The 57,671-nt window shown below is 58.8% G+C and carries 49 protein-coding genes and 1 tRNA gene (1 of these 50 running past the window's edge); 17 read left to right on the top strand and 33 right to left on the bottom strand.

The genetic code is table 11. The features are described from left to right. On the top strand, positions 1-201 hold the 3' portion of the coding sequence (locus QSK43_RS13580) for an MFS transporter (protein WP_332303856.1). The gene continues 1,329 nt to the left of window position 1, outside the view; 201 of the gene's 1,530 nt are visible here — the last part of the coding sequence; its start codon lies off the left edge, out of view; the stop codon is at positions 199-201. Between the two features lie 591 nt (positions 202-792). Here the strand turns inward: QSK43_RS13580 and QSK43_RS13575 are convergent. Both QSK43_RS13575 and cpdR read right to left on the bottom strand, forming a co-directional pair. After that, positions 793-867: transfer RNA gene (locus QSK43_RS13575), tRNA-Val, on the bottom strand. Positions 868-948: 81 nt separating this feature from the next. Further along, on the bottom strand, positions 949-1,311 hold the full coding sequence (gene cpdR / locus QSK43_RS13570) for a cell cycle two-component system response regulator CpdR (RefSeq protein ID WP_003497910.1): 363 nt from the start codon (positions 1,309-1,311) through the stop codon (positions 949-951). A gap of 181 nt (positions 1,312-1,492) precedes the next feature. Here cpdR and QSK43_RS13565 point away from each other — a divergent pair, with 181 nt between their 5' ends. Then, the gene (locus QSK43_RS13565) at positions 1,493-2,377 is read left to right on the top strand and encodes an N-formylglutamate amidohydrolase (protein ID WP_045016226.1); all 885 of its coding nucleotides are present in this window, start codon (positions 1,493-1,495) and stop codon (positions 2,375-2,377) included. A 319-nt stretch (positions 2,378-2,696) separates the two neighbouring features. After that, positions 2,697-3,473, top strand: coding sequence for a histidinol-phosphatase (hisN, locus tag QSK43_RS13560; protein ID WP_332303855.1), 777 nt, complete (start codon positions 2,697-2,699; stop codon positions 3,471-3,473). Between the two features lie 43 nt (positions 3,474-3,516). On the opposite strand, the gene QSK43_RS13555 is transcribed toward hisN, so the two are convergent. Continuing rightward, positions 3,517-4,458, bottom strand: coding sequence for an alpha/beta fold hydrolase (locus tag QSK43_RS13555; RefSeq protein WP_045016222.1), 942 nt, complete (start codon positions 4,456-4,458; stop codon positions 3,517-3,519). Between the two features lie 386 nt (positions 4,459-4,844). On the opposite strand from QSK43_RS13555, the gene hspL reads away from it, so the two are divergent. Next, complete coding sequence (gene hspL / locus QSK43_RS13550; protein WP_045016220.1) at positions 4,845-5,327, top strand: heat shock protein HspL; 483 nt, start codon at positions 4,845-4,847, stop codon at positions 5,325-5,327. A 67-nt stretch (positions 5,328-5,394) separates the two neighbouring features. Here hspL and QSK43_RS13545 read toward each other — a convergent pair whose 3' ends face one another. Beyond that, entirely contained in the window at positions 5,395-6,414 is a 1,020-nt protein-coding gene (locus QSK43_RS13545) for a bile acid:sodium symporter family protein (RefSeq protein WP_332303854.1), read from the bottom strand. 99 nt (positions 6,415-6,513) lie between these two features. Between QSK43_RS13545 and QSK43_RS13540 the strand changes: the two genes are divergently transcribed. Next, positions 6,514-7,374, top strand: coding sequence for a LysR family transcriptional regulator (locus tag QSK43_RS13540; protein ID WP_332303853.1), 861 nt, complete (start codon positions 6,514-6,516; stop codon positions 7,372-7,374). A gap of 6 nt (positions 7,375-7,380) precedes the next feature. Here the strand turns inward: QSK43_RS13540 and glpK are convergent, their stop codons facing one another. The 19 genes from glpK to QSK43_RS13445 all read right to left on the bottom strand — a co-directional run bounded on the left by glpK (position 7,381) and on the right by QSK43_RS13445 (position 30,842). Next, positions 7,381-8,880 carry a glycerol kinase GlpK gene (gene glpK, locus QSK43_RS13535; RefSeq protein ID WP_332303852.1) on the bottom strand — a complete coding sequence of 500 codons (1,500 nt, stop codon included), beginning with the start codon at positions 8,878-8,880 and terminating at the stop codon, positions 7,381-7,383. A gap of 69 nt (positions 8,881-8,949) precedes the next feature. After that, positions 8,950-10,671: an ABC transporter substrate-binding protein gene (locus QSK43_RS13530; RefSeq protein ID WP_045016212.1), complete on the bottom strand. Its 1,722-nt coding sequence runs from the start codon at positions 10,669-10,671 to the stop codon at positions 8,950-8,952. A gap of 77 nt (positions 10,672-10,748) precedes the next feature. Further along, complete coding sequence (locus QSK43_RS13525; protein ID WP_045016210.1) at positions 10,749-11,042, bottom strand: DUF2160 domain-containing protein; 294 nt, start codon at positions 11,040-11,042, stop codon at positions 10,749-10,751. Between the two features lie 2 nt (positions 11,043-11,044). Continuing rightward, positions 11,045-11,890 carry a carbohydrate ABC transporter permease gene (locus QSK43_RS13520; RefSeq protein WP_407691484.1) on the bottom strand — a complete coding sequence of 282 codons (846 nt, stop codon included), beginning with the start codon at positions 11,888-11,890 and terminating at the stop codon, positions 11,045-11,047. 81 nt (positions 11,891-11,971) lie between these two features. Further along, positions 11,972-12,838: a carbohydrate ABC transporter permease gene (locus QSK43_RS13515; protein ID WP_045016205.1), complete on the bottom strand. Its 867-nt coding sequence runs from the start codon at positions 12,836-12,838 to the stop codon at positions 11,972-11,974. 2 nt (positions 12,839-12,840) lie between these two features. Continuing rightward, complete coding sequence (locus QSK43_RS13510) at positions 12,841-13,911, bottom strand: ABC transporter ATP-binding protein (protein ID WP_332303851.1); 1,071 nt, start codon at positions 13,909-13,911, stop codon at positions 12,841-12,843. A 13-nt stretch (positions 13,912-13,924) separates the two neighbouring features. Beyond that, a complete protein-coding gene (locus QSK43_RS13505; protein WP_332303850.1) occupies positions 13,925-14,992 on the bottom strand; it encodes an ABC transporter ATP-binding protein in 1,068 nt (355 codons plus the stop codon). A 37-nt stretch (positions 14,993-15,029) separates the two neighbouring features. After that, positions 15,030-16,553: a glycerol-3-phosphate dehydrogenase gene (locus QSK43_RS13500; RefSeq protein WP_332303849.1), complete on the bottom strand. Its 1,524-nt coding sequence runs from the start codon at positions 16,551-16,553 to the stop codon at positions 15,030-15,032. Between the two features lie 108 nt (positions 16,554-16,661). Beyond that, a complete protein-coding gene (locus tag QSK43_RS13495; protein WP_332303848.1) occupies positions 16,662-17,435 on the bottom strand; it encodes a DeoR/GlpR family DNA-binding transcription regulator in 774 nt (257 codons plus the stop codon). Between the two features lie 135 nt (positions 17,436-17,570). Next, positions 17,571-19,049 (bottom strand): siroheme synthase CysG, encoded by a 1,479-nt coding sequence (gene cysG / locus QSK43_RS13490; RefSeq protein ID WP_332303847.1) that lies wholly within the window; start codon positions 19,047-19,049, stop codon positions 17,571-17,573. Continuing rightward, entirely contained in the window at positions 19,021-21,669 is a 2,649-nt protein-coding gene (locus tag QSK43_RS13485; RefSeq protein WP_332303846.1) for a nitrate reductase, read from the bottom strand. Before QSK43_RS13485 ends, cysG begins: the two co-directional genes overlap by 29 nt. Before the next feature lie 214 nt (positions 21,670-21,883). Continuing rightward, positions 21,884-22,219 carry a nitrite reductase small subunit NirD gene (gene nirD, locus QSK43_RS13480; protein WP_332303845.1) on the bottom strand — a complete coding sequence of 112 codons (336 nt, stop codon included), beginning with the start codon at positions 22,217-22,219 and terminating at the stop codon, positions 21,884-21,886. Positions 22,220-22,224: 5 nt separating this feature from the next. Continuing rightward, the gene (gene nirB, locus QSK43_RS13475; protein WP_332303844.1) at positions 22,225-24,672 is read right to left on the bottom strand and encodes a nitrite reductase large subunit NirB; all 2,448 of its coding nucleotides are present in this window, start codon (positions 24,670-24,672) and stop codon (positions 22,225-22,227) included. A 5-nt stretch (positions 24,673-24,677) separates the two neighbouring features. After that, positions 24,678-25,475 (bottom strand): ABC transporter ATP-binding protein, encoded by a 798-nt coding sequence (locus QSK43_RS13470; RefSeq protein ID WP_332303843.1) that lies wholly within the window; start codon positions 25,473-25,475, stop codon positions 24,678-24,680. A gap of 12 nt (positions 25,476-25,487) precedes the next feature. Continuing rightward, a complete protein-coding gene (ntrB, locus tag QSK43_RS13465) occupies positions 25,488-26,381 on the bottom strand; it encodes a nitrate ABC transporter permease (RefSeq protein WP_332303842.1) in 894 nt (297 codons plus the stop codon). Positions 26,382-26,496: 115 nt separating this feature from the next. Beyond that, positions 26,497-27,789, bottom strand: coding sequence for a CmpA/NrtA family ABC transporter substrate-binding protein (locus QSK43_RS13460; RefSeq protein WP_332303841.1), 1,293 nt, complete (start codon positions 27,787-27,789; stop codon positions 26,497-26,499). A 377-nt stretch (positions 27,790-28,166) separates the two neighbouring features. Continuing rightward, positions 28,167-29,462: a CmpA/NrtA family ABC transporter substrate-binding protein gene (locus tag QSK43_RS13455; protein WP_332303840.1), complete on the bottom strand. Its 1,296-nt coding sequence runs from the start codon at positions 29,460-29,462 to the stop codon at positions 28,167-28,169. Positions 29,463-29,498: 36 nt separating this feature from the next. After that, positions 29,499-30,086: an ANTAR domain-containing response regulator gene (locus QSK43_RS13450; RefSeq protein WP_045016659.1), complete on the bottom strand. Its 588-nt coding sequence runs from the start codon at positions 30,084-30,086 to the stop codon at positions 29,499-29,501. 102 nt (positions 30,087-30,188) lie between these two features. Further along, entirely contained in the window at positions 30,189-30,842 is a 654-nt protein-coding gene (locus QSK43_RS13445) for a GntR family transcriptional regulator (RefSeq protein ID WP_332303839.1), read from the bottom strand. Positions 30,843-31,104: 262 nt separating this feature from the next. On the opposite strand from QSK43_RS13445, the gene QSK43_RS13440 reads away from it, so the two are divergent. The 6 genes from QSK43_RS13440 to amyA all read left to right on the top strand — a co-directional run bounded on the left by QSK43_RS13440 (position 31,105) and on the right by amyA (position 38,927). Beyond that, on the top strand, positions 31,105-32,346 hold the full coding sequence (locus QSK43_RS13440) for an NRAMP family divalent metal transporter (protein WP_045016170.1): 1,242 nt from the start codon (positions 31,105-31,107) through the stop codon (positions 32,344-32,346). A gap of 19 nt (positions 32,347-32,365) precedes the next feature. Then, positions 32,366-33,133 (top strand): LamB/YcsF family protein, encoded by a 768-nt coding sequence (locus QSK43_RS13435; RefSeq protein WP_332303838.1) that lies wholly within the window; start codon positions 32,366-32,368, stop codon positions 33,131-33,133. Positions 33,134-33,145: 12 nt separating this feature from the next. Beyond that, a complete protein-coding gene (locus QSK43_RS13430; protein WP_332303837.1) occupies positions 33,146-33,955 on the top strand; it encodes a putative hydro-lyase in 810 nt (269 codons plus the stop codon). A 7-nt stretch (positions 33,956-33,962) separates the two neighbouring features. Continuing rightward, the gene (locus tag QSK43_RS13425) at positions 33,963-35,558 is read left to right on the top strand and encodes a 5-oxoprolinase/urea amidolyase family protein (RefSeq protein ID WP_332304085.1); all 1,596 of its coding nucleotides are present in this window, start codon (positions 33,963-33,965) and stop codon (positions 35,556-35,558) included. 17 nt (positions 35,559-35,575) lie between these two features. Next, a complete protein-coding gene (locus tag QSK43_RS13420; RefSeq protein WP_332303836.1) occupies positions 35,576-37,306 on the top strand; it encodes an acetyl/propionyl/methylcrotonyl-CoA carboxylase subunit alpha in 1,731 nt (576 codons plus the stop codon). A gap of 133 nt (positions 37,307-37,439) precedes the next feature. Next, positions 37,440-38,927, top strand: coding sequence for an alpha-amylase (gene amyA, locus QSK43_RS13415; protein ID WP_332303835.1), 1,488 nt, complete (start codon positions 37,440-37,442; stop codon positions 38,925-38,927). A 38-nt stretch (positions 38,928-38,965) separates the two neighbouring features. On the opposite strand, the gene soxR is transcribed toward amyA, so the two are convergent. The 5 genes from soxR to repA all read right to left on the bottom strand — a co-directional run bounded on the left by soxR (position 38,966) and on the right by repA (position 44,085). After that, the gene (soxR, locus tag QSK43_RS13410; RefSeq protein WP_045016158.1) at positions 38,966-39,421 is read right to left on the bottom strand and encodes a redox-sensitive transcriptional activator SoxR; all 456 of its coding nucleotides are present in this window, start codon (positions 39,419-39,421) and stop codon (positions 38,966-38,968) included. A gap of 288 nt (positions 39,422-39,709) precedes the next feature. Continuing rightward, on the bottom strand, positions 39,710-39,922 hold the full coding sequence (locus QSK43_RS13405; RefSeq protein WP_332304084.1) for a hypothetical protein: 213 nt from the start codon (positions 39,920-39,922) through the stop codon (positions 39,710-39,712). 478 nt (positions 39,923-40,400) lie between these two features. Then, positions 40,401-41,678 carry a plasmid replication protein RepC gene (repC, locus tag QSK43_RS13400; protein WP_332303834.1) on the bottom strand — a complete coding sequence of 426 codons (1,278 nt, stop codon included), beginning with the start codon at positions 41,676-41,678 and terminating at the stop codon, positions 40,401-40,403. Positions 41,679-41,863: 185 nt separating this feature from the next. After that, positions 41,864-42,874, bottom strand: a complete 1,011-nt coding sequence (gene repB / locus QSK43_RS13395) for a plasmid partitioning protein RepB (protein WP_045016155.1) — start codon at positions 42,872-42,874, stop codon at positions 41,864-41,866. Continuing rightward, complete coding sequence (gene repA / locus QSK43_RS13390) at positions 42,871-44,085, bottom strand: plasmid partitioning protein RepA (protein ID WP_084686307.1); 1,215 nt, start codon at positions 44,083-44,085, stop codon at positions 42,871-42,873. Before repA ends, repB begins: the two co-directional genes overlap by 4 nt. Positions 44,086-44,516: 431 nt before the next feature. Here repA and QSK43_RS13385 point away from each other — a divergent pair, with 431 nt between their 5' ends. The 4 genes from QSK43_RS13385 (at position 44,517) to QSK43_RS13370 (ending at position 49,304) form a co-directional block, all read left to right on the top strand. Continuing rightward, entirely contained in the window at positions 44,517-45,902 is a 1,386-nt protein-coding gene (locus QSK43_RS13385) for an FAD/NAD(P)-binding protein (protein WP_045016151.1), read from the top strand. Positions 45,903-46,237: 335 nt separating this feature from the next. Next, positions 46,238-46,633, top strand: coding sequence for a RidA family protein (locus QSK43_RS13380; protein ID WP_332303833.1), 396 nt, complete (start codon positions 46,238-46,240; stop codon positions 46,631-46,633). 32 nt (positions 46,634-46,665) lie between these two features. Beyond that, entirely contained in the window at positions 46,666-47,754 is a 1,089-nt protein-coding gene (locus QSK43_RS13375) for a D-TA family PLP-dependent enzyme (protein ID WP_332303832.1), read from the top strand. A gap of 71 nt (positions 47,755-47,825) precedes the next feature. Beyond that, positions 47,826-49,304: a M81 family metallopeptidase gene (locus QSK43_RS13370; protein ID WP_332303831.1), complete on the top strand. Its 1,479-nt coding sequence runs from the start codon at positions 47,826-47,828 to the stop codon at positions 49,302-49,304. A gap of 13 nt (positions 49,305-49,317) precedes the next feature. Here QSK43_RS13370 and QSK43_RS13365 read toward each other — a convergent pair whose 3' ends face one another. Genes QSK43_RS13365 through hutI form a run of 5 tightly spaced genes read right to left on the bottom strand, consistent with a single transcriptional unit; the run spans position 49,318 to position 55,237 of the window. Then, complete coding sequence (locus QSK43_RS13365) at positions 49,318-49,887, bottom strand: HutD/Ves family protein (protein ID WP_332303830.1); 570 nt, start codon at positions 49,885-49,887, stop codon at positions 49,318-49,320. Positions 49,888-49,946: 59 nt separating this feature from the next. Then, positions 49,947-51,620, bottom strand: a complete 1,674-nt coding sequence (gene hutU / locus QSK43_RS13360; protein ID WP_332303829.1) for a urocanate hydratase — start codon at positions 51,618-51,620, stop codon at positions 49,947-49,949. Further along, positions 51,617-52,435, bottom strand: a complete 819-nt coding sequence (gene hutG / locus QSK43_RS13355) for an N-formylglutamate deformylase (RefSeq protein ID WP_332303828.1) — start codon at positions 52,433-52,435, stop codon at positions 51,617-51,619. The genes hutU and hutG overlap by 4 nt, the downstream gene beginning before the upstream one ends. Position 52,436: 1 nt before the next feature. Next, complete coding sequence (hutH, locus tag QSK43_RS13350) at positions 52,437-53,981, bottom strand: histidine ammonia-lyase (RefSeq protein ID WP_332303827.1); 1,545 nt, start codon at positions 53,979-53,981, stop codon at positions 52,437-52,439. Next, a complete protein-coding gene (gene hutI, locus QSK43_RS13345; protein ID WP_332303826.1) occupies positions 53,978-55,237 on the bottom strand; it encodes an imidazolonepropionase in 1,260 nt (419 codons plus the stop codon). The genes hutH and hutI overlap by 4 nt, the downstream gene beginning before the upstream one ends. 114 nt (positions 55,238-55,351) lie before the next feature. Here hutI and QSK43_RS13340 point away from each other — a divergent pair, with 114 nt between their 5' ends. Together QSK43_RS13340 and hutC are read left to right on the top strand one after the other, a co-directional pair. Then, complete coding sequence (locus QSK43_RS13340; protein WP_332303825.1) at positions 55,352-56,698, top strand: formimidoylglutamate deiminase; 1,347 nt, start codon at positions 55,352-55,354, stop codon at positions 56,696-56,698. A gap of 48 nt (positions 56,699-56,746) precedes the next feature. Beyond that, positions 56,747-57,472 (top strand): histidine utilization repressor, encoded by a 726-nt coding sequence (gene hutC, locus QSK43_RS13335; RefSeq protein ID WP_332303824.1) that lies wholly within the window; start codon positions 56,747-56,749, stop codon positions 57,470-57,472. Positions 57,473-57,671: the final 199 nt, after the last annotated feature.

Here is a 57,671-nt window from a genome sequence, read left to right as displayed (position 1 = left end):
GGAGACCTGGCAGGAGCAGCGGCAATGTCATCCCACATCGGGAACAATGTCTTACAGGATGCCTACCAGACCGCGTTTTCAACGCTTTGCTGGTGGCTCGCAGCGGTAACGACACTATGCGCGATCGCGATCCTCATCCTCCTGCCGGATGAAGCCGGGGTCGCCGGTGAGGCTGGGCAACAGACAGAGGTTCCGAGATAGACCGAGCCGTTGGATGGCGTCAAACCCGGATCGCCCTTGCCGGCGTTCGCGGGTTTGAACCTGACAAATCCAGCCTCGACATAGGCGGGAGCAATGTTGCTCCCGACTACAATAATTTTAGAAAAGATTTTCTCGATAAAAAAGAAGTACGCCAGCGAAAGTGACAAGTCCGATAGCCGTTAATCCAAGTGCTCGTATCGAGGATATCCGGTCTCGGTAGACTATTGCAGCCGCGAGAGCACAAAGCGACCAGAGAACTGTGACAATGATCAACAGCCAGGAATATAAGAACGGCCCGAGGTCATAACCTCCGCCACCGATCGAGGGTGCAGAATTTGTATCCACCTGGGCCGCGATCAGGATGAAAACCGGTATTGCGAGCATCGACAGCCATATCCAAAACGACCTGTTACTCATCGGTAGTCACCTCCTCGTCTCGGGCCAGATGTTCTTTCAATTCAGGAGTTTGTCTAATCGATGCCGTACCGAACGCAAAAAAATGATTTCTTGAGTCAGGCGTCAAATAAAGGAGGGAGAAAGGCGGGTTGTATCGTCAACCTCGCAAACGCCTGACAAGTCAGGAAAACCGGATGGTGGGCGTGACAGGGATTGAACCTGTGACCCCTACGATGTCAACGTAGTGCTCTCCCGCTGAGCTACACGCCCTCCGTGGCGGCGGATAGACCACAAAACCTGTTCATGCGTCAACTGCTTTTTTTCGGTTTTGTGAAGGTTTTTCGAGACCCCTTACGCCACAAGGAGTTTGTTGACCTCATCCACCAGATCGCGCAGATGGAACGGCTTGGAAAGCACCTTGGCGTCCTTCGGAGCCTTCGAATCGGCGTTCAGCGCGACGGCTGCAAAGCCGGTGATGAACATCACTTTCAGGTCGGGATCGAGTTCGGTCGCACGCCGTGCCAGCTCGATGCCATCCATTTCCGGCATGACGATATCGGTCAGCAACAGCGAAAAGGGCTCCTCTCGAAGCCGATCATAGGCGCTGGCGCCATTGTCGAAGGAAGAAACCTTGTAACCGGCTTTTTCCAGCGCCTTGACGAGAAAGCGGCGCATATCGTTGTCGTCTTCCGCGAGAAGAATTTTCTGATTCATCATAAGTGACCGTAACTGCTCAATGTTTGAGATACCCTAGCCCGATTATAGGATTTTCACGGTAAATATCATGTGAAGATAAGAATCGGTATAGCGCTGCATGGGCGATAGTATGGACTTGCCGCACTGTAACTGGCAACATGAACATCCTGATTGTTTGCGACATGGTAAATGGGCTTGAATGGACTGGATAACGGGTGAATACGAGCTGTTCGAAGTAACGGAGCCGGCCGTTCAAACCCTGCCATTCGTCTATAATTCCCCCCATAGCGGCCGCTGTTATCCCATTTCCTTTCTGGAATCGGCGCGGCTCGATTCGCACGAAATCAGGCGCTCGGAAGATCACTTCGTCGATGAGCTGTTTGCCGCAGCACCCGAGATCGGCGCACCGCTGCTGAAAGCCAATTTTCCGCGCGCCTATCTCGACGTCAATCGCGAGCCTTACGAGCTTGATCCGCGCATGTTTGAAGGCACTCTGCCGCCCTATGCCAATATCGGCTCGATGCGGGTTGCCGGCGGCCTCGGCACCGTGCCGCGCATCGTCGCCGAGAATATGGATATCTATGCCCACCGGCTGCCCGTCGACGAGGCGCTGGCGCGGATCGAGACGATTTACAAACCTTACCACGCCTGCCTGCGCCGGCTGCTTTCCCGCACCCATGCCAATTTCGGCATGGCGGTGCTGATCGATTGCCATTCGATGCCGGGCAATATTCGCGTCGCCGGCTCGAATCTGCGGCCGGATGTGATTATCGGCGATCGTTACGGTACCAGCGCTTCCCAGGAAGTCTCCCGCGCCGCCCTGCATTTCCTCGAAGAGCTGGGTTTCGTCGCGGTCTGCAACAAGCCCTATGCCGGCGGCTTCATCACCGAACATTACGGGCGGCCGATCCGCTCCCTCCACGCGCTGCAGATCGAGGTCAACCGGGCGCTTTACGTCGATGAAAAGACGCTTTCGAAGAAAGCCGACTTTCCGGCCATTCAGGCGTCGCTTGAAATCTTCATGCGCCAGCTTGGCGCCTTCGTTTCGGAATACGCGATAGAAACCTCGCTCGCCGCCGAATAACGCCTCAAATTCCCGGATATTTCAGATCTCTCTCGAGACCGCATGGCCACGTTCCGGACAAAAAAAACCGCGCCTTAGCGCGGTCAAGTCTAGGGAGGAAACACCCAAGGAGGGTATTTACAGTCAAAGACTGCAGGGTCACATTATGCATTATATGCACAATTGTCAATCATTTTATTTTATGCATATTTTTTAGGCTTTTGCTGAAAATATGGAAACGACCACGATGCCAATTGGTACGAGTGGACGGCGGATGTGATTCCGGTCTATGCATTCGCCAAACAATTCAGGCTCACTAATTCAGGCAATGAGGTTTCGCATGCTGCCCGACCGGGATTTCTTCTTCAAACTTGCCGATGCAGCCAGCGCTGAAACGCTTCCCCGCTTCCGCACGGGCATTGCCGTCACCAACAAGCAGGACGGCGGCTACGATCCGGTAACGGAGGGCGATCAGGCAGCGGAAAGCGCCATTCGCGCCCTCATCGAGGCGCATTTCCCGCAGCACGGCATTCTTGGCGAAGAGCACGGCAACATTGGTCTCGACCGCGAACATATCTGGGTTATCGACCCGATCGACGGCACACGCGCCTTCATTTCCGGCGTGCCGGTCTGGGGCACGCTGATCGGCTTCCAGTCGGCCGGCCGCGCCACAATGGGCATCATGGATCAGCCCTTCACCAGAGAGCGATATTTCGCCGACGGCAAAGCCGCCTGGTATTTCGGACCCGACGGCGAGCGCAAGATCCATACGCGCGACTGCGCTTCGCTATCGGATGCGGTGCTGTTCACCACGACCCCTCATATCTTCACCGAAGAAGAAAAGCCCTTTTACGAAAAGGTAGAGGATCAGGTCCGCCTTTTCCGTTATGGCGTGGATTGTTACGCTTATTGCCTGCTCGCCGCCGGCCATGTCGATCTGGTGATCGAGTCCGGCCTGAAGCCCTACGATGTCGGCGCGCTCATTCCGGTGATCGAGCAGGCCGGCGGCATCATCACCACCTGGGATGGGGGGCGTCCGGAAAATGGCGGCCGCATTCTGGCTGCAGGTTCCAAAGCAGTGCACGAACAGGCACTCGCCATTCTCTCTAAACTATAGATGGCACGCTGAAGGTGTATGGCGCAACCGCGCCATCCCCGCATCATTCCGGCGCGAAAAAGGCGTCGATGGCCGCCAACGCCTGTTTGCGGAAAACATCGCGCTCATGCAGCAATTCGTGGCGCGCGCCGGTCACGGAAAGAAGCTGGGCCGCCCGGAAATTGCGCGACAGTTCTTCCTGCGCCTTGTAGGGCGTGATCGTATCCAGCATCGGCGCCAGAATGAGGGTTGGAATGGTTATATTCGTCAGATGGTCCTGACGCGTTACCCGCCCCATGGCCTTCAGCGCCTCATAGACCCATCGGGCCGTGGGTGCACCGATGAACAGTTCCGGATATTGCCGGTGCAGCGAGAGGTTCCTGGCAAAACGCCTGGCGTCCGAGGTCAGCGGGTTGCCGTCAAAATCCCGTTCGCGCTGATCCTTGCCAAGCTGAGTTTTTCCAAGACCCACGAGGCTTAAGAGGGTCGCGACCAGCCGAATGACGGGCGAAGGAACGGATTGCTGGCTGTCCAGCTCGATAAAGGGCGAACAAAGCGCCAGCCGGTCAATCCTGTTCGACAGGCTGGGTGCTGCGGCAAGCGCTGCCAGCGCGCCGGTGGAATGCGCGATCATGAAGAACGGCAGCCGCGTATCCGGCAGCACCACCTGCTCGAGAAAGAGACTTATATCGTGCTGGTAGTCGGAAAAGCGCCGCACATGCCCGGCGCCTGGCTTCTTCTGCAACCTTTCGGAGCCGCCCTGCCCGCGCGTGTCGAAGGTCGCGACCCAGAAACCCATGGCCGTCAGATCGTTGATGGTTTCGAAATATTTCTCGATACATTCGTTTCGACCGTGCAGCAGAACCACGGTTCCGCGTGCAATATGTCGGCTGGCGCGGAAGATTGCATATCGAAGCTGTTTGCCGCCATGACCGGCGAAATAACCAACGGTATGGTTGCCGGGAACCGGGTTGTCTTCGCTCTCGCGCAATGTGGCTTCGATCATCGGTCTTTCCGGCTTTCATGCCTTCTCGGGATAGGTCGGCGGCGAGCGAAGGTCAAAGAAAAAATTGCCGGAACCGTCGGTTAAAGCAGTCGCGGTTCCGGCGAATAAGACAGAAGAAGAAGGGACGTTATTGCTTCTGCCCACGGAGAATGTCTCCGATGACCGAAGTTTTATGGCTCTCAAACTGAACGATGCCGGAACCCGACGTTCAGCCATGGTTCATCTTGTCCTTCACCTTTTCGCCCTCGACGCTCCCCCTTGACGCGGCGGCAAGCCATTCCCATCTCATTCATGCGGTTGCCAGAACGGGACCGCGCCATATGTCCGGCCGTCGCCAGAACGGGACGCCGGATTAACCGCAACAGTCGCTTCATAAGGAGGACACCATGCGTCACGTCGATTTTTCCCCTCTCTATCGTTCCACCGTCGGTTTCGACCGTCTTTTTTCGATGCTTGACGGCCTCGGCCAGCCCGAACAGGCCCAATCCTATCCGCCCTACAATATTGAGCGGACGGGCGAAAACGCCTATCGCATCACCATGGCCGTTGCCGGTTTCGATGAAACCGAACTCAGCATCGAATCCCGCGCCAATACGCTGACGGTGAAAGCCGAGAAGGCCGCAGATGAGAAGTCGTCCGAAGGCGAGTTCCTGTATCGCGGCATCGCCACGCGCGCTTTCGAACGCCGCTTCCAGCTTGCCGACCATGTCGAAGTCCAAGCCGCTTCCCTGAAGAATGGCCTGCTTCACATCGATCTCGTCCGCAATATTCCGGAAGCCATGAAACCGCGTCGCATTGCGATCTCGTCCGACAGCGCCGATGCGCCGAAGACGATCGAGGCCCAGATCACGCCGGCCCAGGTCAACTAAGCCGATCCGGATGTCAAACGAACGGCCCCTTAAAAGGGGCCGTTTTTGTTTGATGAAAATTCGCTCTTCAGCGGGTGGATGCCACCGCGCCTTCCGCACCGGCCGCTTCCGATATCGCCGCCTTTTCATGGGCCTTGCGGGCGTAGCGCTGGGCCAGCACCGCGCAGACCATCAGCTGAATCTGATGGAAAAGCATGATCGGTAACACGATTGCGCCGATGCTCTGCCCGGCGAAGATGGCACCCGCCATGGGCACGCCACTGGCAAGGCTCTTCTTCGATCCGCAGAAGGTGATGGTGATTTCATCCGCCTTTTTGAAACCGAGCGCACGGCTGCCGAACATCGTCACACACAGGACAAGCGCCAGAAGCGCAATATTGATGACGATGACGACGCCGATGTCTCGCAGGGAAAATGTCTGCCATATGCCTTCGATCACGGCGTCGGAGAAGGCGAGATAAACGACCATCAGGATCGAGCCGCGATCAACGGGAGACAGCAATTTCTTGCGCGCCCTGATCCAGTCGCCGATCCACGGCTGCAGCACCTGGCCCGCGATGAAGGGCAGGAGCAGTTGCAGGAATATCTGCAGGAACGCATCCATCGAAAATCCGCCGCCATGGCCACCCACGGTAAACAGCAGGCCGACCAGCAAGGGGGTCAGCACCATGCCGAAAATATTCGATGCGGAGGCAGAACAGATCGCAGCAGGCACGTTTCCGCCCGCCATGGATGTAAAGGCAATTGAAGACTGAACCGTTGACGGCAGGACGCAGAGAAACAGCACGCCCATGTAAAGCGGTGCCGGCAAAATGCTGTCCGGAATGAAACCGATTGCTATGCCGAGTAATGGGAAAAGGCCGAAGGTGACGAGAAGGATCGCCATATGCAGGCGCCAGTGCAAAATGCCGGCAATCACCACGTCCCGCGAAAGTCGCGCACCATGGAGGAAAAACAGCAATGCGATCGCCAGTTTCGTCGCAAGCCCGAAATATTCTGCAGGCTGGCCGCTGATCGGCAGAAAGGAAGCCAAAATCACGGTGGCCACCAGCATCATGGTGAAACGGTCGGGCAGGAAGCGGGTCATGGGAGGTCTTTCCGGCATCGGTTTTGCTTGAAATGCGCACCACTATCGCTCATCATGAATTCGGATGCAAAGATTAACAGTTATCATGATTGCAGATAAATGCTGAACCTTCAACATCTTGCCAGCTTTGTGATGCTTCAGCAAACCGGCAGCTTCACGCTGGCTGCCGAGCGGCTGGGTATCGGCCAATCCACCGTCAGCCAGCATATTCAAAGGCTGGAGGCAGCACTTGGCCGCCGGCTGATCGCGCGCAGCACCCATCAGGTGAAGCTGACCGGCGAAGGCGAAGCGCTGCTCGGTTATGCCCGCAACATGCTGGAGATCGACAGCAAAGTCTCCTCGCTGTTCAGCGAAACCCGTTTGCGCGGGCGCTTAAGGCTTGGCGTTTCGGAGGATTTCGTCGCCAGCCGGCTGACCGCCATTCTGGAAGAATTCATCCGCCTCTATCCCCTGGTGGATCTGGAACTGACGGTTTCCCTCAGCGGCGTTCTTTACCAGATGCAGGATAATGGCGAACTGGATGTCGTGCTCGCCAAACGCCGGCTCGGCGACAAGCTCGGCCACTTTCTTTACCGCGAACCGCTCGTGTGGCTCGCGCGTGACCCGGAGCGGATGCTGAGCCAGCCAGACGCCCTGCCGCTGATCGCCTTTCCGCCGCCGAGCATTACCAGAAAGGCGGCGCAGGAGGCGCTGGATCGGGCCGGTCTTTCATGGCGGATCGTCTGCACCTGCGGCAGCCTCAGCGGACTGACCGCCGCCGCAAGGGCGGGCATGGGCATCCTCGTGCAACCACGCAGCATGGCGCCCGCCGGTCTCAAGGAGATTGCGGCGGACGTATTGCCAGCGCTTGAAGATGTGGAATTCGTGCTTCAACCTAGCAAGGGTACCGATGCGAAACTGGTGCGCGCCCTCTCCGATCTCGTTTTCAGCAAGAGCATCGCACCCGGCAGCTTCGTATAAGCGTCGTCAATTTTCCCGTCGCGACAGGCAGCGGCCGACGCTATCGTGCCAGCCGGCGATGGCGTTTTTCCGCTCGGTCTCATCCATGTCGGGATTGAAACGACGGTCGCGTTTCCAATGGGCAGCGAAGGCCTCGCGGTCCGGCCAGATGCCGGCGCGCGACGCTGCGAGCCATGCGGCACCGAGAATGGTGGTTTCCAGAAATACCGGCCGGTCGACCGGTGCGGCAAGAATGTTCGCCAGCCGCTGCATGGTCCAGTCGGAGGCAACCATGCCGCCATCGACCCGCAGAACCGTTTTGCCGTTGTCACCCGCCCAGTCGTTGCGCATGGCGTCCAACAGGTCGAAGGTCTGATAGGCAACGCTTTCCAGCGCCGCACGCGCGAATTCCGCAGGTCCGGTGCCGCGTGTCAGGCCGAAAATCGCCCCACGCGCCTCGGCATCCCAATAAGGTGCGCCAAGACCGGTAAAGGCCGGGACCAGATAGACACGCTGATTGGGATCGGCTTTTTCGGCAAGCGCGCTGACTTCGGAGGCGACCGAAATGAAGCCCAGCTCATCACGCAGCCATTGCACCGCAGCGCCTGCAATGAAGATCGAGCCTTCCAGCGCATAGGTCGTCACGCCATCGAGGCGATAAGCAATCGTCGTCAGCAGCCGGTTGGTGGAGGCGACGCGATCCGTGCCGGTATTGAGAAGCGCAAAGCAGCCGGTGCCGTAGGTGGATTTCATCATGCCGGGTTCGAAGCAGGCATTGCCGATCATCGCCGCCTGCTGATCGCCGGCCACACCGAGGATCGGAATTTCCGCACCCAAAAGCGATTTGTCCGTGACGCCGAAATCGGCGGCGCAATCCAGCACCTCCGGCAGCATGGCGCGGGGAATGTCGAGGATCGACAGCAACTCGTCATCCCAGGCATTGTCTTCGATATTGTAAATCAGCGTTCGCGAGGCATTGGTGGCGTCAGTCACATGGCGACGGCCACCTGTCAGGCGATAGATAAGGAAACTGTCGACCGTGCCGAAGCAGATTTCCCCCTTTTCCGCCCTTTGGCGAAGGCCGCTGACACGATCGAGAAGCCATGCGAGCTTGGTGCCGGAAAAATAGGGATCAAGCAGCAATCCGGTCTTTTTTGAAAAGAGCGGCTCCAGCCCCCTTCGTTTCAAATCCTCGCAAATCGGCGCGGCGCGGCGATCCTGCCAGACCACGGCCCGGTGCACGGCCTCACCCGTGTTCCGGTCCCACAGCACGGTCGTTTCGCGCTGGTTGGTGATGCCGATCGCCTCGATATCGAAAGCGGCTATGCCGGCATCGGCGAGCGCCAATCGGATCGTTTCAAGCACGCTTTTCCAGATATCTTCTGCATCGTGTTCCACCCAGCCGGAGGCCGGGAAATGCTGCGGAAATTCTCGCTGTCCGACACCAATGACCCGCATGTCGCGATCAAAGACCATCGACCGCGTCGATGTCGTCCCCTGATCGATCGCCAGAATATAACCGCCCATTATGCTACTCCCATTCAAACGCAATGACGGGGCGGCAAAGCCGCCCCGGTTTAAGATTTCACGCAGACATTACTTCTGCCAGCTTTTGACCAGTTCGTCGTAATTGACGGTGACCGGCTTTTCCTTTTCGTTGGCAATCTTCAGCTGCGGCGCCAGATTGCCCTTCGAAACGGCGTCCTTGTTCCAGTAGTCGATATCATGTTCTTCCGCCAGCTTCGGGCCGATATCGCCCTGCACACCGGCGCGTTCCAGACGGCTCATGACCTTTTCCTGCTCGGCGCAGAGTGAGTCCATCGCGGCTTGAGCGGTTTTCGCACCCGAGGATGCATCACCGATCGCCTGCCACCAAAGCTGCGCCAGTTTCGGATAATCCGGAACGTTGGTGCCGGTTGGCGACCATTGCACACGGGCCGGCGAGCGATAGAACTCGATGAGGCCGCCGAGCTTGGCGGCCCGGTCCGTGAAGCTCTGGTGGTGGATGGTGGTGTCACGAATGAAGGTGAGACCCACATGGCTCTTCTTCACATCCACGGTCTTGGAGGTCACGAACTGCGCATAAAGCCATGCGGCCTTGGCACGGTCGTCGGGCGTGGACTTCATCAGCGTCCACGAACCCACATCCTGATAACCGAGCTTCATGCCGTCCTTCCAGTAGACGCCATGCGGGGAAGGTGCGACGCGCCATTTCGGCGAACCGTCCTCGCTCACGACCGGCAGGCCGGGCTTGGCCATATCGGCGGTGAAGGCCGTGTACCAGAAGATCTGCTGGGCGATATTGCCCTGGGCCGGCACCGGGCCGGATTCGGAGAAGGTCATGCCCTGCGCTTCCGGCGGCGCATATTTCTTCAGCCATTCGAGGTATTTCTCGATGGAGTAGACCGAAGCCGGACCGTTGGTATCGCCGCCACGCGCGACGCAGGAACCGACCGGCTGCGACTTTTCGTTGACCTTGATGCCCCATTCATCGACCGGGAGGCCGTTCGGCAGGCCCTTGTCGCCGTTGCCGGCCATGGAAAGCCAGGCATCGGTGAAGCGCCAGCCGAGCGACGGGTCCTTCTTGCCATAGTCCATGTGGCCAAAGACCTTCTTGCCGCCGACATCACGACCGGTGAAGAATTCGGCGATATCCTCATAGGCCGACCAGTTGACCGGAACGCCGAGGTCGTAGCCGTATTTGGCCTTGAAATCGGCCTTGTTCTTGTCGTCGTTGAACCAGTCGTAACGGAACCAGTAAAGGTTCGCGAATTGCTGGTCGGGAAGCTGATAGAGCTTCTTGTCCGGTGCCGTCGTAAACGCGCTGCCGATGAAGTCCTTGAGGTCGAGGCCGGGATTGGTGACGTCCTTGCCTTCATTAGCCATAAAGTCTGTCAGGTTGCGTACCTGCTGGTAACGCCAGTGTGTGCCGATAAGGTCGCTGTCGTTGACCCAGCCGTCATAGAGGTTCTGGCCGGTCTGCATCTGGGTCTGGATCTTTTCGACGACGTCACCTTCCTGGATGATGTCGTGTGTGACCTTGATGCCGGTGATGGCGGTAAACGCCGGGGCCAGCACCTTGGATTCGTACTCATGCGTCGTCAGGGATTCGGAAACGACCTTGATGTCCATGCCAGCGAAAGGTTTCGCGGCATCGACAAACCATTGCAGTTCCTTTTCCTGATCGCCGCGTGAAAGCGACGAAAGATCACCGATTTCCTTGTCGAGAAATTGCTTTGCCTCCTCCATTCCGGCGAAAGCGGAACCCGTCATTGCCAGCAGCATGGCTGCCGTCGTCGTCATCAGATGCCGTCGCATATCAGTCCTCCCAAGGGTTGCGATTGCATGAAGTCTGCCGGGTGCGGTTTTCCTCCGCCGCACCTTTCTTTCCTGCTCTAGACGAAACGGAAAACGCCGATCGCGTAGACCGCTGACAGAGCGAGAGCCCACCACAGGTTCGGGCCGACCAGCCCGAGCCATGCAAGATGTATGAAAGCGCTGCCGAGCAGCGAAATGAACAGCCGGTCGCCGCGCGTGGTCTCAAAGCGCAGCAAGCCAAAACGGGGATTGCCGCCGGGCGAGAAATATTCCCAGAACCACATGCCGATAAGCAGCACTGCGATGGCGCCGAAAAACGCGGCTGTCTGCCAGGTCCACGCCATCCAGGTAAAATCGGGCATCTTCGTCATGGTCAAACCCTCCCCAGCGCAAAGCCCTTGGCGATGTAATTGCGGACGAACCAGATCACCAGCGCACCCGGAATGAGCGTCAGCACACCGGCTGCGGCCAGCAGGCCCCAGTCCATGCCGGCGGCGGAAACGGTTCGCGTCATCGTCGCGGCAATCGGCTTGGCGTCGGTCGTCGTCAGCGTACGGGCGATCAGAAGCTCGACCCATGAAAACATGAAGCTGAAGAAGCAGGCGACGCCAATGCCGGAGGCAATGAGCGGCATGAAAATCTTCACGAAGAATTTCGGGAAGGAGTAGCCGTCAATATAGGCGGTCTCGTCGATCTCCTTTGGCACACCCGACATGAAGCCTTCGAGAATCCACACCGCCAGCGGCACGTTGAACAGGCAGTGCGCCAGCGCAACTGCGATGTGCGTGTCGATGAGACCGAAAGCCGAATAGAGCTGGAAGAAGGGAAGCGCGAAGACGGCGGGCGGAGCCATGCGGTTGGTCAGCAGCCAGAAGAACAGGTGCTTATCGCCCAGAAAACGGTAGCGCGAGAAGGCATAAGCCGCCGGAAGCGCTGCCGAGACCGAGATCACCATGTTCATGACGACGTAGATGATCGAGTTGATGTAACCCGAATACCAAGACGAATCGGTGAAGATCGTACGGTAGTTCTGCAGCGTCGGCTGGTGCGGATAAAGCGTCATCGACGAGACGATTTCCGTGTTCGTCTTGAAGCTCATATTGATGAGCCAGTAAATCGGCACGAGCAGCAGGATGATATAGATCGTCGGCACCAGCCAGGAAAAGCGCGATGGCCCGTGTCGGCGGCGCGACCGTGAATTCGCGGCGAGGCCTGCCATTCCCGCCGAAGTGGCTCTCACCGGCGGATTGCCGATGCCGTTGAGTTCCACGCTTGTGGTGACATCAGAGGCGCTCATGTCTCAAGTCTCCGCGTCGTGGCTGGTCATCACGGTGTAGAACACCCAGGACAACAACAGGATGATGAGGAAGTAGATCAACGACATGGCCGCGGCAGGCCCCAAATCGAACTGGCCGAGCGCCACCTTGACGAGATCGATGGACAGGAAGGTGGTGGAGTTGCCGGGACCGCCGCCGGTGACGACGAAAGGTTCGGTATAGATCATGAAGCTGTCCATGAAGCGCAGCAGAAATGCGATCAGCAGCACCCGCTTCATCTTCGGCAACTGAATGAACCGGAACACTGCAAAACGTGATGCGCCGTCAATCCTTGCTGCCTGATAATAGGCATCGGGAATGGAGACGAGGCTGGCGTAGCACAGGAGCACGACAAGGCTAGTCCAGTGCCACACGTCCATGATGACGACCGTGATCCACGCATCGACCGGATCATTGACGTAGTTGTAATCAAGCCCAAGCTGATTGGCGTAATAGCCGAGCAGCCCGATATCGCTGCGGCCGAACACCTGCCAGATCGTGCCGACGACATTCCATGGCACCAGCAGCGGCAGTGCCATCGTGACGAGGCAGACCGGAACGCCGATGCCGGATTTCGGCATCTTGAGCGCGATGAATATGCCAAGCGGAATTTCGATCGCCAATATGATACCGGAAAAGACCAGATTGCGTCCGAGTGCGTTCCAGAAGCGGTCGGAGCTAAGGATTTCCTGGAACCACTGCGTTCCCGCCCAGAAGAATTGGTTGTTGCCGAACGTGTCCTGCACCGAATAGTTCACGACCGTCATCAGCGGAATGACAGCGGAAAAGGCGACCAGCACCAGAACCGGCAGCACCATGAACCACGCCTTGTTGTTCCAGCTCTTTTCCATGGTCAGGCCCCCATCTTCACACGCCAGGAATCGGCAAAGACACCGATGGCAGCCGGATCGAAGCGAACACCCGCTTCCGCCGGAATTTCCTCTTCTTCCGGAACGACAATCGCAAGCTTCTGGCCGGCAAACCGGGCGCGAACGATCTTCCGGCGTCCGATATCCTCGACCTCATCGACGGTGATCGGCATGCCGCCCCGCTCCAGCCTCACGAATTCCGGGCGGATGCCGATCTCGATCCGTTGCTTTGCGTCAACCTTCGGCATGCCGGCAAGCGGCACGCCGAGGCCGCCGACCATTGCGGTTGCGCCATCGATGCTGGCGGGCAGCACGTTCATGCCGGGCGAACCGATGAAATAACCGACGAAAGTGTGTCCCGGCCGTTCGAAAAGCTCGGCGGGCGTGCCGATCTGGACGATCTGACCGTCATACATGACCACCACCTTGTCGGCGAAAGTCAGCGCTTCTGTCTGGTCGTGGGTCACATAAACCATGGTGAAACCGGACTGCCGGTGCAGGCGCTTCAGCTGCGAACGCAGCACCCATTTCATATGCGGATCGATCACCGTCAGCGGCTCGTCGAAGAGGATGGCATTGACGTCGGAGCGCACCAGCCCGCGCGCCAGCGAAATCTTCTGCTTCTGGTCCGCCGTCAAACCGCGCGCGTGGCGTTTGGCCATGCCGGAAAGATCGGTCATTTCCAGAATTTCCTGTACGCGGCGGTCGACTTCGGCTTCCGGCACATGCCGGTTGCGCAGCGGAAAGGCCAGATTGTCGTAAACCGTCATCGTGTCGTAGACGACCGGGAACTGGAACACCTGGGCGATGTTGCGGTCTTCGGTGGCAAGGTCGGTGACATCGGTTCCGTCGAAGGCGATGCGGCCTTCGGAAGGGCGAAGCAGTCCGGAAATGATGTTGAGCAGCGTTGTCTTGCCGCAGCCGGAAGGGCCGAGCAGCGCATAGGCCCCGCCATCCTCCCATTCATGATGCACTTCCTTCAGTGCATAGTCGCCGGCCGCCTGCGCCTTGGCGTTATAAGCGTGGCGAATGTGATCGAGCGTGATGCGTGCCATGATCGATCTCCCCTTACGCCGCTTCGATGGCGCGGCCGTGTGCATCGAAAGCCATCAGATGTCGCGTATCGAGAAAAAGCTCGATCTCCGTATCCGGCTCGATGTCGTGAATGCCCTGCGCCAGCATGACCCAGCGCTGGCCCGAAAATTCGACGTGGACGAAGCTTTCCGATCCGGCAATCTCTGAAATCAGCGTCCGCGCCCGGATGGATTGCACCGCCTGCCCCTTTTGACGTGGGAAAAGATGGTGCGGCTGGAAAGCGATGGTCAAGGGGCCGTCCGGCATGGCGGCAAGATGCGCCGGAACCGGGACGACCGCATGGTCGGCGCGGGTGAAGGCGCCGCCCGTCTTGATGACCTCGATGGTGTTGAGCGGCGGATCGGCAAAGATTTTCGCGGTCACGATATCCACCGGACGCCGGTAGACCTCGATCGTGCGGTTGAATTGCGTCACCTTTCCCTCGTTCAGGGTCGCGGTATTGCCACCGAGGAGCAGGGCTTCGGAGGGTTCGGTCGTGGCATAAACGAAGATTGCACCGGATTCCGCAAAGATGCGCGGCAATTCCTCACGCATTTCCTCGCGCAGCTTGTAATCGAGATTTGCCAGCGGCTCGTCGAGCAGCACCAGAGTGGCGTTCTTGACGATGGCGCGGGCAAGCGCCGTGCGCTGTTGCTGACCACCGGAAAGGCTTAGCGGCGTGCGGTCGAGATAGGGCGTCAGCCTCAGAAGTTCGGCGGCCTTCCTGACCTCGTTGTCGATCGTTGCCTTATCCTTGCCGGCGACACGCATCGGCGAGGCGATGTTTTCGTAAACGCTGAGCGCCGGATAATTGATGAACTGTTGATAGACCATGGCGACGTTGCGCTTCTGCACCGGCCAGCCCGTCACGTCCTCCCCATTAAAAAGGATCGCGCCGCCGCTTGGCTTGTCCAGCCCCGCCATCAGCCGCATGAGCGTCGTCTTGCCCGAAAGTGTCGGTCCAAGCAGGACGTTCAGGCTTCCGCGCTGCAACGTCAGATCGGTCGGGTGAATGTGATATTCACCGCCGACCATCTTCGAGACGTTTCGCAATTCAAGCATGGTGATCCAAAGCCTCCTCCGCTTTTCAATCGGATCGTCAGATTGCCTTCAAGCGTCCACCTGCAATGTCTTCGATATAGTCCTCCAGCCCGCGCACCTCTTCGGGGACAAGGAAAAGCCCCTGCTTGGTGCGGCGCCACAGAATATCCTCCGCTGTCAGCGCCCATTCCCGCGCCATCAGCCAGCGAACCTCGGCCTCATAAAGCGTGCCGCCGAAATATCGCCCCAGCGCAGCCTTCTCCCCCGCATTGCCGATTATAGACACCGCATCCGTTCCATAGCAGCGGACGAGCCGCCTGGCATGACGCTCATCGAGAAAGGGATAACGCGACCGCAGGGACGTAACCTCCCCGGTATAGGCCTGGGCGCCGAAATTTCCGCCCGGCAAATGCGAGCCTGCCGTCCATGACGAGCCCTTTTCACCCAGTGCATCGCCGATTTTTTCAAGAGCATGTTCGGCAAGCCGCCGATAGGTGGTGAGCTTGCCGCCGAAAATATTGAGAAGCGGCGCTTCACCTTCAGCCCCTTCGGTTTTCAGCACGTAATCGCGCGTTGCTTCCTGCGCCTTCGATGCGCCGTCATCGAAAAGCGGCCGCACGCCGGAATAGGTCCAGACGATATCGGCCGGCGTAACCGGTTCGGCGAAATATTCGCTCGCCGCGCTGCAAAGATAGCTGATCTCCTCGTCACTGATCTTAACAGCACGGGGATCGGCGGTATAGTCGCGATCCGTCGTGCCGATCAGTGTAAAGTCCTGTTCGTAGGGGATGGCGAAAATGATGCGCCCGTCCGGATTCTGGAAAAAATACGCGCGCGGATCGGAGAATTTTTTGCGCACGATGATGTGGCTGCCCTGCACGAGGCGGACATTGTGGACATTGTTCTTGCCGAATGTAGAAGCCAGAACCTTGTCCACCCAGGGGCCTGCGGCATTAACTAGCATGCGCGCCCTGTAGGTCGCGGTTTCTCCGGCGGCACTTCTCGTTTCGACCCGCCAGAACGCGCCTTCGCGCCGTGCCGAAACCACCTGCGTGCGATTGAGAATCAAGGCGCCACGATCGGCGGCATCGCGGGCGTTCAGCACCACGAGACGGGCATCGTCCACCCAGCCGTCGGAATATTCAAAAGCTTTGGCAAAAACCGGTTTCAGCGGTTTTCCGGCCGGATCGCGGCGCAGATCGAGCGAGCGGGTCGCGGGCAGAAGCTTGCGGCCGCCGAGATGATCGTAAAGAAAAAGCCCGAGCCGCACGAGCCATGCCGGACGCACGCCACCCTTCTGAAACGGCAAAACGAAGCGCATCGGCCAGATGATGTGCGGGGCCATGGCCCACAGCACCTCTCGCTCCATCAAGGCTTCGCGAACCAGACGAAACTCGTAATGTTCGAGATAACGCAAGCCGCCATGGATGAGTTTGGTGGCAGCGGACGAGGTGCCGGAGGCAAAATCGTTCATTTCCGCAAGCACAACGGAATAACCCCTGCCGGTGGCGTCACGCGCAATGCCGCAGCCGTTGATGCCGCCGCCGATCACGAAAATATCGTGGATTGCCTCATCAGACATGGACCCTCCCACGCTTTCATCGACGCTCTCCCCATCGACATATTGAAAGCACGGACATCTAATTTGAAGACAAAACGAATGTCAAACGAAATTCCGGTGCCGTCCGGATCAGGGCTTGCGCGTCTCGGTTTCGATCAGTCGGACATCATGCTCGGCGCAGATGGAACGGATCGAATCAACCGGACAATGATCGGTTATAAAGGTGTGCACCTGTGAAAGATGGCCGATGCGCACCGGCGCGGTGCGCTCGAATTTAGAAGAGTCCGACACCAGAATGACATGGCGCGCATTGGAGATGATCGCCTGCGCGACCTTGACCTCGCGAAAATCGAAGTCCAGCAGAGCGCCGTCCTCATCGATCGCCGAAACGCCGATGACGGCGAAATCGACCTTGAACTGACGGATGAAATCCACAGCCGCTTCACCGACGATGCCACCATCGGAGCCGCGCACGACACCGCCCGCAATCACAACCTCGATGCCGGGGAAAACCCGCAACCTGTTGGCAACGTTGATGTTATTTGTAATTACCATCAACTCATGATGGTCCGAAAGCGCTTCCCCCACCGCCTCTGTCGTCGTACCGATATTGATAAAAAGCGACGAGTTGTTGGGGATCAACGCAGCGGCAGCGGCACCAATGGCCTGTTTTTCGGAGGAAGCGATCGCACGACGCGCCTCGTATTTGACGTTCTCGTTGCCGCTCGGAAAAAGCGCGCCGCCGTGGATACGTGTCAGCACCCGCGTATCGCAGAGATCGTTCAGGTCCTTGCGGATCGTTTGGGGGGTCACCGAAAAGCGCGCGGCCAACTCATCGACCAGCACCCGCCCGTTCGCTTTTGCCAGCGTGACGATTTCATCCTGACGCGGTGTGAGCAGCATTTCACCCTCCCTCCTCTTTCAATTTTTTCGTTTTATTGAAGAGCGAACGAAAAACCAATGTCAAGGGACGGTTTTGTAATGCTCAGCGAGCGACTTGCGGGCCAGCGCAAAAAGCGACGCGCTGCCTTAAACTTATTAGCCGGCTTTCTGAATCGCCATAGTGACCTGCTCCTGCGGGCTGGCACCCGAAAACGCGGGGGATGCGGCACCAAACGCATCACCGATGCCGATCAGCACGGGCTCGTTCACGCCCAGCCTCGCAACGGCCGCAGCCAGTTGCGCAAGCGAACCGCACCAGCGCTGTTCGTTCGCGCGGCTGACGGAAATCATGACGGCGACAGGCGTTGCGGCAGGCATGCCGTGAGCAAGCAGGGAAGACTCGATCTCGGCTGCGGTTCGCCCACCCATATAAAAAACGGTGGTCACGGCGGGATCGGAAAGCGTTTTCCAGTCGATATTCTCCGGCAGCTTACCCTGCCGGGAATGGCCGGTGACGAAGCGGACCGATTGCGCGTGGTCGCGATGCGTCAGGGAGACACCGAGACGGGAGGCCATGGCGCTTGCGGCGGTGATGCCGGGCACGACTTCGACCGGGATATTTTCAGCCTCCAGCGCTGCGATCTCCTCCCCGGCGCGACCGAAAATCATCGGGTCGCCGGATTTCAGCCGCACCACGCGCTTTCCGGCCTTGGCGAGGCGGATCATCATCTCGTTGATATCTTCCTGCTTGCAGCTTTCCCGGCCGCCGCGCTTGCCGACCAGCATGCGCTTCGCCTCCCGCCGTGCCAGTTCCAGCACTTCCGCCGACACGAGATCGTCGAACAGGATGACATCCGCCGCCTGCAGGGCACGTACCGCTTTCAGCGTCAGAAGCTCCGCATCACCCGGGCCGGCACCTACAAGCGTCACAAGTCCGCGTGTCGAGCCTATCCGCCCGGCCTGCATTCCGATATCGGCAAATATCCGTTCCTCGCTGCCCTCATCCAGCCTTTCGATAAACGCCCGGTCGACGAATTTTTCCCAGAAAAACCGTCGCGCCGAACCGGGGGCCAGCCGCAGATTGACCCGCTCGCGGAGCGTCTGGGCAAGAGCGCCCCAATCCTTCAGGGCGAGCGGCAGCAATGTCTCGATGCGCCGGCGAATGGCCTGCGCCAGAATGGGTGCCGCACCATCGGTCGAGATCGACACCACCACCGGGGAACGATTGACGATGGAGCCGAACTGGAACTGGCAGAATTCCGGCTTGTCGATGACATTGACGGGGACGCCAGCCATGCGCGCGGCGGAATAAAAGGCGTGCGCCTCCGCGTTCGTTTCGCAATCCGCCAGCGCCAGTTCGGCATTTTCGAATATGCCCGCATGCCAGGCTTGGTCGTGAAAACTTAAGGTCTGACTTTTTTCAATGAGGGCAGCGAACGTCTCCGACAAGTCGTCCTTTGCGCAATAGACATGTACCTGCGCACCGCAGGCCAGCAGCAGTTCCGCCTTCCAGGCGGCCCCGTCCGATCCGCCCACCAGTACCACGCGCTTGCCCTCCAGCCCCCAGAAGACCGGCAACTTGGCGAGCTTTTCCATACGGGCCGGTTCATTCCGCTGCGGTTTTAAGGCATCCATCGATGATCCCCCTGATCTCGGCGCGGCAGGAGCCGCAATTGGTTCCGGCATTCAACGTCTTGCCGACGGCTTCAACGCTGTGGCAGCCATCGCGGATGGCAGCCGTGATCTGGTTCACCCCGACATTGAAGCAGGAACAGACAGTTGCACCCGGATCGGTCCGCCCGGCGCCCGGACGACCGGCGACCAGCGCAAAACGCATGCGCAAGTCCTCGTGACGTTGGCCAAGCTGCGATATCGCCCAGTTGCGGGCGACCGCCACCGGTTGTTTGGCGATAAACAACGCGGCCAGCAGGGTTTCGCCATCGAAGAAGGCAAGGCGCAGATCACCGGTCTGCCGGTCGCTGTAGCCCAGCGGCTCGATCCGCACATCGAGACCGAAAACCTGTCGCGCCCAGAGCGCCCAGTCCTGCGGTTCCTCCTTGAAGGCAAGCTCCATGCGATAGCCGCCATCGGCCTTGGCGATGGCCCAGTAGGCGCAATCCGGCGCATTTGGCCGGGTACGAGAAATAGCAAAACCATAGGCTTTCGCCTCGAAACGCGTTGCCTTCACCGCTACATTTTTTGAGGCCGGCTGACCGGAATGCGGATCCGTAACCGGGGCGACAACGACATCGATCCGAGCCCGGGAGGCGAACTGGTCGTTCCAGTGCATCGGCGCGAAGACCGATCCACGCGCCTGTCTTTCGCTGACCAGCGCTCGCAGCAAAACCTTGCCGTGCGGGCTTTCCAGCTCCACCAGATCTGCGCTTTCGATTCCCAGCGCCTGCGCATCGCGCGGATGAAGCTCGGCAAAAGGCTCGGCGATATGGGCGGTAAGCCGCGCGCTTTTGCCGGTGCGGGTCATGGTGTGCCATTGGTCGCGGATGCGGCCGGTATTCAAAGTCAGCGGATAATCAGGCGAGGTCGTGCGGGTCTCCGGCAAGGCCGTGGCTATGAACCGAGCCTTTCCATCCGCGTGATAAAAACGGCCATCCGCAAAAAAGCGGGTAATGCCGGTTTCGCCCGGCCCGACCTTCGGCCATTGAAAGGGTGTCATGGAATCGTAGGAATCCCGCTCGACCCCGCTGATATCGAAATCGCGGCTTCCCGCATTCTCGAAGCCGGAAAGTTCTGCATGTTCGGCGAAAATCTCGGATGGCTGCCGATAAGCGAAGGCGGCGTCAAAGCCCATGCGCCGGCCCACTTCCGCCATCTGCCACCAGTCGGCCTTCGCTTCGCCCGGCGCATCGAGAAAGCCGCGCTGGCGGGAAATCCGCCGTTCGGAATTGGTGACCGTGCCGTCCTTTTCCCCCCAGCCGAGCGACGGCAACAGCACATGGCCATGGCGGGCCGTGTCGGTACCAGCCATGACATCCGAAACGACAACGAAAGGACAGGCCTTGATCGCCGCTTCAACGGCACCGGCATCGGGCATGGAAACGACGGGATTGGTGGCCATGATCCACAGTGCCTTGATGCGGCCGTCAGCCACGGCCCTGAACATATCCACCGCTTTCAGGCCGGGCTTTTGCGCAATTGCTGGCGAGGCCCAGAAGCGCTTGACGCGGTGGCGGTCTTCAGCGCTTTCGATGGCCATATGAGCGGCCAGCGTGTTGGCCAGCCCGCCAACTTCGCGTCCACCCATCGCATTCGGCTGGCCCGTTAGCGAAAACGGCCCTGTGCCCGGCCTGCCGATGCGGCCGGTGGCAAGGTGGCAATTGATGATGGCATTGACCTTGTCGGTGCCGCTTTGCGACTGGTTGACGCCCTGGCTGTAACAGGTGACGGTCTTTTCGGTGTGCTCGAACAGTTCGTAAAAGGAAATCAGTTCGGCAATCGTCAGGCCCGTGGCCCCGGCGATCTCCGGCAGACTGTACCCGCTTGCAACCTGCATCGCGGCATCAAATCCCGCCGTATGATTTTCCACATAACCGCGATCTAAGGCGCGACTGCGGGAAAGATGCGCCAGCAGGCCGGTAAACAGCGCCACATCGCCATCCGGGCGGATGGCAAGATGCATATCGGCAATGTCGGCGCTCATCGTCCGGCGCGGATCGATGACGACAATTTTCATTTCCGGCCGCGCTGCCTTCGCGGCGGCAATCCGTTGATAAAGGACCGGATGACACCAGGCGAGATTGGAACCGGTGAGGATCACCAGATCGGCAAGCTCCAAATCCTCATAGGTGCCGGGCACCGTGTCGGCCCCGAAAGCGCGGCGGTGGCCGGCAACCGAAGACGACATGCAAAGCCTTGAATTCGTATCGATATTGGCCGAGCCGATGAAACCCTTCATCAGCTTGTTGGCGAGATAATAATCCTCCGTCAGCAACTGTCCGGAGACGTAGAAGGCAACCGAATCCGGGCCGTGCTCGGCTATGGCCTCGGAGAACCGGGAAGCGACGAGATCAAGCGCTTCGTCCCATGCCGCCCGCTTGCCGCCGATCTCAGGGTAAAGCAGGCGCCCGTCGAGATCGATGGTTTCGGCGAGAGCCGAACCCTTGGAACACAACCTGCCGAAATTGGCGGGGTGGTCGGGATCACCTTTAACGGAAACGAGGCCATCGTCGTTGACAGTGGCGATGACGCCGCAGCCGACGCCGCAATAGGGACAGGTGGTTTTTGTTTCAATGGGCATGGGTTTGCCCCCTGAGCAAGTGGCGTTTACCCCCCTCTGTCCTGCCGGACATCTCCCCCTCAAGGGGGAAGATCAATTGCGGCACGAACTTCCATTCACAGCTTGCGGCACAGGCCATAGAGATGAAGCGGGAAGCCTTCGGCTTGTCGATCTCCCCCCTTGAGGGGGAGATGTCCGGCAGGACAGAGGGGGGTATCATCGCCACCATCAAAATTCACTCCGCTGCAATCATCAGGGTTTCAAGCGCAATCGAGAGCCGTCCATCCAGATTGCGGACAGGGATAGTCCTCACCTCGCCCTCATCCGCCCCCAGCGCCTTGCCGGTTTCCAGCGAGATGACCCAGTTGTGCAGCGGGCATGTTACGGACGCGCCGTGCACGATGCCTTGGCTCAGAGGCCCACCCTTGTGCGGGCAATGGTCCTCGATGGCAAAAACCTGATTTTCCGCCGTGCGGAACACCGCGATCTTGCCCATCGGCGTTTTTACGCACCGTGCGCCCCGCAGCGGAATGTCGGAAACGTTGCCGATATCGATCCAGTTACTGTCCATCGTCTTCACTCCGCTGCCTGGTTGAAACCGATTGCCGCCATGGGCTTGAATTCGTGCTTGTCGTGGCCCGACACACGTTCGGACCAGGGATCGACCTGCGCGAATTTCTGGCTGAAGACGAAGCGGTCGAAATAGGCTTTGCGTTTTTCGGCATCGTCCATGATCTGGCGACGGACTTCGTCGTAACCGATGCGCTTGGCCCATTTGTAGATACGCTCGAGGTAGCGCGCCTGTTCGCGGTACATCTGGGTCAGCGCCACGATATGCTCCAGCGCTTCATCCTCGGTTTTGACGAGACCGAGCACTTCCGTGCCCTTGATATCGAGACCGGCGGCACCGGCGAAATGGATTTCAAAACCGGAATCGACGCAGATGACACCGATATCCTTGCATGTGGCCTCCGCGCAGTTGCGCGGACAGCCGGAAACGGCAAGCTTCAGCTTGGCGGGTGTCCACGAGCCCCACATGAATTTTTCGATGCGGATGCCAAATCCGGTGGAATCCTGCGTGCCGAAGCGGCACCATTGTTCACCAACGCAGGTCTTCACGGTGCGCAGCCCCTTGGCATAGGCCTGGCCGGAAATGAAACCGGCCTTGCCGAGATCGGCCCAGACCGCCGGCAGATCCTCCTTCTCGATGCCGAGAAGATCGATGCGCTGGCCGCCGGTCACTTTCACCATCGGGATTTCGAACTTATCGACCACATCCGCAATCGCCCTGAGTTCGGAGGAGGACGTAACGCCGCCCCACATGCGCGGGACGACGGAGTAGGTGCCGTCCTTCTGGATATTGGCGTGGACACGCTCGTTGATATAGCGAGACTGATAATCGTCGGCATATTCGTCCGGAAAGTCGCAGACGAGGTAATAATTGAGCGCGGGGCGGCACTTGGCGCAGCCGCAGGAGGTTTTCCACTCCAGTTCCTGCATCACGGCGGGGATGGTCTTCAGGCCCTTGGCCTTGATGAGACGGCGCACATCGTCATGACCGAGATCGGTGCATTTGCACATGGGCTGCACGGCTGCGGGGTTGTAGCTGTCGCCCAGCGTCAGCGTCATCAATTGCTCGACGAGACCGGTACAATTGCCGCAGGAGGCGGACGCCTTGGTGTGGGCGCGCACATCGTCCAGTGAGGTCAGGCCTTTGGAGCTGATCACCGAGGTGATCTTGCCCTTGCAGACGCCGTTGCAGCCGCAGATTTCCGCATCATCCGGCAAGGCTGCAACGGCCGCCATAGGGTCCAGCGGAGACCCTCCCTGATAGGCCTGGCCGAAAATCAGGGTCTCGCGCATGGCGGAAATATCCGCCGATTTCTTCATCAGGTCGAAGAACCATGAACCATCAGCCGTCTCGCCATAGAGAACCGCGCCGATGATGCGGTTTTCTTTGAGGATCAAGCGCTTGTAGACACCGGCGGTGGCATCGCGCAGTACGATTTCCTCACGGTCGTCGCCTTCGGCGAAGTCGCCGGCGGAGAACAGATTGATGCCCGTCACCTTCAGCTTGGTGTTGGTGACGGAACCGTGATATTCGGCCGAGCCGCCGCAAAGCCGGTCAGCCAGCACCCGCGCCGATTCATAAAGCGGCGCGACCAGCCCGTAGCACATGCCGCGATGTTCGGCGCATTCGCCGAGTGCATAGATCGAAGCATCCGACGTCATCATGCCATCATCCACCACGATGCCGCGATTGACGGCAATACCGGCTTCCTTGGCGAGACCGGAAGCGGGGCGGATACCGACCGCCATGACCACCATGTCGCCTTCAATGATCCGGCCGTCTTCCAGCTCGATGCCTTCGACCTTCTTTTCGCCGAGAATGCGTTTGGTATTGGCCTTGGTGATGATGTCGATGCCGCGCTCACTGAGCGCCTTTTCCAGAAGATAGGCCGCTGCCGGGTCGAGCTGGCGCTCCATGATTGTCGGCATCAGGTGGATGACAGTGACGTCCATGCCCTGACGTTTTAGCCCATAAGCCGCTTCCAGCCCGAGAAGACCCGCACCGATGACGATGGCGCGGCCCTTGCCCTTGGCGATTTCCAGCATCTTCGTCACGTCATCGAGATCGCGATAGGCGAGCACGCCCGGCAATTGATGGCCGGGAACGGGGATGATGAAGGGCAGGGAGCCAGTAGCGATCACCAGCCTGTCGTAAGAGACCGTAATGCCGTTTTCGCTTGTCACGGCCTTGTTGTCACGGTCGATGCCGGTGACCTTCGCGCCCTTGTGCAGGGTCACGTTGTTAGCCGCATACCATTCGTCATTGTGGATGATTATGTCTTCATAGCTCTTTTCGCCGGAAAGCACGGGCGAGAGCATGATGCGGTCGTAATTGACGCGCGGCTCGGCGTTGAAGATCGTGACGTCGTAAAGGCCGGGGGCAGTTTCGAACAGGTTTTCCAGCATGCGCCCCGGCGCCATGCCATTGCCGATGATGACGAGTTTTTGCGTCATGGTCGTTACTCCGCGGCTTCGACGAAGCGGTGACGTTCGTAAAGGAACTTCAGCACGGCTTCGCGGCATTTGAGATAGGTCTTGTCGGATGCAAGCTCGATGCGATTGCGCGGGCGTGCCAACGGCACGTCAAGCACTTCGCCGATATGGGCGGCGGGACCGTTTGTCATCATCACGATGCGATCGGACAGCAGCACCGCCTCGTCCACATCATGGGTGATCATGACCATGGTGTTGCCGAGCCGGGCGTGGATTTCCATCACCGCATCCTGAAGGTGAGCACGCGTCAGCGCGTCCAGCGCGCCGAAAGGCTCGTCCAGCAGCAGGATTTTCGGTTCCATGGCCAGCGCGCGGGCAATGCCAACACGCTGCTTCATGCCACCGGAAATTTCAGACGGTTTCTTGTCCTTGGCATGGGCCATCTGCACGAGATCGAGATTGCGCATAACCCAGTCGTGCCGTTCGGCCCGCGTCTTGGTGCTGCGGAACACCTTTTCCACGGCGAGGTTGACGTTTTCATAGACCGAAAGCCAGGGCAGCAGGCTGTGGTTCTGGAACACGACAGCACGTTCGGGGCCCGGCTCATTGACCTCACGATTTTCGAGAAGCACCGCACCGGCTGACACTTTCGTCAACCCGGCGATGAGATTGAGCATGGTGGACTTGCCGCAGCCGGAATGGCCGATGACAGAGACGAATTCGCCTTTTTCGATGGTGAGGTTGATGCCTTTCAGAACCTCGGCGCGTGAGCCGCCCTTGTCGAAATATTTGTCGATATGATCGAGCTTCAAATAAGCGTTCATAATTTTGGCCTCTCAATTTTCCGCAGCGCCGCGAGTGATAACCTTGCCAAGCGCCGCCACCAGCTTGTCGAGCATGAAACCGACGACGCCGATGTAGGCCAGCGCCACGATGATGTCGGGCAGTCGCGAGGAATTCCACGCATCCCAGATGAAGAAGCCGATGCCGACACCGCCCGTCAGCATTTCAGCGGCCACGATGGCTAGCCACGAGAGGCCAACACCAATGCGAAGGCCGGTGAAGATGTAGGGCGCGGCGGAAGGCAGCATGATCTTGAAGAAAAATTCGAGCTGGTTCAGCCGCAGCACCTTTGCAACGTTGCGGTAATCCTGCGGAATGTTGCGCACGCCGACTGCCGTATTGATGATGACCGGCCAGATGGATGTGATGAAGATCACGAAAATGGCCGACGGGTTGCTGTCCTGAAAGGCGGCGAGCGAAAGCGGCAGCCAGGCAAGCGGCGGCACGGTACGCAGGACCTGAAAGATCGGGTCGAGGCCACGCATCGCCCAGATCGACTGGCCGATCACCGCGCCAAGGATGATACCGGCGATAGCCGCAAGGCCGAAACCGTAAGCCACCCGTTCCAATGAAACCAGCACGCGCCAGCCAAGACCGATATCCTGCGAGCCGTTATGGAAAAACGGCGAAACGATGAGGTCGTAGCTTTCCTCGAAGACCTGGCTCGGCGGCGGCAGCGATGAGCCTGGGGCGGAACAGAGCACCTGCCAGACACCAAGCAACACGGCAAGGACGATAAACGGCGGTAGGATGTTGCGGGCCGCCGCCGCCGCCCATTTACGCAGATCGATCCGCGGCGAATGTTTGGGCGACAGAGCCACGACGTTTGCCTTTTGCGCCGCCGGTTGCTGCGGCTCTTCCTTGAATTTTCGGGCCAATGCGGACATGGGCATTTCCTCTTGATTTCGGTTGCGGTCAGGGTCTCGCCCCTCATCCGGTCTTCAGTCGCAGCCGCTCAAAGGCCGGAGCTTCAGGATGTGGGACGGCACCCGTGTCTCCTCCTCAGGAGGCCGCCTTGATGGAAAGGCTTTCGAGATAGGCGGATGGATTTTCGGGGTCGAAAACCTTTCCGTCGAAGAATGTTTCCTTGCCGCGCGATGTGGAGGCGGGAATGTCGGAAACGCCGAGATCCCTGGCGGCCTCGCGCCAGATATCCTCACGATTGACCTTCGCAACTAACGCCTTCACGTCGGTATCGGGTGCGAATTTGCCCCAGCGGATGTTTTCCGTGATGAACCAGCTGTCATGGCTGTGGAAGGGATATGAGGCGTGGTCCTGCCAGAACTTCATCTGCAGGCCGGTATTTTCCAAAACGCGGCCATTGCCGTAGTTGATATTGCCCTTGAGGCGGCCGAGAACATCCTTGGGCGGCACGTTGAACCATTGGCGCTTGCCGAGGATGGTGGACATCTCCTCCTTGTTCGCCATCTCGTCGCACCATTGTTGAGCCTCCATCACGGCCATCAGCAAAGCCTTGGTGGCATTTGGGTTCTTTTCCACCCAGTCGGCTCGCATGCCGAGCGCCTTTTCGGGATGACCCTTCCAGAGTTCTCCGGTGGTACAGGCGGTAAAGCCTATGCCCTGATTGACGAGCTGTTCGTTCCACGGTTCGCCCACACAGAAAACGTCCATGTTGCCGACCTTCATGTTGGCAACCATCTGCGGCGGCGGAACGACGATGGTGGAGACGTCCTTGTCCGGATCGATGCCGCCGGCAGCCAGCCAGTAGCGGATCCACAGATCGTGCGTGCCGCCGGGGAATGTCATGGCGGCCTTGATTTCCTTGCCTTCGGCCTTCTTTTTCTCGAAAGCCGCCTTCAGCTTGGACGCGTCCAGCTGAACGCCGGTGTCGGCATATTCCTTGGCGACGGAAATGCCCTGGCTGTCGAGATTGAGGCGGGCGATGAGCGCCATCGGTACCGGCACGTTGTTCTGGGTCACTTTGCCGGTATGCATGAGATAGGGCATCGGAGTCAGAATATGCGCGCCGTCGATGCCGTTGGATGCGCCGCCAAGCACGAGATTGTCACGCGTCGCGCCCCAGGAAGCCTGCTTGAGCACTTCGACATCCGGCATGCCATGTTTGGCGAACAGCCCCTTTTCAGCCGCGATGATGAGCGGGGCGGCGTCAGTCAGCGCGATAAAGCCGATTTTCGCACCTTTTACCTCCGGTTCGGCAGTGGCGGCGAAAGCGCCTGACGGAAAGGCGGTGCGCACGGCGGTAACAAGGGCTGCGGTGGCTGTCGTCTTCAGTATCGTGCGGCGGCTGACATCGCCCGAGAATATCTTTTTCATTCGCATGTTCCCCTTATTGGGCCACCTTTGCGGTGACGCTTTCGCTTGCGAAAAAACCGGAAAATAAAAAAACGCCGCTCGGTGTTTGCGCGTGCGGAACGGGAGATGTTCCGGGCAGCAAAACCTTGCGACGTCTATGTCTTTGAAAGCGCCTATACCGCGCCCTGCTCGCCCCGATCGCCGTTGACCGGTGCAACAAAGGACATGCAAGAGGCGTGCCAGTTTATGATTTTTATTTTATACCATTGAAAATAAAGGGTTATTATCGACATTCTGAGGATTGATTAAATTTTAATCACTTGCTTTTCTGTCTTCCCTTTGTGCAAGTGGAGAAATTTTGCGATTGAAATTTACGCAGCCAGCAAAGTCGGCGGCGCTCACGCCTCTCCGGAGGCCGGGGGAAACGGTGCGGATGTGCGCACGGTAAAGCCGTCCACATAGCCCACAATATCAGCGGGATCGAAAACGAAGCCATCAACGAAACGATCGCCGACATCCTGCCCTTCGATACGAATATCGGCATCATCAGGCGCATTGGCGTCGCCCAGCGCCGCCCGATAAATATCCGGCCGGTAAGCGGACAAGGCGGCTTCCACACCCGCCTGCGAAAATTCCGCCTGCCCCCAGCGGATCATCTGGCTGTAAATCCACAATGCCTGGCTCTGGCGCGGATAATTGGCGTGGCCACCGTGGAAGAGGAAATATTTGTCAATGACACGCCGGTTGCCCTGGCTGTCAATGCTGAATTCACCGGCAAGCACGTGGCGGATGATGCTTTCCGGCGCGCCGATATAACGGGCATCGGCAAGCGCCCTGCTGAGGTCATCGTGATTTTCCGCAAGGTCACACCAGCGCGCGGCGGCATCGAGCGCCATCAGAAGCCGGCCGACCGTCTCCTGCTGGTTTTCGGCCCATTCCGGCCGCATGCCGATGACTTTTTCGGGCGCGGAAGGCCACAAATCCTGCTTGGCGGCAACGATCCTGCCGACACCGCGCTCGGCGGCAACGATGTTCCATGGCGCGCCGACGCAGAAACCATCGATAGCGCCCGCCGCCAGCGCATCCGATGTCAATGGCGGCGGCACCACCACCAGCTTGACATCGTGGTCGGGATGAATGCCGCCGGCAGCGAGCCAATAGCGAAATTCGTAATTATGCGACGAAAACGGATAGGTCATGCCGAGCGTCGGCGCGGCTTCGCCACGCGCCCGCATGTCATCCAGCACCCGCTTCAGAGCTTTGGCATTTTCGAGCGCTCCCGCGGTTTCGGAAAGCCCCGTCAACGCCTTCATCCGGGCAAAAAGCCGGGTCGAAAGCGTGATGGCATTGCCACCGCGCCCGAGAGAAAATGGTGTAATCGTCGGTGAGGGGTTGGAACCAAGACCTAGCATGGAAGCGACGGGCATTGGCGACAGCATGTGGGCAATGTCGAATTGCCGAAACGCCAGCCGGTCGCGCACATTCGCCCAGGACACGTCCTTGACGAGATCGAGCGACAGGCCTTCGCGTTCGGCGAAACCAAATTCGGCCGCCGCGATCAACACGGACGCATCGACAAGCGGAATAAAACCCGCACGCAGGATTTTCTGCCGGTCGCTGCCCACGATTGCCGGCGCGCCCGCAGCTTGCTTCGTCCCCTCTTTTGGCCCGGCCGTTTTTTCCTGTGCCGCCATATCATACACTCCTCGACTGTCCCGCCGGCGGGTTCGTCACATCAACAGACCGGCCGCGGTGACCACGCTTTGCGCGATCTCGGATATTTTCTTTTTCTCGTTCATTGCCGTTTGCCGCAAAAGCGCAAAGGCCTCCTCTTCGGAAAGGCCGCGCATCTTCATCAGGATGCCCTTCGCGCGCTCGATGACCTTGCGCTCCCCGAGCGCCGATTTCGCTTCGGCAAGTTCCTGGCGCAGACGGCTGAAAGCGTTGAAGCGGCTGACTGCCATATCGAGAATGGGCTTGACCCGCTCTTTCTTCAGCCCATCGACCACATAGGCGGAAACCCCCGCCTCGACTGCCGCCTCGATGGAGGCCGTGTCGGAGCGGTCGACGAACATGGCGATCGGCCGGCCGACCGTACGTGTCAGCTGGAACAGATGCTCCATCATGTCGCGGTTGGGATTTTCAAGATCGATGAAAATGACATCCGGCTGCAGCGTCTCGATGGTGCGCGCCACGCCGTGCACCTCATGGATAACCGTGACGCGATGATATCCGGCCTCGCGCAGCCCCTCCTCGATGATCGAGGCGCGGATCGCGTTTTCGTCTATAACGAGGATGGTAAGGTCGCGAAGCGTCATGCAAGCATTGATGACGCACCGCAACAAACTTGGCAATCAGGTGCCGATACAAAAATGAGGCAGGCGCCGAAGAAGCGTTTCACCCCGGCTGCATCAGACATCTCAGGATGCGCGTTCAAGCGCTTTCAAAACCGTTCGCTCGGAGAGATTGAGATAGATTTCCATCTCGTCGCCGGCCTCGGCTCCCTTGCCCTCTTCCATCAGCGACAGGATCTTGCTGTTCATGTCGACGAAGGGGGAATGGAGCTGTTCCGGGTCTTTCAAGAGGCCAAAGCAAAGCCTGAGCTCGGCGGCGATGCGTTCGTAAAAATCGCTGAGACGGGCGCTGTCGAGAAGATCTACCACGGCCGCATGGAACCTCATGTTGGCGCTGCCGACACCCAGCCAGTCCGCCTCTTCGCGCTTTATCTTGGCGTCATCGACCGCCGCGCGCATTATCCGGATGGAAGAATGTTTGTGCCAGGCCTGACGCAGCGCGCCGCATTCCACCATGCGCCGCACCCGATAAATATCGATCACCGAAGCCATGGTGGGAACGGCGACAAAAACGCCGCGATTGGCCTCGTGGCGCAGCAAACCGTCCTTGGTCAGAAGGCGAAAAGCTTCGCGTAGCGAATTACGGGAGACGTCGAAACGTTCGCTGAAGGCCGCTTCCGACAGGCGCTGCCCCGGCATCAGTTCGCCGGAAATCAACAGGGTGCGAATACCCTTCGCCAATCGATCCGCAAGCGGCAGACCCTCTATCGTTTCCGTCATAGCGCTTTCCTTAAGAGCAATGCAGTATCGGGAATTCCGTGACAGGCATGTTCGGACACGGCATGATTGCCCATAGCACAAAGCTTTAGCAAAGCACGAAAAAAACGTGATTAAATCATGGCCATAACGTCCAACAAATAGACAATATAAAAGAACGATTATCATTTATTGTTCAACAATATTGACAATTTCATGGAACAGGACAAGATCGACGCCTAGAGCATCCGCGAGGGGCGGATTGCGACAGGAGCGGAGAAAATCCATGGAGCAGAAAAAGCTCATCCCGGCTGCCGACACCAATACGTCAAAACGCGCGTCCCTGATGGGGGCGATATTCCTGATGGCGACATCAGCCATCGGTCCCGGCTTCATCACGCAAACGGCGACATTCACCACACAGCTTGGCGCAGCCTTCGCTTTCGGCATTCTCGCCTCCATCCTCATCGACTTCGTCGTCCAGCTCAACATCTGGCGCATCGTCACACTGACGCGGATGCGGGCGTCGGATATTGCGAACGCAGCCATTCCCGGCGCCGGTTATCTGCTCGCCGTTCTCGTCATCATTGGCGGTCTGTTCTTCAATATCGGCAATATCGGCGGCACCGGCCTTGGCCTGAACGCTATTTTTGGGCTGGACCCAAAGATCGGCGGTGCAATCAGCGCGATATTTGCCATTGCCATCTTCGTTTCAAAACGCGCGGGCCTTGCTGTTGACCGGTTCATCATTTTCGCCGGCATCCTGATGATCGTGCTGACGCTTTATGTGGCATTCGTTTCCGCACCGCCCGTGGGCGACGCTTTCCGTCAGACATTCCTGCCGGATACGATCAATTTCGCAACCATCACCACAATCGTCGGCGGCACCGTTGGCGGTTATATCACCTATTCCGGCGCACACCGTCTGCTGGATCGGGGAATGGTCGGCATCGAGAACCTGCCCGCCGTCAATCGCGCCGCTCTGACAGGCATCGCCGTCACCGGCATCATGCGCTACGTGCTTTTCCTCGCCATTCTCGGCGTCGTCGCCAGCGGCGTCATAATCGATACCTCAGGCCAGACTGCCAATCCCGCTGCACAGGCCTTCCGTGCAGCCGCAGGCGATCTCGGCTTCCGGCTCTTCGGCATCATCTTCTGGGCGGCGGCCATCACCAGCGTCATCGGAGCGGCCTACACCTCCGTTTCGTTCATGCCCGTCTTCAAGCAGGACATGAGCGAACGCGCCCGCAACATGGCAACGGTGATTTTCATCGCCATCTCGCTCGTCTGCTACCTGCTGATCACGACGCCGCCGGCCGCCATGCTCATCTTCGTCGGCGGCCTGAACGGACTTATTCTCCCGATCGGCCTCAGCATCTTCCTGTTCGCGGCTTGGAAACGCGAAGACCTGATGGGTGGTTATCGTTATCCGCGCATACTGCTGGTGCTCGGCGTTCTGACCTGCGCATTGACATGGTACATGGGCTACAAGTCCGCCGGTACCATCTTCGGCCTGCTTGGCCTGTAAAAACCAAAGGGAGGCAAACATGGCCGCTATCGATCTCAACAGCGATCTTGGCGAAAGTTACGGTGCCTGGAGCATGGGCGACGATGAGGCGATGCTCGCCATCGTTTCCAGCGCCAACATCGCCTGCGGATTTCACGCCGGCGACCCGGCCGGCATCTACCGTACCGTCAAGGCCGCCGCCGAAAAAGGCGTGGTCGTCGGCGCCCATGTCTCCTATCCGGACCGCGTCGGCTTCGGCCGCCGCGATCTGGACGTCACCTCGGAAGAACTGATCGCCGATGTCATCTACCAGATCGGCGCGCTGAAAGGCGTTGCCGCAGCTGCCGGAACCACGGTGCGCTACGTGAAGCCGCATGGCGCACTTTACAACCGCATCGCCAACGACGCGAAACAGGGACAGGCAGTGATCGACGGCATCAAGGCTGTCGATTCCTCGCTGGTGCTTATGGGTCTTGCCAATGCGCCCATTCTCGATCTCGCCCGCAAGGCGGGTCTTGCCATCGTCGCCGAAGCTTTCGCCGACCGGGCCTATACACCTGAAGGACAGCTTGTTTCGCGCCGCGAAGCCGGTGCCGTTCTGCATGACGCCGCAAAGATCGCCGGTCGGATGGTGCGGCTCGCCCGCGAAGGCACGCTGGAAGCCATCGACGGCAGCGTCATAAAAATCGAGGCGCAGTCCATCTGCGTACACGGCGACAGCCCCGGCGCGGTCGCCATCGCCCAGGAAATCCGCCGCCGTTTCGAGGCCGAAGGCATCGATATCCGCTCTTTCGCATCCATTCTCTAAAAGGAGCGGCCAATGACCATACCGACGTCCTTCCTCAGCCACACCGACGCGGAAGCCGCGCGAAAAGCCCGCGCCACCTATCGCGATGGTCTTATTGCGCCCACCTCCGGTATCGCTCCCGGCTTCACGCAGGCCAATATGATCGTGCTTCCGCGCGACTGGGCCTTCGATTTCCTGCTTTATGCGCAGCGCAATCCAAAACCCTGCCCGGTGCTCGATGTTTCCGATCCCGGCTCGCCTACCACACTTCTAGCACCCGGCGCCGATCTCAGGACCGATCTGCCACTCTATCGTATCTGGCGAGACGGCAAGCTTGCAGAAGAAACCGCTGATGCAACCGCCGCCTGGGCGGAGCGTGACGATCTCGTTGCATTCCTGATCGGTTGCAGCTTCACCTTCGAAACGCCGATGGTCGAGGCGGGCATCGAAATCCGCCACATGACCGACAAGAGCAATGTTCCGATGTATCTGACCAACCGGCCCTGCCGGCCGGCCGGTCGCTTTAAGGGTAACATGGTCGTTTCCATGCGGCCGATCCCGGCTTCGCGCGTGGCAGACGCCGCGACCATTTCCGGACGTTTCCCGGCTGTTCACGGCGCGCCCGTGCATGTCGGAGCGCCGGAAGAGATCGGCATATCGGATCTTTCCAAGCCGGATTTCGGTGATGCGGTACGGATCGAACCGGGCGAGGTGCCGGTTTTCTGGGCCTGCGGCGTGACCCCACAGGCCGCCGTGATGGCGTCCGGTGTGCCATTTGCGATCACCCATGCGCCGGGGCACATGTTCATCACCGACATTCCCGATTCCGCCTATCACGCGTGAGGACATGATGCGTTTTCTCCCTGTCAGCCTCACCACCATTCTTGTCGAACTTGCCGATCTTGACGAAACGCTGGCGCTTTTCGCCTCGCTTCAGAACGATCCGGTCGAAGGCGTCGAAGAGACAGTTCCGGCTGTACGTACCCTGATGATCCGTTTCCGCCCCGAAAAAATCAGCGCGGAGACGTTGGTCGCCCGGCTTTCCAGCCGCGACCTCTCGGCAAAAATCACACCTTCGGACAATCTGGTGGAAATCCCCGTCCACTATAATGGCGAAGACCTGGCCGACGTTGCCGAACTGACCGGCATGAGCGTCGATGAGGTCATCCGCCGCCACACCGAAAGCGAATTCACCGTGGCCTTTTGCGGTTTCGCCCCCGGTTTCGGTTATCTGGTCGGCGGCGATCCGGCCCTTCATGTGCCACGCAGGCAAAGCCCGCGCACCCGCATTCCGGCCGGTTCGGTGGCGCTGGCCGGCGCTTTCAGTGGCGTCTATCCGCAAAACAGCCCCGGCGGCTGGCAGATCATCGGCACCACACCGGAAAAGATGTGGGATATCGACCGCGACCCTGGCGCGCTTTTCCAGCCGGGTTATCGCGTGCGTTTCTTCGATATGGACAAGGCCGGAAGAACGGTTGATGTCCCTGCCCCGACACCGCGCACCTCCCGGCCAGAGACAAAGAAAGAAGGCCCGCATTTCGAGGTGCTCGCCGCACCCATGCCCGCCATTTTTCAGGATCTCGGCCGCTTCGGCCAGACTGGTCAGGGCGTATCCGCCTCCGGCGCGCTGGATCGTGGCGCGTTCAACGCCGCCAACCGTATCGTCGGCAATCCCGTCAACACGCCCTGTCTCGAACTGACGCTCGGCGGTTTTTCCTTCAAAAGCACAAGCCGCGCGGTCATTGGCATTGCGGGCGCACCCTGCCCCGTCACCATCAGGACGGCGGATCGCAGTTTCACGGTACAGACGCATATTCCCGTCTCTCTCGAGCCCGGCGATGTGGTCACTTTCGGTCAGCCGCCAAAGGGTATGCGCTGTTATCTTGCCGTGCGCGGCGGGTTCGACATCGCACCCGTGCTGGGCAGCTTTGCAACGGATACACTCGCCGTGGTTGGCCCCGAAAGCGTGACCGCAGGCACGATCCTGCTGCTGAAGAGGGAAAAGAATAACCTCTCCAGCGTGTCGATCAACGAGGTTCCGGCCTTCGATCCGCCGGCGACCGGCGATGTCGTGACACTCGACGTCGTTCTCGGGCCGCGCACCGACTGGTTCACGCAGAAAGGTCTCGACACATTGACCGGCCAGCTCTGGCAGGTCACGCCGCAATCGAACCGCGTCGGCATCCGCCTTTCCGGCGAGGTACCGATGGAGCGCAGGGACAGTGCCGAATTGCCGAGTGAAGGCACGGCGACGGGAGCGATCCAGATTCCCCATAGCGGTCAGCCCGTGCTCTTCCTTGCCGACCATCCGCTGACCGGCGGCTATCCCGTCATCGGCGCGGTTGCGGAATATCATCTCGATCTTGCCGGGCAAATCCCCGTCAACGCCAAAATCAAGTTCCGCCCGATCGGCCCCTTCGCCGAAATCGCGGCCAAGAGCAAATAATTCCGAGGAGAAAAGCGATGAAAAAAGTGCTGATTGCCAATCGCGGCGAGATCGCGGTGCGGATCATCCGCGCGTGCCGCGATTACGGCCTGCAATCGGTCGCCGTTTATGCCGACCCCGATCAGGATGCGCTTTTCGTCCGGCGGGCAGACGAGGCCTATGCGCTGGAGGGCGTGCGCCCCGCCGAAACCTATCTCGATATCACCAAGCTGATCGCGATCGCCAAACGTGCCGGTGCGGACGCCGTTCACCCCGGTTATGGCTTCCTGTCCGAACGCGCCGAATTTGCGCAGGCGGTTATCGATGCCGGCCTTAGCTGGATCGGCCCCGATCCACACGTCATCGAGGCGTTGGGCGACAAAGTCGAGGCGCGGCGCATCGCCACCGGTGTCGGCGCGCCTCTGGTCGCCGGCAGTGACGGCCCCGTCTCTACCGCAGCCGAAGTCACCGCTTTTGCCGAAGAATATGGCCTGCCCGTCGCCATCAAGGCGGCGCATGGCGGCGGTGGTCGCGGCCTGAAGGTCGCGTGGAAGATGGAAGAAATCGCCGATCTCTACGAATCCGCCGTGCGCGAGGCGACGGCCGCCTTCGGTCGCGGCGAATGTTTCCTCGAGCGCTTCCTCGACCGGCCGCGCCACATCGAGGCGCAGGTTCTGGCCGACAAGCACGGCAACGTTTTGGTGCTCGGCACTCGCGACTGCTCACTGCAACGCCGTAACCAGAAGCTGATCGAGGAGGCTCCCGCACCCTTCCTTTCCACTGAACAGCGGCAGAAAATCCACGATGCGGCAAAGGCGATCTGTGCCGCCGCAGGTTATTCCGGCGCCGGCACCGTCGAATTCCTGCTCGGCGTCGATGGCACCATTTCCTTTCTGGAGGTCAATACGCGCCTGCAGGTGGAACATCCCGTCACCGAGGAAACCACCGGCATCGATCTCGTCATCGAGCAGTTCCGTATTGCCGAAGGCCATAAGCTGCGGGTGCTCGAAACGCCGGAACCGCGCGGCCACTCGATGGAATTCCGCATCAATGCTGAAGATCCCGGCCGGGGCTTCCTGCCCACACCGGGTTCGATCTCGGTTTTCGACGCGCCTTCCGGTCCCGGCATTCGCGTGGATAGCGGCGTCGTCAGCGGCTCCAGCGTGCCTGGCGTGTTCGACTCGCTCATGGCGAAGCTCATCGTCACGGGTGCCGACCGCGACGAGGTTCTGCGCCGCGCGCGCCGCGCGCTGAAGGAATTCCGCATCGAAGGCATTGCCACGGTTCTGCCTTTCCATCGCGCCGCCGTCGAAACGGACGACTTCATCGGCACGAATGGATTCAAGGTTCACACCCGCTGGATCGAGACCGATTTCGCCGCCATGCCCGATGCCATGGAACGCCCGGCACCGGCCGAGGATCCATCAATCACCCGCACCTTTCTGGAAATCGACGGCAAGCGCGTCTCGGTCGGTCTGCCGAACCTGCTGCTATCCGGTCTCGGCGCCGTCAGCGGCGGCAATGCCGCTATCCCCGGTGCAACGGTCAAGGAGAACGAGGGCGAAATCACCGCTCCCGTTTCGGGAACGTTGCAATCCTTCAAGGTGAAGGACGGCGAAACCGTTTCCACAGGCGATCTTCTGGCCATCATGGAAGCCATGAAGATGGAAACGCAAATCGTCGCCACGAAGGCCGGCAAGGTCCGCTTGATAGTCAAGGAAGGCGATTATCTGCAGGCCGGTGCCGCACTTCTGGAAATTGCGGAATAGCATATAGACGACGCCACAGACCCGTCCGGGAAGGTGGCCCCCCTCACAATCGAAGCTCGGTCAGCAACGGCGGCGGAACCCTTTCGCCGCCGTTCCGTTTATGGCGCGACCTGCTAACCGATATGAGGGAAATATGGCCGGACGCACCTTGCTTCAGTTCTTCCATTGGTATTATCCGGACGGAGGGAAATTATGGAGCGAGGTGGCCGAAAAGGCGACAAGCCTTGCCCGGATGGGCATCACCGATGTCTGGCTGCCGCCGGCCTACAAGGGTGCCGCCGGCGGTTACTCGGCGGGTTACGACACCTACGATCTTTTTGATCTCGGCGAATTCGACCAGAAGGGAACCGTCGCGACCAAATATGGCGATCGCGCCGCCCTCGAACAGGCTGGCCGCACACTCCAGGAAAACGGCATCCGCGTCATCCACGACGTGGTTTTCAACCACAAGATGGGTGCGGATGAAAAGGAGAAGGTGCGGGTTCGCCGCGTCAATCCGGAAGACCGCACCGAAATAGACGATGAGAATTTCCAAGCTCTCGCCTATACGCGGTTCACCTTTCCGGGCCGAAACGGCAAACATTCCAAATTCATCTGGGACGTGAAGTGCTTCAGCGGTGTCGACCACATCGAAGAGCCTGATGAGGACGGCATTTTTCGCCTCGTCAACGAATATGGCGACGGCGAGTGGAATGAAGAGGTCGATGAGGAAAACGGCAACTTCGACTATCTGATGGGTGCCGACGTCGAATTCAGAAACAGGGCGGTCTACGAGGAACTCAAATATTGGGGCCGGTGGCTTGCCGGGCAGGTGCAGGTCGATGGTTTCCGCATTGATGCCGCCAAGCATATTCCGGCCTGGTTTTTCCGCGATTGGGTCGGCCATATGCGCGACACGGTCGATCCCGATCTTTTCGTCGTGGCGGAATATTGGCACCCGGATATTGAGGCGCTGAAGAGTTATCTCGATCTGGTCGACAAACAATTGATGCTTTTCGATGTCGCCCTTCACCACCGTTTTCACGATGCCTCCAAACAGGGCGGCGATTTCGACATGCGCACCATCTTCGACGGGTCGCTGATTTCGGCTGTTCCTGACCATGCCGTCACACTTGTCGACAACCATGACACACAGCCGCTGCAATCCCTGGAAGCGCCGGTGGAGCCATGGTTCAAGCCTCTGGCCTATGCGATCATTCTGCTGCGCGAAGAGGGCGTTCCCTGCGTCTTTTATCCCGATCTGTTCGGCACCCGCTACACCGACACCGGTGATGACGGCAACGAGCATGAGATCGACATGCCGGCGATCGAATGCCTGCCGAAGCTCATAGAGGCGCGCAGCCGCTTCGCCAACGGTGCCCAGACGGATGTTCTCGATGATCCGAGCTGCATTGCCTTTGTTCGTCACGGCACCGCCGACGAGCCGGGCTGCGTGGTGGTGATGTCAAACGGCGAGCCTGCGGAAAAACAGATCGATCTCGGCCCGGAACAGGCGGGGACCGCATGGCGCGATTTTCTCGGTCACCGTCACGAGCAGATCACCCTTGACGAGAGCGGCAAGGGCGTCTTCCCCAGCAATGGCGGCAACGTCAGCGTCTGGGTTCCGGCCGATTCCGAGTGAGGATTATCGATTTTAGAGCGACCAGACGAAAACCTTGCTCATTCAGCAGATACGAGACGGCGCGGGCCTGCGCCGGCATCGGCCAGAACATCGTTCGGATTGCGTAATGGACAGTCATCGAGCGAAAGGCAACCACAGCCGATGCAGCCGGTAAGCTGGTCGCGCAGCATAATGAGGCTGTTGATGCGAAGTTGGAGCATTTCCCGCCATGACTGCGAGAACACGCGCCAGTCAGCCGTCGTCGCCACCCGATCCTGCGGCAAATCCGCCAAAGCGTCCCTGATGATGCTGAGCTGAATGCCGGCCCGCTGCGCGATGCGGATGATGGCGATACGCCGCAGGACGGCGCGATGATAGCGACGCTGGTTCCCGCTGGTGCGCCAGCCTTCGATCAGTCCCTTCGCCTCATAAAAATGGATGGTGGAAACGGCGATGCCACTACGACGCGCAACTTCCCCCACCGTCAGGCTGTGTCTAGATACGGTATTTTCCATGCCCGGCTCCGGTTTTCTGAACGATCTCCGCTCGTAAAAACGCGGAAACACATTGAAGAGCAGCCGGTATAATTCCTCAACTATGGTTGAGGTCAATAGGCTGGATAGCCGAACTTAAAAGAGGCACCCGACAGGCGCCTCTGAAATCCTGAATGTGGTCGGATCAGGATTTCACGGTCATGCGGATCCAGAACCGACAGCCTTCCATCGCGGTTTTGAAATCGTCGGTGCCGACATTATAGGCGGTAGCCGCGCGCACGTTCCCGCAGTTCCCGGTTTCCGGGCGTTTCAGTTGTCTCCGTCCAGATAAGTGCCGTATTGTACATAGTCTGCACTTGGCTGCCCGTCGACGATTTCCGCTGGTCGGCCCGCGCCACCGGTCAAGTAGCCTGTGTCCTGAAGCCCAACCTGCAAAAGCTTTTTAATCGCCGCGTGACGGGGCAAGGCATTTTCAGCCATGTAGAGAGCGACGGCCAGTTCCATGTTATCCGAAAAAATCATTGGCTTCGCGATCCGTTGTGGCAATGAAGCGGAAACGCGAAACTTCAATGAAAGTTCAATTCTCGCGCGTTGCGATACCCGTACGCAGGCGTAGCGTTTGCCAATTACAATGATCGTTTCTCGATGAATGCGAGATGTTTCCGGCTGGTGCAGTAATGCCGTTTCTGCTTCCTCCAAATCCTGTTCACCAGACTTGGGGTCGGTAAAAATCACACTTTCCTGCCATCAACCTTGCTTTTCCGCTAAAAACGCCCCGGACTCAAGCGATTGAAACCAATCAGGGAAAAACGCAAACGAAAGCCAATCGTCACTTAGCTTTCTCTACTTTGCATTAACCATAGGAGGCCCACTGGCTGCAACCTGTGTGGAAACGTAAGCAGCCTTACAACGAATCTTCGGGTATCGTGGAAGCAGCTTCAATGTAGCTTCAGACGGGGAGTTTCGCAAGCCGTCGCCGTCTTCCCTAGCCTCAACGAACTCATCCTGTCATGCCTTTCTCCATAGCGACCGTTCGCCCCCGTAGCTGCGCTAGAAGCAGGGCCTGAAGATCGAAACCGCCCTCATGGGCCTTGCGGGTCAGATTGCGCAGATATCCGCCAAGCGAACTGATCTGGTCCGCCTTTTGCAACAGGCAGGCAAGGATGGCTGCGGTTCCCTGGCGGCCGAAGGTAGTCAGCGCGTCCTGATATGCCGACTGGCTGATGTTGAACATGGTTTTGATCACGGATGTCGCCACTTCGAGATCGCGCCAGCCGGTTATCGCTCCTCCTGGGGCATAGAGCGAGATATCCGGGCAAGCCTTCAAAACCAAAACAATATCAGGAACAAAAAATTGCTTATGAAGAACAGGCTTTGGCTGTTGTGGTGAAGGTCTTGCACTGATGGGTGCAGCATATGCTGGCTGTGTGGCTGTTGTGTCGGCAGGTGCAACGATTGCCGGTTCACGCAAATCTAGCGGTTTAGATATGGATTCGGATTCTGAATTCTTTATGAGGCGCTCATTTTGGCAGTCATTGCCGCCCATTTTCTCCGATTTTTCAATATTTCCCAGATAGTTGGTCACTTCCGCGCGCAGAGAGACCAGAAAACCGGCGATTTCCTTCAGTTCGGTAGGTTTTGAATTGCGGCCAAGAGACCGGGCAATCGTATTGTAGCGGGTCTGGAATCCTTCTGATGTCTCAACCTCACCGCTGGCGGCGATCATTTCGCAAAATTTCTGGATATCGCGGCGGCAAAGGCTGATGTTTTCGCGAAGACGCTGAAGGTCGAGCCGCTCGCGAACGATGCGTTCGGCCAGTTCCTCGATTTCCGATTTGCGGGCAAGGAGTGGCGCCAGCGAGAAACCGTAAGCTTCGCTGATCTCCCCTCCCCGGTGTTTGCGGGCATAGCGTTTTCCGTTAGGGCTATCCTTGCGGATAATGAGACCGGCCTCGACAAGAGCCGAGAGATGCCGGCGCAATGTCTGTTCGGCCATGCCATGCGCACGCAGCGACAATTGCGTGTTCGACGGGAAGACCACCAAACCGGCTTCGCTGGAGAGTTCGCTCTTCGGATAAAAGCTCAAAAGCGCGTTCAAAACCGCGAGCGAACGGTCGGTCACGCCGAGCAATGGCCTGGCTTCACAGACGGAACGATAGAGTTTCCATTTATCGACCGCTTCGGTCTTCTTGTTCTTCTGCGCGGCAAACTGCGTTGCGAGAACGCCAAATGACATCGCTCGCCGCCCAAAGGGCGTCGTTACACATGTGCTGTCCATGTCTTTCACCTTTCACAAGGCAAAAGAAAATCGCTCACCGAAAAATTCGATGCCAAGACTCTTGACTATGATTCGCGGAAATGAGATTCTTTGGTTGCTTAGATCAAAGAAAGGCTTCCGTACGGCAACGTTCGGGGGCTTTTTTCTTTTGTGATGCGTCTCCTGTTAGTCGTTGATATTGAAAATCACTGCTTGGACCGGTATTCGGCAAACAGCGCCTGAAGATGTTCGAGAACGAAATCGGCAAATTCCGGTGCCTCGTTCTTGTCGATCGATATATCCAGCTTACGGTCGCTCTCGACCACTTTCGCCAGTCTGCTGCCCGTTTCAGAAGACCAGACACCGGCTTTCTTGGCCTGTGCCTTGGGCTTCAGAAAATCCAGAAGCGACTTGAAACGGTCTTCGGACAGAAGAGCGGCAACGGAAGGCTCCCTGACATAGGCGCGCGCTGCTTCCTTGACCTGCGACGAGGAAAGCTGATCTGCAAGATCCATCCAGTTACGGCGGCCGACGGTGGGCGCAGGACCGATAAGATCGACGAGATCCTCCGGAATACGCCCGACAACCGACAGCATGTTGGAAAGATCGCCCTTGTGCAGCGACATCGCTGCCATGATCGTGTCACGGGGAAACCGTATCTGTAGTTTCTGGGCGAAGCGCGCCTTTTCGATATAGGTGAGGTCGCGACGCTCGTTGTTTTCCTGTCCCTGGGCGACAACCAGCTGTTCATCGCTGAGATCGCGAACGACAGCCTTGACCGGAATACCCAGGATGGAAACGGCGCGCAGACGGCGATGGCCGAAGGCGACCTGATAACGACCGGGGAAATCGGGATGCGGGCGCACCAGAATGGGAACCTGCTGGCCCTGCTCGCGAATGGCTTCGACCAGGCCTGCATCCGCCTCTTCCGAGGACGGCATGCGGTCCGGTATGAAAGAGGGGTCGATATCGGCAGGATTGAGCGAAACGATCGTCAGACCCTCTGCGAGCCGTTTTTCGATCTCTTCCGCGCGCTTGGAACGTTCCGATACTTCATTCAATGACTGGCCGATCATGCCGACCGGCGAATTCAGGACATCCGTCACCAGTTCCGGAGAACCGAGGATGGGTCTGACGCGCGGACGCGACCGCTCGGGAGCGGTTTCGTTGTCGGTACCAGGTGTGCCGAGATTGGCGAAGATCTCTTTTCTACTCATGCTGCCCTACCCCACGCTTTTTTAATCAGTCCTTCGATTTCAGCGTTTACGTTGTTCATGGCTTCCAGAGCGCGATCGTAGGTCGAACGGGTGAACTGGGTTCTTTCCACCTCGAAAAGCGTCTGGTTGGTCAATCCGGCATCCGAAACGGCCGTGCTCTTCAGCATTGGATGAATGAGGACATTTTCACCGAAGATCGATCGCAGGAAAGCGACCATCTGGTTTTGCGGCCCGTCGCTCGGTTCGAAACGGGTGATCAGGTAACGCATCCAGTTATAATCGGATCGTGCGCCGGCCCTGCCGATTTCCGCGAGAAGATCGCCGGTCATGGCAAGGAACTGGTTCATGGACATGACGTCAAGCATTTGCGGATGAACGGTGACGAGAACCGATGTCGCCGCCGTCAGCGCCGAAAGCGTCAGGTAACCGAGTTGCGGCGGGCAATCGATGACAACGACGTCGTAGAAATTCTGTGCCTGAGCTATTGCCTGGCCGATGCGGGCAAAGAACAGCGTGTCGCCCGGCGCGCGACGCATCAGCGCCCGCGGCGTATCGTGCTCAAACTCCATAAGCTCCAGATTGCCCGGAACGATATGAAGGTTGGGAATATAGGTGCCGCGCACGATCTCTGCGATCGGCCGGCGCTCGTCATCGTAGCGGATCGCGCCATAAAGGGTTTCGTTCGGACCGACATCCATTTCCGGCTGATGGCCGAAGAGCGCCGACAGACTTGCCTGCGGATCGAGATCGATGGCGAGAACCCTGTAACCGCGCAGCGCCAGATATTGCGCAAGATGCGCCGACGTCGTGGTCTTTCCTGAACCGCCTTTGAAATTCATGACCGCGATGACCTGCAATTCTTCGCCATCACGACGGTGGGGCAGGTAGCGGCGTGTGCCGCGCGCGCCCTGATCGAGAAATTTTCTGATCTCGTCCATATCCTCTACCGAATAGGACCGACGACCGGAGACTTGTGCCGCATCCAGTTCCGGACGTTCAGCTGCTATCTGGCGAAGATAGGCTTCGCCGATTCCGATCAACCGGGCAGTTTCCGCAGGCGAAAAATGACGCATGCTCTTTTCAGTATGCGGTGAAAACGTATTTGCATTATGCGCCTGCAATTGGGCTGACAACGCAGCCGAATGCTGTTGTATAAGGCTCGTCAGGTCCGGTGCCCCTGCAGCAAGTCTTGAGTCGGCACTCTGTGTCATGGATCTTCTTTCGCTCGAAATTGCAGTTGCGGTTTTTTTCGAAAAAGACGGTTTTTTCCGCAACTGAGATATAAGCGCCGATTCTCTTTTTGGCGCAATAGGCTTTTTTCTCGGATGCGAAAGTCCCGCTAAGGCATTGTGGAAGAATCAGATTTTGTTTTTGTGACAGATTGTCGGTTAGCCGCGGCTAACTTCACTCTCGGTCCCTTAATAATGCGGTATCCATCTTTCTTTGTGGCTGCTCTGCAGAGAGAGGTCGAAGTTTGCCGCGGCTAACTTTGACGATCTCTACTCATGCGATGGCCGGTCTCGATGGCGGAAAGTGAAGGGTGGACATTCGGAGGTGTTTAATCTCTACTTATTGACTAGAGTATCAATGGGTCCGGCGCCCATCGCCTGATCGTTCGTGCTATCGAAGGTTGGAGGATTGAATGTCCTATGATGTCGCTATCGTCGGGTCGGGTTTTTCGGCCATCTGTACCGCCGCTCATCTTTTGTCATCCCTGCCAGCAGACGCTTCGATCGCCATCGTCGGCGATGATTCTGATTTCGGACGTGGCACTGCCTATCGTACCGAGTTGCCCTATCATCGGCTTAACGTACCGGCGGGCCGCATGAGCGTCTTCCCAGACCGACCGAATGACTTTCTCGATTGGCTGACGGGAAACGGGCTTGGGGATGATCCTTTGTTGTTCGCCTCGCGCGGAGATTACGGTCTTTATCTGAGGGATAGGCTAGCGGCTCTGCTGAGAAGCCGGGATCAACGGGCGAGGGTGGACTTCATCCGCGCAAAGGCGTCCGGCTGCCGGCCGGATAGTGACGGCGGATATTCTTTCGTTCTGGAGAATGGCGAAATGCTGCTCGCGCAGAATGTTGTTTTATGTCTGGGTGTCGGTGCGGCGAGTTTGCCGGTGCAAACTCTGGCGAAAGAGGAGAGCAGGGCGCAGCATGTTATTGGGCACTGCTGGCAGCCGGGATGGTTGTCGCGGGTGAAGACGGGGGACCGTATCTGTATCCTGGGTTCGGGCCTGACGATGATCGATCAGGTTTTGACCTTGCGTGGGAAAGGGCATCGCGGTCCAATCCACGTCTTATCCCGCCGAGGGCTCGTGCCGCATCCGCATGTCAGCCCGCCGCTACCGGCCGCTGAGCCGTTCTTGCCTGAAGGTTCGACCGAGATCAGCCGCCTGTTGCAGTCCCTGCGCAGACAAGTGAATGAAGGAACGCCATGGCGCACGGTGATGGACGGTCTGCGGCCAAAGACGCAGCTGCTTTGGCAAAGCCTAACCTCCGAGCAGCGTGGACGGTTTCTTCGGCACGCCCTGCCCTGGTGGAACATCCACCGGCACCGGATTGCGCCTGAAGTCCACAAGGCATTCGAAACACTTCTTTCTGAGGGGACTTTGGAGATCCACGCCGGTTATCTCCGCTCCCTTGAGCAAGGGCAAGACGGGATTACCGTGCTTTATCGCCGCAGACATACGCAGACGCTTAGGGATATTCAGGTTGATTGGGTTGTTAATTGCACGGGCATGGAGAGAGCGGGCATTGGTCATTCGCGTCTTCTGGAATCCATGCGCGACGATGGTGTTATTTTGCTCGACTCTTTTGGTCTTGGGGTCGAAGTTGATGATCAGTCCCGTTTGTTACGGGCAGACGGACAAATCTGGCCCGGCCTATTCGCCGCCGGAGCGCTGACGGCTGGCCGCTTCTGGGAAATAACCGCAGTGCCGGATATTCGGGTGCAGGCACAGAAAATCGCACGGACCGTTACGGACAGAGTGGCATTGAGCAGCCGCGTAGCCGCGCACGGCTGATTTGGCGGAGAAATGAGTTGAAGCCGACTGCGTCCGCACGCACTTCCTCGGGTACTGCTTTTTCTTGGGTTCTTTGGTTTTTGAAGTTAGCCGCGGCAAACTTGTTTCTTCTGTAATGAGGGAGCCATCCGAAATGCCATTGGTCCTGATTTGCAAAGCAGGAGGTAGACTGCGAAAACGTCTTACAGGAGAGGCTAGGCAACGACTTTGAAGCTGCCGGATTGCGCGGCGAGTTCCAGTTGCTAAATAATTTACATCACTTATGGAATGTTGACGTTAAATCGGCTATAAAATCAGAAAAATACGGAAATTATGAAAATTATTTGCGAGGCTCAATGGAAAAGCAGAAGCTAGTGCGGTTCGAAACGGCTGACACTCAGGCTGGCGGTCAGCGTCGGCCTTTTGCCAAGGCCGTTCGGGCGGGTGATTTTGTCTATGTGTCCGGACAGGTACCGACCGTCGATGGCGAGGTGGTAACCGGCGGCATCGTGGCGCAGACGGAGCAGGTTGTGGCCAATATCAAGGATGTTCTGGCACTTGCCGATTGTACGCTCGCCGATGTGGTCAAGGTCAATGTCTGGCTTGACGATGCGCGGGACTTTTCGAGCTTCAACGCGGTTTTCCAGAAATATTTCATCGATCATCCGCCGGCACGCTCCACCGTTCAATCGCCCCTGATGGTCGATGCGAAGGTGGAAATGGACGTTATCGCCTACAAGCCGCTGGTTTGATTCCCGTTTTTGCCGATTTTTGAGAGTATGTGATGACATATCCCTGGCCTGACGAGGGTACTCCACTCAATGCGATTTCGACGCCAATGCCGGTGGTCGATGAAGACCGGCTTGCCGCCAATATTTTGAGGGCGCAATCCTATCTCGACGGTCATGGCAAGGCTTTCCGCCCGCATATCAAAACGCACAAGATACCGGCCATCGCGAGACAGCAGCTTGAGGCGGGCGCCATCGGTATCAATTGCCAGAAGGTCAGCGAGGCGGAGGTTTTCGCGGACGCTGGTTTCGACGATATTCTGATCACCTATAACATCCTCGGCGCAGCAAAACTCTCGCGGTTGAAGGCGCTGAATGCGCGTATCGGACAACTGAGCGTCGTTGCCGACAGCACTGTGACAATTGCCGGCGTTGCCGGCACATTCGATGCGGAAAGACCACTTTCCGTACTTGTTGAATGTGATACCGGTGGAAAACGCTGTGGCGTGCAGACCCCCGAAGCCGTATCGGAGCTTGCAGAAAAGATCGTTGCGGCACCGGGCCTTAAATTTAGGGGTATTTTGACCTATCCGGCCCCCGGCGGCGCTGAAAAGGTGGAAAATTTCATTCGTGAAACCATGGCGCTGCTTGCGGAAAAGGGCATTGACTGCCCGGTTCGCTCCAGCGGCGGCTCACCGGATTTTTTCTCCGCGCATCTCGTTCCCTCCGCAACCGAACACCGGGCAGGCACCTATGTCTATAATGACCGCTCGATGCTGCGTGCCGGACATTGCACCGCCGGCGATCTGGCGATGCATGTTCTTGCCACCGTGGTATCGAAACCCACAGCCGACCGCGCCGTGCTGGATAGTGGTTCCAAAGCCTTGACCTCCGATCTTCTGGGTTTCAGCGATTATGGGCTGATCGAAGGGTATGAAGGCGCAAAAATCACGTCATTATCGGAAGAACACGCGGTCGTCGATTTGTCCGGCTGCACCACAGGCCGGCCCGAAATCGGCGATGTGCTCAAAGTCGTGCCGAACCACACCTGCGTCGTCAGCAATCTTTTCGACAGGATGGTTTTTCATCGAAACGGTATTGTGACGCGGGTTGAGGAGGTCGCGGCGCGCGGCACCGTCTGGTAATATTACCCGGCTAATTAAATTGCGAAAAGGATGCTGCCAAAAGGCAGGGACCGGCAACGAGAATCACAGTCATGCGCATATTCACGGCATCGCTCGCCACCGAAACCAATACGTTTTCACCCGTTCCGACGGATATGGATGCTTTTCGCGCCGCTTTTTATGCCGGGCCGGGCGAACATCCGGAAACGCCGACACTTTGCTCGTCGCCGGTGCCAATTCTGCGCCGTCGTGGCAAGGCGGAAGGGTTTACGGTGATCGAGGGCACCTCCTGCTGGGCGGAGCCGGCAGGGCTTATCCAGCGCCAGACCTATGAAACGTTGCGCGATACCATTCTTGCCGAGCTTGGCGCCGCCCTGCCGGTCGATGCCGTGGTTCTTGGCCTGCATGGTGCCATGGTGGCGCAAGGTTATGACGATCCGGAAGGCGATTTTCTGTCGCATATCCGCGCGCTGGTCGGTCCCGATGTGCTGATAGCGGCGGAATTCGATCCCCACAGCCATCTGACGGCGCTGAGGGTCGCTAATCTCGACATTATGGCAACGTTTCTGGAATTCCCCCATACGGACTTCGAAGAACGGGGCGAGCATGTCGTGGAATTGGCGCTGCGCACCCTGCGGGGAGAGATCAGGCCGATTATTTCCACGTTCGATTGCCGCATGATTACCATTTATCCCACCAGCCGCGAGCCGATGCGCTCCTATGTCGACCGGTTGAAGGCGTTGGAGGGCAGGAATGGCATTCTGTCCATTTCCGTCATTCACGGTTTCATGGCGGGCGATGTACCGGATATGGGCACGCGTATCGTTGTGGTTACGGATGGTGACAGCGCAAAGGGCAATGCTCTGGCGCAAAAACTTGGCCATGAGCTTTACGCCATGCGCAAACTGACCGCCATGCCGATGCTCGACACGGAAGCGGGTCTCGACAAGGCTCTCGCCATTCGCGGGGAAAATCCTGATACGCCGGTCGTGGTATCGGATATATGGGACAATCCCGGCGGCGGTGTCGCGGGTGATGCCACCCATATTCTGCGGCGCATGGTGGCGCGTGGCATGGATAATATCGGCGTCGCGACGATCTGGGATCCGATTGCCGTGTCCTTCTGTCATGCGGCGGGCGAGGGCGCGGAGATTGATTTGCGCATCGGTGGCAAATCCAGCCCTGAAGGCGGCGAGCCGCTCGATTTCCGTATTAAAGTGATGCGCACCGCCGAGGCGGGATGGCAAAGTTTCCGTAACAGCCGCGTCACGCTCGGCCGCGCCGCCGTTGTCCGGCCGGTCGGAACGGAGATCGATATCATCCTTATTACAAGCCGAACCCAAACTTATGAGCCGGATATCTTTTCCAATCTCGGCATCGATTTTGCCAGGAAAAATGTGCTGCTGGTGAAGTCGACCAACCACTTCCACGCGGGTTTTGCGCCGGTCGCTTCCGAGATCGTTTACATCGCCGCCCCGACATCCTATCCGACCGATCCGGCAAAAACCGCCTATCGCAAGGCAAGCCTGCAGCTTTGGCCAAGGGTGGCCGATCCGCTGGGGCTGGATTGAGATTCCGGCGGCTTCAGATGCGCTCAAGCGAGATCAGGAAAAACGCGCCTTCATCATGATCGGCCTCGACCGTGAAAGCCGAACCGTTTTCGATCATCAGGCTGTCCGATCTCTTAAGACGGTCTTTGCCACTGCCGCTGGAGATTGTCAGCGGATCGAGCGCGAGAACAAGCGTCGTGTTGCCGGCTGCGTCTGCGAAAAACGTGCCGGACCGCTTTTGCACGCTGTGGCGAAAGGTCGAACGACGCGTCATGACGTTCAGATCGACGATCGGACCGTTGTATAAGGTTGCGTTCACCGGCACATCCGCCGGAAAGGGCAGGGGCGCACTTTCGATCGTCAGGAGAAGCGGGTTATTTGCGGCGATTGCCAGCATCATGCCATCTCCCTCAAGAATAGACAGGGTGCGGTCTATGCCGGAAAAGATGGAGAATGGGCCGTTGCTGGCAACTGTGGCCATGCTGATGCGCCAATCGAAGTCATCCACGGAGGCATCAGGCGGAAAGACGGCGATTTCCACCGTCTCGCCACCACCGTTTTTCCAGGGCATGCGTTTGTAGCCGCTTGCACGCAACAGGGTCATGTCTCTACTTCCGCAAGGTTTTGGCCGGAAACCTTTTCCGCATTCCCGGCCATGCTGGATCAGTTGCCGAGAATGCCGGGCAGTCGCAGACCCTGTTCTTCCGCGCATTCCACGGCGATCTCGTAACCGGCATCGGCATGGCGCATCACGCCGGTTGCCGGGTCGTTCCACAGCACACGCTCGATGCGGCGGGCCGCATCATCCGTGCCATCGCAGCAGATGACCATGCCGGAATGCTGGGAAAAGCCCATGCCGACACCGCCGCCGTGATGCAGCGAAACCCAGGTCGCGCCTGACGCCGTGTTGAGCAGCGCATTCAGGAGCGGCCAGTCGGACACGGCATCCGAACCGTCCTTCATGGCTTCGGTCTCGCGGTTCGGCGAGGCGACGGAGCCCGAATCGAGATGGTCGCGGCCGATGACGATCGGGGCGCTGAGTTCGCCGCTCCTGACCATTTCGTTGAAGGCGAGCCCGAGGCGGTGACGATCACCAAGGCCGACCCAGCAGATACGCGCCGGCAAGCCTTGGAAGGCGATGCGTTCGGCGGCCATGTCCAGCCAGTTGTGCAGATGCTTGTTGTCTGGAAGCAGTTCCTTCACCTTGGCGTCGGTCTTGCGGATATCCTCCGGATCGCCGGACAACGCGGCCCACCGGAACGGGCCGACGCCGCGGCAGAACAGCGGGCGGATATAAGCGGGAACAAAGCCCGGGAAGGCGAAAGCGTTTTCCAGCCCTTCTTCCTTTGCTACCTGGCGGATGTTGTTGCCGTAGTCGAAGGTCGGGATGCCCATGTCCTGGAAGGCGATCATCGCCTCGACATGTTCGCGCATCGAGGCGCGCGCGGCCTTTTCGACGGCCTTCGGGTCGCTCTCGCGCTTTTCCTTCCACTTGGCCATCGTCCAGCCCTTCGGCAGGTAGCCGTTTATCGGGTCGTGCGCCGAGGTCTGGTCGGTTACCATGTCCGGGCGGATGCCGCGACGGACCATTTCGGGCAGGATTTCGGCGGTGTTGCCGAGCAGGCCAACGGACTTCGCCTCACCGGCAGCGGTCCAGCGCTCGATCATCTCCATCGCCTCATCGAGGGTTTCTGCGCGGGCATCGACATAACGGGTGCGCAGGCGGAAATCGATCGAGTCGGGATTGCATTCGATGGCAAGGCAGCAGGCACCGGCCATGACGGCGGCGAGTGGCTGGGCGCCGCCCATGCCGCCAAGGCCGCCGGTCAGAACCCATTTGCCCTTGAGATCACCATTGTAATGCTGACGGCCGGCCTCGACGAAGGTCTCGTAAGTGCCCTGCACGATGCCCTGGCTGCCGATATAGATCCACGAGCCGGCGGTCATCTGGCCGTACATGGCGAGACCCTTTTTATCCAGCTCGTTGAAATGATCCCAGGTCGCCCAGTGCGGTACGAGGTTGGAGTTGGCAATCAGCACGCGCGGCGCATCCTTGTGGGTGCGAAACACGCCGACCGGCTTGCCGGACTGGACCATCAGCGTTTCGTCTTCGTTGAGATCGCGCAGCGTCGCGACGATCTTGTCGAAGTCTGCCCAGGTGCGGGCGGCGCGGCCGATGCCGCCATAAACCACCAGTTCGTGCGGGTTCTCAGCCACTTCAGGATCGAGATTGTTCATCAGCATGCGCAGCGGCGCTTCGGTCATCCAGGATTTCGCGGTCAGTTCGGTTCCACGCGCAGCGCGGACGTCGCGGATGTTGTGACGAGGATTGGTCATTTGGTTCCCCTTTTTGTATGTGCCAATGTCAGCGCGGTTGTTTCGATACGCGTGAGAATGTCTTTCAGGTGGATACGAAGCCCGGCTGCCTTGGCTTCGTCATAGGCGAAAGGCAGGGCCTCGGTCGTCAGATGGGTGGATTGCGCCAGTTCCATCTGGATGGCGTGCACGTCGGTTTTGGGCTTTCCGTAGTGGCGTGTTGTCCAGCCACCCTTGAAACGGCCGTTGAGAATGCTGGTGTAACCTTCCGCAGCAGCGGTCGCTTCGACCACCATTTTCTCAATGGTGGGATCGCAGGTCTTGCCCATATCCGTGCCTATGTTGAAATCGGGCAGCTTGCCTTCGAACAGGAACGGGATATGCGAGCGGATGGAATGGCAATCGTAGAGAATGGCGATGCCGTGGATGGCCTTCACCCGCTCTATTTCCGCTGCAAGGGCTGCATGATAGGGCGCGTGAAAGGTTTCCAGCCGATGGGCTATATCGCCCTGGTCGGGTTCCTGCCCCTCATTCCAGATCGGCTTACCATCGAAATCGGTTTCCGGAACGAGGCCCGTGGTGTTCTGTCCGGGGTAAAGGCTGACGCCCTCCGGGTCGCGGTTGGCGTCGATCACGTAACGATGAACGGTGGCGCGCACCGTGGTCGCGTCGTCCAGCAGATCCGCATAGAGATCATGAATGTGCCAGTCGGTATCGGCAAGCATCTTGCCGTTGTCGTTCAGGCGTTGCCAGATTTCCGCCGGCACATCGGTGCCGGTGTGGGGAAGGCCAAGAATGACGGGCGATGAGCCTTGCTTGATGTCGAAGACGCCCATTTCACACCTCCAGCTTCGGCAGGATGCCTTCCGAAATTACGGAGACCAGAGCGCCGGTGGCGATCAGTTCTGCCGCCGCCTTCAGATCCGGCGCCATATAACGGTCCTCTTCCAGCGAAGGGATCATCGTACGCAGCACGGCGACTGCCTTTTGCAATTCGGGGCTGGTTTTCAGCGGCCTGCGCAATTCCACACCCTGCACCGCCGAAAGCGCCTCGATACCGAGAATGGCGAAGAGATTTTCCGTCATGGCCAGCAGCCGGCGCGCGCCGTGGCAGGCCATGGAAACGTGGTCTTCCTGATTGGCGGAGGTCGGCGTCGAATCGACCGAGGCCGGATGCGCCATCTGCTTGTTTTCGCTCATCAGCGCGGCGGAGGTGACCTCGGCAATCATCAGGCCGGAATTCAGCCCCGGCTTTTTCGAGAGAAAAGCGGGAAGGCCATAGGAAAGGGCAGGGTCGACGAGAAGCGCCACGCGGCGCTGGGCGATCGCGCCGATCTCGCAGATGGCGAGCGCCGTCTGGTCCGCCGCAAAGGCTACCGGTTCGGCGTGGAAGTTGCCGCCGGACACGACGGAATTGTCGGAAAGCACCAGCGGATTGTCCGTCACCGCATTGGCCTCGATTTCAAGCGTGCGGGCCACTTGCCGCAGAAGATCGAGGCAGGCGCCGTCCACCTGCGGCTGGCAGCGGATGCAATAGGGATCCTGAACGCGTTCGTCGCCTTCGATATGGCTCACGCGGATTTCGGAACCTTCCAGCAATCCGCGAAGTGCAGCACCCGCGTCGATCTGACCCTTGTGGCCGCGCAATGTGTGAATATCAGGATGAAAAGGTGCGGAAGAACCCATGGCGGCGTCGGTGGAAAGCGCGCCTGTTATCAGGGCTGCCTGTGCCGCGCGGTGGGCGCGGAAAAGACCGGCGAGCGCCAGCGCCGTAGAGGTCTGCGTGCCGTTGATCAACGCCAGGCCCTCCTTGGCGGCAAGAACAACCGGGGTCAGCCCGGCTCTTGCGAGCACCTCGCCGGCGGGCAGAAGCGCGCCTTCATAAAAAGCCTCGCCTTCGCCCATCATCACGGCGGCCATATGGGCAAGCGGGGCGAGATCGCCGGATGCGCCGACCGAACCCTTTTCCGGAATAGCCGGGATTACGCCTTTTTCCAGCATCTCCTCAATCAGTCGCACCAGTTCCAGCCGCACGCCGGATGCGCCGCGACCGAGCGAAATCAGCTTCAGCGCCATGATAAGGCGCACGACATTTTCCGGAAGCGCCGCACCGACGCCGCAGCAATGTGAAAGAATGAGATTGCGCTGCAGCTTTGCCACATCGGCTGCATCGATCTTGATGGAAGCGAGTTTGCCGAAACCGGTATTGATGCCATAGACCGGTGCATTGCCGGCGGCGATCTCGGCGATGCGAGCGGCTGCCTTTTCGATGCTGGCATCGAATGAACGGTCGAGTTTGGCCGCGCCGTTGTTCCAGTAGATCGCGGCAAGATCGGCAAGGGTCACAGTGCCGGGGTGAAGCGTGATGGTCTTCATGGTCATGGGCAAACTTTCTGTCCCCTGAAAATGCGGGCGTGGAGCGGATTGAAGCCGATGCGGTAGACCAGCTCGGCCGGACGTTCGATGTCCCAAATAGTGAAATCGGCGGATTTTCCGGCTTCCAGCGTGCCGGTTTCAGCGAGCAGGCCGAGCGCCTTTGCGGCATTGCGCGTTGTCGCCGTCAGACACTCCTCCACCGTCATGCGGAAAAGCGTCGCCCCCATATTCATCGTCAGAAGCAGTGAGGTGAGCGGCGAGGTGCCGGGATTGCAATCGGTCGCGAGCGCCATGTCGGCGCCTGCGTCGCGCAGGGCCTGAACCGGTGGCAGCTGTTTTTCCCGGAGTGCATAAAATGCGCCGGGCAGGAGCACGGCCACCGTTCCCGCTTTTGCCAGCGCCCCAGCGCCCACCTCATCAAGATATTCCAGATGATCTGCAGAAAGTGCACCATAGGATGCGGCAAGCTCTGTACCACCGAGGTTGGAAAGCTGTTCGGCATGCAGCTTGACGGGAAGCCCGCGCTGTTTTGCCGCCTCGAAAACCTGGGTTATTTCCTCGACGGAAAAGGCGATGCCTTCGCAAAAACCGTCGACCGCATTCACCAGCCCTTCCGCATGGGCTTTTTCCAGCCCCGGCAGAACCACTTCCATAATATAATCGGCCTTACGGCCCTTATATTCGGCGGGCGTTGCATGCGCGGCCAGATAACTGGTGACGATTCTAACAGGGCGCAGCGTTCCAAGCCTGCGGGCGACACGCAGCATTTTCAGTTCGGTTTCAATATCGAGACCGTAACCGGATTTGATTTCGACGGTCGAGACGCCCTCGGCCAGAAGCGTGTCGAGACGGGGCAATGCCTGTGCCAACAAAGCCTCTTCCGAAAGTGCGCGCGTGTCGCGCACCGAAGAGGCGATGCCGCCGCCTGCCTTGGCGATCTCCTCATAGGTCGCGCCATTGAGCCGCATCTCGAATTCCTTGGCACGGTTGCCGCCGAAGACCAGATGCGTGTGGCAGTCGATCAGAGCCGGGGTGATCCAGCGTCCACCGCAATCGGTGACCTCGTTGGCCGCTGCCAGATCGGCAGGCAGATCGCTTTCAGGGCCGGCAAAGGCGATGCGGCCATCGCGTACGGCGATGACGGCGTTTTCGATTGCGCCGATGCCTTCCATCAAGGGGTTGAAGGTTGCCAGCCGGGCGTTGCGCCACAATTCAGCAGCGTTTTCCGTCGCCATTCCCTTTGCAGATTTGTTCCCTGGCATTGCTTTTCGCCTTTCTTTTGTGTTTCAAATGTATATACATAATAACGAGCTTGGCAAGCCGCAATTTCTTGTTTGAAAGTGGCCTTGCCCGATCGACCAAGAGGAGAGGATGGCATGACGGCAATTCACGCGGGCGCAGCGCTTCTGGCTGACGGATGGGCGCAGGATGTTCGCATCATTTGCAATGACGGCGCTGTTCTATCCGTCGAAAGCAATGTTTCCCCGCAGTCGCAGGATGAGCGGCATGCCGTCATCGTGCCTGCCATGCCCAATCTCCACAGCCATGCCTTTCAACGGGCCATGGCCGGGCTTGCCGAAATTCGCGGGCCTGCCGATGACAGCTTTTGGAGCTGGCGTACCGTTATGTACAAATTCGCGCTTTCCATGACGCCGGATCACGTCGAGGCGGTCGCCGCTCAGCTATATATGGAAATGCTGGAGGCCGGTTTCGGGCGGGTCGGCGAATTTCATTATCTGCATAATGACCGGGACGGCTCGCATTACGGCAATATCGCCGAGATGGCCGAGCGTATCGGTGCGGCGGCCGCGCAAACGGGTATCGGCCTGACATTGCTGCCGGTATTCTATACGCATTCCGCGTTCGGCGGCCAGGCGCCGATTGACGGGCAGAAACGTTTCATCCATTCGCTCGACAGCTACGAACGGTTGATGCAGGGCGCGCAGGCCGTGGTGAACGCATTGCCGGGTGCTGCGCTCGGTATCGCGCCGCATAGCCTGCGCGCCGTAACCGGCAGCGAACTGGCCGCCATCGAGCCGCTTGCAAAGGGCGGGCCGATCCACATTCATGTGGCGGAGCAGGTAAAGGAAATCGAAGATTCGCTTGCCTTTTCCGGTGCCCGGCCGGTGGAGTGGCTTTTGGAGAATGCACCCGTCGATGATCGCTGGTGTCTCATTCATGCGACGCATATGACGGACGCTGAAACGCGCCGCATGGCAAAAAGCGGCGCGGTTGCCGGTCTCTGCCCGATCACGGAGGCCAATCTCGGTGACGGCATCTTCCCCGCGCCGGATTTTATTGCGGAAGGCGGCCATTACGGTGTCGGTTCCGATTCCAATATCCTCATTTCTGTGCCGGAAGAATTGCGGATGCTCGAATATTCGCAGCGCCTGTCGCTTCGGGCGCGCAATGTCATCGCCGATGCTGGGCGATCTACGGGCGAGAAGCTGTTTCGGCAGGCGCTCGAAGGTGGCGGCAGGGCGCTGGCATCACGAAATGGCATAGAACAGGGAAAAAGCGCAGATTTTGTTGCGCTTGATGTCACGGCCGTTTCCTATCTGCCGATATCTCAGATTCTCGACCAGTGGATATTCGCGGGTGGCGTTCGCATCGATTCCGTCTGGGTGCGTGGTAAAAAGCTGGTGCAAGCGGGTCGGCACGTTCATCGCCGCGAAATATCGGACCGCTTCAACAAGGTCATGGCCGAACTTGTCGATAGCTGATATGCGCTCGATAGGAACGAGATCGAGCCGTTGGAAGGCATTGCGGACGTGACGAAAGCATCGGCCGGGCAAACCCTGCACCAGCATATCCTCAGCGATATCGAGGGCCGGATCGTATCGGGGGAATGGCCACCGGGTCACCGGTTGCCTTTTGAGGTCGACCTCGCCGCCCATTACGATTGCTCCCGCATGACCGTCAACAAGGTCATGGGCCAGCTCGTGACGGCTGGTCTGATCGAGCGCCGCAAGAAATCCGGCAGCTTCGTTCGTCAGCCGCAGATCCAGTCTGCGGTTCTCGAAATTCACGATATCAGGGCCGAAGTCGAATCCCTCGGCCTGGAATATGGCTTTAAAGTCCTGGAGCGCGTATCGCGTGCGGCAAAACGAGACGATCGCGCAAGTCTCGACGTTGCTATCGGAGAAACGCTGCTCGGTATTGTCTGCATCCATTTTGCGGGCAGGCGCGAATTCTGTATCGAACAGCGTCTCATCAGCGTGGCCGCCGTGCCGAAGGCCGCAGAAGCTGATTTCACGGAGATTGCGCCCGGACCCTGGCTGCTCGGCCATGTTCCGTGGAGCACTGCCGAACACCGGATCAGCGCCGAAACGCCCTCGAAGGAGATCGCACGTTTGCTGGGCATCTCCGAAAGGCAGGCCTGCCTTGTCGTGGAACGGCGCACATGGAGCAATTCGGGTGCCGTCACCTATGTACGCTTCACTTATCCCGGCAATGCGCACGCCCTGGTCGCCCGTTTCAGCCCGTCTTCCGACTGAGGTCGGGAAGCACATACCTCTGCAACAGCCCTAGAGAACCCCTGTCCTGAAAAGGGGAAGCTCCGGTTTTTGCCAGGTGGCTGGAAAAGTGTTAAAATCTGTTAGTTTGTATGACTAATTTCAAACTCTCATTTAGAATCAATTATTTGCGAGTTTTTTCTAGAATTTGTATTTTGTTGTGTTGACTTGTTTGGTGCGG

This window comes from Rhizobium sp. GR12 (assembly GCF_036596185.1).
GTDB lineage: Bacteria > Pseudomonadota > Alphaproteobacteria > Rhizobiales > Rhizobiaceae > Agrobacterium > Agrobacterium nepotum.
The sequence above is the reverse complement of the archived record's forward strand: the minus strand, read 5'-3'. Positions and strand labels throughout refer to the sequence as shown.

Bases quoted from the DNA above. Each gene is read 5' to 3' on its own strand.
- QSK43_RS13430 (WP_332303837.1), top strand. From the start codon at position 33,146: ATGACCATACCGACGTCCTTCCTCAGCCACACCGACGCGGAAGCCGCG.
- ntrB (WP_332303842.1), bottom strand. From the start codon at position 26,381: ATGTCCGCATTGGCCCGAAAATTCAAGGAAGAGCCGCAGCAACCGGCG.
- hisN (WP_332303855.1), top strand. From the start codon at position 2,697: ATGCTGCCCGACCGGGATTTCTTCTTCAAACTTGCCGATGCAGCCAGC.
- QSK43_RS13340 (WP_332303825.1), top strand. From the start codon at position 55,352: ATGACGGCAATTCACGCGGGCGCAGCGCTTCTGGCTGACGGATGGGCG.
- QSK43_RS13485 (WP_332303846.1), bottom strand. From the start codon at position 21,669: ATGCCCATTGAAACAAAAACCACCTGTCCCTATTGCGGCGTCGGCTGC.
- repA (WP_084686307.1), bottom strand. From the start codon at position 44,085: ATGACACAGAGTGCCGACTCAAGACTTGCTGCAGGGGCACCGGACCTG.
- hutI (WP_332303826.1), bottom strand. From the start codon at position 55,237: ATGCCAGGGAACAAATCTGCAAAGGGAATGGCGACGGAAAACGCTGCT.
- QSK43_RS13460 (WP_332303841.1), bottom strand. From the start codon at position 27,789: ATGAAAAAGATATTCTCGGGCGATGTCAGCCGCCGCACGATACTGAAG.
- QSK43_RS13450 (WP_045016659.1), bottom strand. From the start codon at position 30,086: ATGACGCTTCGCGACCTTACCATCCTCGTTATAGACGAAAACGCGATC.
- QSK43_RS13510 (WP_332303851.1), bottom strand. From the start codon at position 13,911: ATGGCACGCATCACGCTCGATCACATTCGCCACGCTTATAACGCCAAG.
- QSK43_RS13520 (WP_407691484.1), bottom strand. From the start codon at position 11,890: ATGGCAGGCCTCGCCGCGAATTCACGGTCGCGCCGCCGACACGGGCCA.
- amyA (WP_332303835.1), top strand. From the start codon at position 37,440: ATGGCCGGACGCACCTTGCTTCAGTTCTTCCATTGGTATTATCCGGAC.
- repB (WP_045016155.1), bottom strand. From the start codon at position 42,874: ATGAGTAGAAAAGAGATCTTCGCCAATCTCGGCACACCTGGTACCGAC.
- glpK (WP_332303852.1), bottom strand. From the start codon at position 8,880: ATGGGCGGTTATATTCTGGCGATCGATCAGGGGACGACATCGACGCGG.
- cysG (WP_332303847.1), bottom strand. From the start codon at position 19,049: ATGGATGCCTTAAAACCGCAGCGGAATGAACCGGCCCGTATGGAAAAG.
- cpdR (WP_003497910.1), bottom strand. From the start codon at position 1,311: ATGAATCAGAAAATTCTTCTCGCGGAAGACGACAACGATATGCGCCGC.
- repC (WP_332303834.1), bottom strand. From the start codon at position 41,678: ATGGACAGCACATGTGTAACGACGCCCTTTGGGCGGCGAGCGATGTCA.
- hutG (WP_332303828.1), bottom strand. From the start codon at position 52,435: ATGGGCGTCTTCGACATCAAGCAAGGCTCATCGCCCGTCATTCTTGGC.
- QSK43_RS13540 (WP_332303853.1), top strand. From the start codon at position 6,514: ATGCTGAACCTTCAACATCTTGCCAGCTTTGTGATGCTTCAGCAAACC.
- QSK43_RS13515 (WP_045016205.1), bottom strand. From the start codon at position 12,838: ATGGAAAAGAGCTGGAACAACAAGGCGTGGTTCATGGTGCTGCCGGTT.
- QSK43_RS13420 (WP_332303836.1), top strand. From the start codon at position 35,576: ATGAAAAAAGTGCTGATTGCCAATCGCGGCGAGATCGCGGTGCGGATC.
- QSK43_RS13565 (WP_045016226.1), top strand. From the start codon at position 1,493: ATGGACTGGATAACGGGTGAATACGAGCTGTTCGAAGTAACGGAGCCG.
- QSK43_RS13445 (WP_332303839.1), bottom strand. From the start codon at position 30,842: ATGACGGAAACGATAGAGGGTCTGCCGCTTGCGGATCGATTGGCGAAG.
- QSK43_RS13435 (WP_332303838.1), top strand. From the start codon at position 32,366: ATGGCCGCTATCGATCTCAACAGCGATCTTGGCGAAAGTTACGGTGCC.
- QSK43_RS13425 (WP_332304085.1), top strand. From the start codon at position 33,963: ATGCGTTTTCTCCCTGTCAGCCTCACCACCATTCTTGTCGAACTTGCC.
- QSK43_RS13455 (WP_332303840.1), bottom strand. From the start codon at position 29,462: ATGGCGGCACAGGAAAAAACGGCCGGGCCAAAAGAGGGGACGAAGCAA.
- soxR (WP_045016158.1), bottom strand. From the start codon at position 39,421: ATGGAAAATACCGTATCTAGACACAGCCTGACGGTGGGGGAAGTTGCG.
- QSK43_RS13500 (WP_332303849.1), bottom strand. From the start codon at position 16,553: ATGTCTGATGAGGCAATCCACGATATTTTCGTGATCGGCGGCGGCATC.
- hutH (WP_332303827.1), bottom strand. From the start codon at position 53,981: ATGACCATGAAGACCATCACGCTTCACCCCGGCACTGTGACCCTTGCC.
- QSK43_RS13470 (WP_332303843.1), bottom strand. From the start codon at position 25,475: ATGAACGCTTATTTGAAGCTCGATCATATCGACAAATATTTCGACAAG.
- QSK43_RS13370 (WP_332303831.1), top strand. From the start codon at position 47,826: ATGCGCATATTCACGGCATCGCTCGCCACCGAAACCAATACGTTTTCA.
- QSK43_RS13525 (WP_045016210.1), bottom strand. From the start codon at position 11,042: ATGACGAAGATGCCCGATTTTACCTGGATGGCGTGGACCTGGCAGACA.
- QSK43_RS13530 (WP_045016212.1), bottom strand. From the start codon at position 10,671: ATGCGACGGCATCTGATGACGACGACGGCAGCCATGCTGCTGGCAATG.
- QSK43_RS13375 (WP_332303832.1), top strand. From the start codon at position 46,666: ATGACATATCCCTGGCCTGACGAGGGTACTCCACTCAATGCGATTTCG.
- QSK43_RS13505 (WP_332303850.1), bottom strand. From the start codon at position 14,992: ATGCTTGAATTGCGAAACGTCTCGAAGATGGTCGGCGGTGAATATCAC.
- QSK43_RS13405 (WP_332304084.1), bottom strand. From the start codon at position 39,922: ATGATTTTTTCGGATAACATGGAACTGGCCGTCGCTCTCTACATGGCT.
- nirB (WP_332303844.1), bottom strand. From the start codon at position 24,672: ATGACGCAAAAACTCGTCATCATCGGCAATGGCATGGCGCCGGGGCGC.
- QSK43_RS13495 (WP_332303848.1), bottom strand. From the start codon at position 17,435: ATGCTGCTCACACCGCGTCAGGATGAAATCGTCACGCTGGCAAAAGCG.
- QSK43_RS13440 (WP_045016170.1), top strand. From the start codon at position 31,105: ATGGAGCAGAAAAAGCTCATCCCGGCTGCCGACACCAATACGTCAAAA.
- QSK43_RS13385 (WP_045016151.1), top strand. From the start codon at position 44,517: ATGTCCTATGATGTCGCTATCGTCGGGTCGGGTTTTTCGGCCATCTGT.
- hutU (WP_332303829.1), bottom strand. From the start codon at position 51,620: ATGACCAATCCTCGTCACAACATCCGCGACGTCCGCGCTGCGCGTGGA.
- QSK43_RS13545 (WP_332303854.1), bottom strand. From the start codon at position 6,414: ATGACCCGCTTCCTGCCCGACCGTTTCACCATGATGCTGGTGGCCACC.
- QSK43_RS13365 (WP_332303830.1), bottom strand. From the start codon at position 49,887: ATGACCCTGTTGCGTGCAAGCGGCTACAAACGCATGCCCTGGAAAAAC.
- QSK43_RS13555 (WP_045016222.1), bottom strand. From the start codon at position 4,458: ATGATCGAAGCCACATTGCGCGAGAGCGAAGACAACCCGGTTCCCGGC.
- hspL (WP_045016220.1), top strand. From the start codon at position 4,845: ATGCGTCACGTCGATTTTTCCCCTCTCTATCGTTCCACCGTCGGTTTC.
- QSK43_RS13380 (WP_332303833.1), top strand. From the start codon at position 46,238: ATGGAAAAGCAGAAGCTAGTGCGGTTCGAAACGGCTGACACTCAGGCT.
- nirD (WP_332303845.1), bottom strand. From the start codon at position 22,219: ATGGACAGTAACTGGATCGATATCGGCAACGTTTCCGACATTCCGCTG.